The following is a 57,671-nucleotide window of genomic DNA, read 5'->3' as shown; positions in this document are numbered from 1 at the left end:
ACATTATCTCTATTTTATATTTTCTATAGTGAAACTTCAATCCATGATAATTATTTCTGCAGATTATTTAAACGAGAAGCTATGTAGCAGACAGCTTTTACGTGGTTTACGGAATACTGTAATCTGTCTGGTTATCTCTCGTTATATGTACAAAATATGTAGATAATAGAAGAAGCAGGATTTCTCCTGCTTCTTAAAAATTATCGACGTAAACCTAGTCGTTTAATTAATTCACGGTAACGTGTAACATCTTTGTTACGTAGGTAGTTAAGTAGATTACGACGTTTACCAACCATTTTTAATAATCCACGACGGGAATGGTGATCTTTTTTGTGAACACGTAAATGTTCGTTTAGAGCATTGATTTCTTCTGTAAGTACAGCGATTTGTACCTCAGGAGATCCCGTATCAGTTTCGTGAACTTTGTACTCGTTGATAAGTTCATTTTTACGTTCTTGTGTAATAGCCATGTTCGTACACCTCCTAAAAATATATCTATAGCCCCAATCCCCTAGCAAACGTCGGAGTTACGATTTGCCAAGCGACGGTTTTACGTTTACAAGCATAACGCTTTTTCCGTGAAATTGCAAGTAAATAGTTAAGATTTACCGGAGAAAAAAGCACGAATGTTCTTCTCATCCAAAGCCATTTGGTCAATTAAGGATTGTGCCGATGCAAATTTCTCCTCTTCTCGGATATATTTATGCCATTCTACAATTAATTCTTCCCCATATAAGTCATTATTATAATCAAATAAATTAACTTCTACAGATAAATCCGTTCTCTCTGCTGTAAAAGTTGGATTCGTTCCAATATTGGCCATCCCCTCGTATACTTCATTCTTATACAAGGCTTTTACAGCATAAACTCCTGGTTTAGGAATAATTGCAATTGGATTCACTTTAATGTTAGCTGTAGGGTATCCAAGCTCTCTTCCTCTCTGATCACCTTTAATCACAATTCCATCAATCCTAAAAGGTCGACCAAGCAGGACATTTGCTTCGTCAACAAATCCGGTATTTAAAAGATTTCTGATTCTTGTTGAGCTTACCTTTTCCTGACCATACATTACTTTTGGAATGGTAGAGTGTGTAAATTCTCTCCTTGTGTATTCCTCTATGTTTGTCATATTGCCATTACCTTTATAACCAAAGGTGTAATCGAAACCTGCTATAAGGTGCTTAATGTTTAATCCAATAATAAAGTGATCAATAAACTCCTGTGGGGAAAGCTGAGATAATTCTTGGTTGAAAGTAATAATATAGAGCCTGTCCACTCCTAATTTTTGCAAGATTTCCTGTTTTTCTTTCATAGGAGTAATATATTTTACACTTGGATGATCCTTACGCAGTACAACAGATGGATGCGGATGAAAGGATATCACCGCACTTTCCACGTCTCTTGTTTTTGCTTCTTGAATTGCAGCATTAATTACTTGTTGATGCCCAATATGTATACCATCAAAAAAGCCAATTGCTGCCACTGTTTTTGGAATGTCCTCCAGATTTAAGGAATGAGGGTATGTTAACTCAAACGTCCTCATAATCAGTCACCTGCTCTTTCTCTCACTCACTAAAAACACGGATAGGTTTTATTTGTTCTTCGTCTTCAGGGTGGATTTGATAGATTGCTATTACTCGTTGTTGTTCATCTATGATAACAAATGGATCATTAGACATGATTTCCTGTGGTCTTGTCAGTTTCTGTCCGTTTAATACTCTTCTCTTTATCATGTTGTCAACTTGCCAGAACCCCAAATGATCTAACCCTTTTATCATAGGAGACAACAATTCTTCCTGCTTATTTTTCTCTACTGCATCTTCTATCATATCAAATGTTATCGCATTTTTCTCTGTAAATGAACCAGTTTCCGTTCTAACCAAATGTGACATGTGTGCAGGATACCCTAGTTTCTTTCCTATATCTACACAAAGGGTTCTAATATAAGTTCCTTTTGAACAAATCACTCGAAACCGAAATGACGTATTCACCTTTGATAATCGCTCTATTTCATAAACAACAATTTCCCGAACAGGTCGTTCCACTTTTTTATTCTCTCTTGCATACTCGTATAATTTCTTACCGTTAACCTTAACCGCTGAATACATAGGAGGAATTTGCTTGGTAGTACCTAAAAATGATTGTAATACATCATCAACCTCTTCCTCTGTGGGGATACGGTCTATTTTCATTTCCTCTATCACTTCACCGGTGGCATCCTCTGTATCTGTGGATAACCCTAATTGAACCGTTGCAATATAGGTTTTTCTAGTGTCTGTTAAAAAGGGGACAATCTTGGTTGCTTGACCAATACAAATAGGCAGCATTCCTTCCACTTCTGGATCAAGTGTCCCAGTGTGACCGACCTTCTTTGTTTTATACCATTTTCGAATCTTCATCACACAATCATGAGATGTATAACCTTTTGGCTTCCATAATGGCAGAATACCATTCAATATTAATCACTCCTATGTAAAGCATGGAAAAATCTGACTCGTTCTTAAGAAGAGAGAGTCAGATTTTTTTTGATTATTTATTTAAGTCACGTATTAAAGATTCAATACGATTACCGTACGCAAAAGCCTCATCAAATTCAAACGTAAGTTCAGGTGTTTTTCTTAATCGAATTCGCTTGCCTATCTCAGAACGAATAAACCCTTTCGCTTTCGCTAAGCCTAATAAAGTATCCTGTTTCTGCTTCTCATCACCTAAAACAGAAATATATACTTTTGCTTGTTGCAGATCACCTGTAACATCAACATCTGTAACCGTAACGAAACCTACTCTTGGGTCTTTAATTTTCCGTGTGAGAATTTCACCCAATTCTTTTTTCATTTGCTCAGCTACACGATTTGCACGTAATTCAGCCATGTTTTCACCTCGTTTAGATACCTTCAGAAATTAAGCTTGTTCATCTGCGCTCGACTTCTGTAATGGTACGCTCAAGCTCAGGGAATGTATCAATAACACGCAAAACCTCTTGCATAACTTGCTCTGCATGAGAATAACTTGTTGAAACGGTCGCAATTCCAAACTTGGTTCGCTGCCAAACGTCATGATGGTCAAGCTCAGTAATTGCGATATTGAAATCATTCTTAAGCTTTGCCATTACCCGCTTGATTATAGAACGCTTCTGCTTAAGTGAACTGCCTTCGTACATGATACATTCTACCTCAGCATAAACAATCATTTACGTTCTATTTCCTCCATTACAAATGCCTCGATGACATCTCCAACCTTAATATCATTAAAGTTACTTATTGTTATTCCACATTCGTAATTTTGTGCCACTTCTTTTACATCGTCTTTAAAACGTTTTAAGGTATCAATTTCACCTTCATAAAGGACCACACCATCACGAATCAGTCTCACACCAGCATCACGTGTAAGTTTACCATCTGTTACATAGCTTCCTGCAATGGTACCAACTTTAGAAACCTTGAATGTTTCACGTACTTCTGCTTGCCCGATAACTTTCTCTTCAAATTCTGGATCAAGCATGCCTTTCATCGCAGATTCAATCTCTTCAATTGCACTATAGATGACGCGATGTAAACGAATGTCTACTTTTTCACGTTCTGCTGCATTCTTAGCGTTAGCATCTGGACGTACATTAAACCCAATAATAATAGCGTTAGAAGCAGATGCTAATATAATGTCAGATTCTGTAATTGCACCAGCGCCAGAGTGAATGATATTAATTTTAACACCTTCAACATCAATTTTTTGAAGAGAAGATGCTAAAGCTTCTGTAGATCCTTGAACATCAGCTTTAATAATAATATTCAATTCTTTCATTTCCCCTTGTTTGATTTGTTCAAACAAATCATCAAGGCTTACCTTAACATGCTCTGTACGATTTTCTGCAATGGCTTTTTGTTGACGAGCTTCACCCACCTGACGAGCTTTCTTTTCGTCTTTGAATACTAAGAATTGATCACCAGCCTGAGGGACATCATGCAAACCTGTAATCTCTACAGGAGTAGAAGGACCAGCTTCCGTAACGCGCTCGCCGATATCATTAATCATCGCACGCACACGTCCAAAAGTACTTCCTACAACAATGGAATCTCCAACACGAAGGGTCCCATTCTGTACAAGTAAGGTAGCAACACTACCCTTTCCTTTATCTAATTGTGCTTCGATAACAGAACCGAATGCATTGGCATTTGGATTTGCTTTTAGTTCTTCCACTTCAGCTACTAGAAGTATCATTTCTAGTAAATCATCAATTCCCTCATTTTTAAGAGCGGATAGGTTAACAAAAATAGTACTTCCACCCCAGTCTTCTGGAATGAGCTCATGTTCTGTTAATTCCTGCATAACACGATCAGGATTTGCAGTTTCCTTGTCCACCTTATTTACTGCAACGATAATTGGAACTTCAGCAGCTTTTGCATGATTAATAGCTTCAACTGTTTGTGGCATAACACCATCATCAGCAGCTACCACAAGAATCGCAATATCCGTAACTTGTGCACCTCGAGAACGCATGCTTGTAAACGCCGCGTGACCAGGAGTATCTAAGAACGTTATTTTCTTGTCTTCTACTTCTACTTGATATGCCCCGATATGCTGTGTAATTCCCCCAGCTTCTGCTGCAGTAACTTTTGTATGACGGATAGAGTCAAGCAAAGTAGTTTTACCATGGTCAACGTGACCCATAATAGTAACAACGGCAGGTCTTTCAATGAGACTTCCTTCATCATCTTCAATAACGTATTTATCTAAATCTGTATCCTCTAGTATGATTTCTTTTTCTACTTCTACATCATATTCACTGCAAATTAATTCGACTGCATCATCATCCAAATCCTGATTTTTTGTAGCCATTACACCAAGAAACATTAATTTCTTGATAAGTTCTGCCGGCTCTTTATTCAGTTTTTCTGCAAGGCCGCTTACAGTTAATGTGTCGCTATAAGTAATTTTTTTAGGGGTTTCTTTTACAACAGGCTTTTGCTGTACTTGAGAATCCCTTCCTTTTTTAGGCCCTTTATTTTTCTTATTCTTATTATTACTCTGATGATGATTTGTTTTTTGTTGGTTTTGTGGTTTACCAGGTTTCTTCTTCACTGGAGCTTTCGAAGAATTGTTTGGTTTTGCACCATTCGAATTCTCTTTCTCTGCCGCTTGCTTTGGTTTAAATTTTTCATCCAATTTTTGTACTGTATCAGCAGAAATAGTAGACATATGGTTGGATACTTCTACATTTACTTTTTTTAAATAGTCTATAACATCTTTACTGGTTGTATTATTTTCTTTTGCATATTCATATACACGCATTTTACTCATACGTTCACCCCCGAAATTAATTAACCGATTAACGACATAATTTTCTTTGCAAATCCACGATCGAGTATTGCTACTGCCACCCTTTGTGACTTTCCTAATGCATTTGCTAATGTTTCCCGGTCATCTACAATTAGGTAAGGCACTTTATAATATTTGCATTTGTCTGTCAATCGCTTCATGGTCTGTGGACCTGTGTCACTCGCTATAAGTACTAGCTTTGCTTGTTGCCTTTGAATATCTTTAAGTATGGTTTCTTCCCCAAGCGAACACTTTCTAGCACGGTATGCCAAACCTATCATATTCAAATAGTTTTTATTCATGTTTATTAGACCTTACCAATTCTTTTAGTTCTTCATATATAGAAGCATCCACTTCAGCATTTAAATGTCTATTTAATTCATTTGACTTCTCAGCCTGTTCAATAACATCTAAGCTTCTGGAAAGATAAGCACCTCGTCCGTTTTTCTTGCCGGTTTCGTCAACGAAGACTTCTCCCTCTTTATTACGAACGATCCGAATCAACTCTTTTTTTGGCTTCATTTCATTTGTAATAATGCATTTTCGTTCTGGCGTTTTTCTTTTCTTCACCTTTATCGTTCCTCCTTATTCAAACAAGTCTTCACTTTCGTCAGAATAAGTTTCCTCTGTTTCTCCTAATAAGCCTTCTTCTTTTGCATCAGATTCACTCTTAATGTCTATCTTCCACCCTGTTAGCTTAGCAGCAAGTCGAGCATTTTGACCACGTTTTCCAATAGCAAGGGACAGTTGATAATCAGGAACAATAACTGTGGTTGCTTTATCTTCTTCATTCACTAGCACTTCTGTAACCTTAGAAGGACTAAGTGCATTCGAAACATAAACCTTAGGATCCTCAGACCATTCCACGATATCAATCTTTTCCCCTTTTAATTCATTGACAATCGCTTGTACTCGCTGACCTTTTTGACCAACACATGAACCAACTGCATCAACCTCTGGATCTTGTGCATGTACGGAGATTTTAGAACGATCTCCAGCTTCTCTAGCAACAGACTTAATTTCGACAGTTCCATCGTAAATTTCTGGAACTTCCATTTCGAATAGGCGTTTTAATAAACCTGGATGTGAGCGCGAAATAAAAATTTGTGGTCCTTTACTAGTATTTTCTACTTTTGTTACATACACTTTAATTCGATCGTGAATCAAATATTCTTCTGTTGGCATTTGTTCAGATTCAGCCAGCTTTGCTTCTATTTTACCTAAATTAACATACACAAAGCGGGAATCCTTTCGTTGAATAATACCTGTCATGACATCATCTTCACGGTCAATATATTCAGAGAAGATTACTCCACGTTCCGCTTCTCTCACACGCTGTGTTACGACTTGCTTAGCTGCTTGAGCCGCAATTCTTCCAAAATCCTTTGGTGTGACTTCAACTTCAATAATATCATCCACCTCGTGGTTCGGATCAGAAAGTCTAGCTTCTTCGAGAGAAACTTCTTGTTGTGAATCTTCCACTTCTTCTACTACTGTCTTTCTAGAATAAACACTCATCTTTCCAGTTACTTCATTCAGTTCCACCCTTACATTGGATGCGGATTTGAAATTCTTCTTGTATGCTGATATCAGAGCAGCTTCCAGAGCTTCAAGTAATACTTCTTTTTCAATTCCTTTTTCTTTCGATAAAAACTCAATTGCTTCGAACAATTGACTGCTCAATTTCCTTCTCCCCCTTTAAAAAACTACAGCAAGCCTAGCTTTTGCTATTTTATCAAATGGTATTTCAACCGTTTTCTTACGAGTTTTCACTTTATATTCCAATGTCACGATATCATTACTGAAGTCTTTCATGATGCCTTCATATTCCTTCTCATTGTCAATTGGCTCATATAATTTGATATATACATTTTGAGTTACATTCTTTTCAAAATCTGCTTTTGTCTTTAACGGTCTTTCGACACCTGGTGATGATACCTCAAGAAAATATGGATCCTTAATAGGGTCTTTCTCATCTAGTTTTTCACTCAGCTGCTCGGAAACTTCTCCACACTCTGCTATATCTATTCCACCTGGTTTATCAATATAGACACGCAGAAAATAGTTTTTCCCTTCTTTAACATATTCTATATCTACTAGTTCTAATTGCTTTTTCTCTAGAATAGGCAGAACTAATTCCTCCGTTGTTTTGGTAACTTGAGAACTCACATAAATCCTCCTTTTTCGTTTCAAACTTGTTGTTAGAATTTGTCTATTACTTATTATGAACCAAGGTATGAAAACTATCTATTCAATATAAAACCCCTGCCGAAAGTCGTGGCAAGGGAGAAGTTTAACAAGAAGAATAGAAGTTATGAAGAAAGAGTGGGCTGTTCACCCACTCTCCTGAACTGACGTATCAATACTTACCATAAAAAGAATATCATAAATAGCAAAAGGATGCAAGAATTACCATAATAAACCGTGAAATGTCTTATAACTGCATTTAATACGAATTATAGATAGTCTTTTATTGCTTGTTGTAAAGTAGCTTTGGATTTTGCCTTTTTACTAAAGGACATATCCAATTTAGCAATACTACTAACCACCTCTGGTCGTAAACCTGTAATAATTGGGTCGCAGCCCAAAATTTTAATACCTTCAAACAACTTCATAAATTTTTGAATGACGTTGTAATCCATTTCAGCGATTCCTGATAAGTCTAAAATAATGGTTTGGATACTATGATCTCTAATGGTTTGCAGTACCTTCTCCTCCATAATCATTGCACGATATTCATCGATTGTTCCAATTAAAGGAATAACACTAACGGAAGAGGAAACAGGAATAACTGGTACAGATAAATGTTCAACTAACTTCCTCTGAGATTCAATTAAGTCATCTTTATAATGGGAGTAGCTTAGAAAGAATCCCTTAAAGAACACGTCCAATAGACGATTAATTTGTTTACCCATCTTGTAGAACCATTCCGTGTCCTTCTCAGAATTCAGCTGTCTATATTTATTTAAAAAGTCCCACAGTGTCATTCGAATTGCCTGAATCCATTCTATCTTAAATGATAGAGTTAAATTGTTCTTAGCCCATGCGATGCCTTCTTTTTTTCCAAACTCGATTAATTCCTTTTCATTGCCATTGACAACATATAGAACAACATTATGAGCATTTGCAATTAAATTAATATTTCCTATTAGTTTAATTTCTTCAATTTTATCTTTGACGTTTACTGCTTCTTCTAATAATCTTTCCTCAAATAATTCCTTATTATCTAAATGAAATTGATTAAGTCCTTCATCTTTAAAAAATACATATTCCATGCCAACACACCCTTATTAGTTAAAAAGTAGATGAAATATAAACAATTTACTATTATTTAATATACACCTTAAAAGATTCATAAGAAAGTAATTGTAACTGGGATCTCTGCTTTCGTTGATTTAAAAAGTTTGAACAAGAAGTAGTTATGCCTGTATAAAGATACCCAAGAAATGTTCTTTTCAAACTACTAAAGATTTTTATGGTTTAGATAATAACAAATTAGAATAGTGACAATTGATTTTTCTCGGCCATGCCTTCCAAGCAACCCATATTATCTAGATACTCAAGGACTGTTTTACTAATTTTACTGCGTTCACGCAAGTCCTCTTTGGAAAGGAATTCCCCTTCCTCTCTAGCTTTTACTATATTGATTGCAGCATTTGTTCCTAATCCGTCAATTGCATTAAATGGTGGTATTAAGCTGTCACCATCAACCAAAAATTCAGCAGCGCTTGACTTATAAAGATCTACTTTTTTAAACGCAAATCCTCTTTCACACATTTCAAGTGCTACTTCTAATACCGTCATCAGGTTTTTCTCTTTTGGTGAGGCATCATTTCCCTTGACGCTGATTTCTTGAATTCTTTTGCGGATAGCATCAGAGCCTTTGTGCATTGTTTCCAAATCGAAATCATCTGCACGAACTGTAAAATATGCTGCGTAAAATAGAATGGGATGATGTACTTTGAAATAAGCGATACGTATGGCCATCAATACATAGGCAGCAGCATGTGCTTTCGGGAACATGTATTTAATCTTTTTACATGAATCAATATACCAATCAGGTACACCATTCTTTTTCATTTCTACTATCCACTCATCCTGTAGACCCTTACCTTTACGAACAAACTCCATGATTTTAAATGCTAGGGATGGTTCTAAGCCTTTATGCATTAGATATACCATAATATCATCCCTACATCCGATTACGTCAGCCAATTCACAAATCCCATCATTAATTAAATCCTGTGCATTCCCAAGCCAAACATCTGTACCGTGGGAAAGACCAGAAATGATTAGCAGTTCCGAGAAGGTAGATGGCTTGGTATCTTCTAGCATTTGTCTAACAAATCTCGTACCGAATTCCGGAACGCCTAATGTGCCAGTTTTACAGTTTATTTGCTCTGGTGTTACTCCAAGTGACTCTGTACCGGAAAAGATTTTCATTACCTCTGGATCATCTGTTGGGATATCTTTTGGTTCAATTCCGCTTAAGTCCTGTAACATACGAATCACAGTTGGATCATCGTGTCCAAGTATATCTAACTTTAGTAAGTTATCATGGATGGAATGGAAATCAAAGTGGGTTGTTTTCCATTCACTATTACGATCATCTGCTGGATACTGTATTGGTGTAAAATCATAAATTTCCATGTCAGACGGAACAACAATTATACCACCAGGATGCTGACCTGTTGTGCGTTTCACACCCGTACATCCTTTTACAAGCCGATCTACTTCTGCATTCTTATATACGATATTATTATCAGACGCAAATCCTTTCACATACCCATAAGCAGTTTTTTCAGCAACCGTACCTATCGTTCCAGCACGGTATACGTAATCTTCACCAAACAGTTCTTTCGTATAATTATGTGCTCGAGGCTGATAAGCACCAGAGAAGTTCAAATCAATATCAGGGACTTTATCACCTTTGAAACCAAGGAACGTTTCGAACGGTATATCTTGTCCGTCTTTATCAAGGGAGGTTCCACATTTTGGACATTCTTTATCCGGAAGGTCAAAACCACTTCCCACAGAACCATCCGTGATAAATTCGTTATAATGACAACCACTGCATACATAATGCGGCGGCAATGGGTTAACTTCTGTAATTTCTGTCATCGTTGCAACTAAAGAAGATCCAACTGAACCACGAGACCCTACTAAGTAACCGTCAACTAGGGATTTCTTTACTAGCTTCTGGGAAATTAGATAAATAACAGCAAATCCATTTCCGATAATACTATCCAATTCTTTTTCTAAACGATCTACCACTATTTTAGGAACAGGTTCACCATAAATACTTTTCGCCCGATTATAGGATAAATCACGAATTTCTTGCTCTGCCCCCTCAATATTAGGCGTATACAAATCGTGCTTCACTGGTGAAATCTCTTCCATCTCATCAGCTAGAGCATTAGTGTTTGTTACCACAATTTCGTGTGCCTTTTCTTCTCCAAGGAAGCGGAAAGCTTCCATCATTTCCTCTGTAGTTCGAAATGGAGTATCAGGAAGTGTTTGACGATTTAATGGGTTCCCAGCTTGAGATTTAATTAAAATTTGGCGATATATTTTATCTCGTTCTTCCAAATAATGAACGTTTCCAGTTGCAACAACTCGTTTTTCTAAACGTTCTCCTAAAGCTACTAATTTGGATATGATATCCAAGACCTGCGCCTCGTTCTGTACAAGTTCCTTTTCAAGGAGATGTACATAATTGGCAGGTGGTTGTACCTCAATATAATCATAGAATTGAGCCACTTGTTCCGCCTCTTCAGCAGACTTCTGCATCATCGTTTCAAATACTTCTCCTTTATCACAGGCAGTACCAATTAATAAACCAGATCGATGTTTTTGAAGTACAGAACGCGGGATACGTGGGACTCGGTAAAAGTAATCGATGTGTGCATAAGAAACAAGCTTGTACAGGTTCTTTAAGCCTTCATCATTTTTCGCGATGATAGTACAATGATAAGGTCTTGATCTCTGATAAGCATTTCCTTCACCCATATGATTATTAAGATCCTTATGATTTTCTATCCCTTGATTTAACAAACGCTGAACTAGTTTCCACAATAGATATCCTGTTGCTTCCGCATCATATATTGCACGGTGATGCTGGGTTAGTTCAATATCCAATTTCTTACATAGGGTGTTTAAGCGGTGGTTTTTCAACTCAGGAAATAGAAATCGTGCAAGTTCAAGTGTATCAATGACCGGATTATTTGCTTTTTCATATCCAATTCGCTTCAATCCCTGGTTAAGAAACCCCATGTCAAAGCTGGCATTGTGGGCAACAAGAATACTATCACCCATCCACTTATGGAAATCTTTCAAAACTTCTTCGACTTCAGGAGCATCCTTAACCATCTCATCCGTGATTCCTGTAAGTTCTATTGTTGTATCTGATAATGGATGATGAGGGTTAGCAAATCTCTCGAATCGATCAACTATTTCCCCTTTTTCAATTCTCACTGCAGCAAGCTCGATAATGGTATCATAAACAGCAGACAGCCCTGTAGTTTCCACGTCAAATACGACATAAGAGGAAGTTTCTAATAAGAGGTCTGCTTCATTATAGGCAATTGGTACTCCATCATCGACTAAATTTGCTTCCACACCATAGATTACTTTTATACCATTCTTCTTCCCTGCTGCGTATGCGTCTGGAAAACCTTGAACACCGGCATGATCAGTGATTGCAATTGCCTTATGACCCCATTTGGCTGCTTGACTGATCAATGCAGATGGAGAGACAACCGCATCGATTTGACTCATCGTAGTATGGGCATGCAGCTCTACTCTTTTCTCCTCTTTATGGCCCTTATCCTCGCGTGATGCTACTTTAATTTCAGTAATATCATTAGCCATCATTGCTAATTCATTAGTATACATATCAGTCTGGATACTTCCCCTTGCTTTAATCCACGTTCCTTCTTTCAGAGATTTGAACTTTTCTGCGTCCTCATCTCCTCTTGAGAACATCTTAATCTGCAAGGAATCAGAGTAATCCGTTGCTTTTAAAATAAGTAAGCTTCTGCCAGAACGCAATTCTCTTATCTCTACAGAAAAGACATATCCTTGAACCGTAACCTTACGTTCCTCTTCTAGAATTTGCTCCATAGGCATAGGTTCATCTTGAATTTTGTAACCAATCATAAATGGTTTATTATCATCCTGCTTTGATTTATCTTGATCACGCTTTTCTTTTTCCTGGACGGTTTTCAATACCATAGAGTAGTCTTCTTGTGCTTTTCTCTCTCTGAACTTTTGTATATCTTCTAAATTTGTTTTTACTTCTATTTCTAAATGATACGATAAAGCACCAATTTTTCCGCAATATTGCTTAAATTCTTCTTCTAACCTTTTTTTTAAAGCATTTGCTTCCGCACCATTTCTAGCAGTTAACATAATCTTATTATTTTCCACTTGAGGGACTTGATTGCGTACCAAATCCTTGTATGCAGGTGAAAGATTGGTTATAGATCCAATAAAGTTTTGCCAATAACCTACTATAGTCTCTGGGTCACAATCTTTATTAGCAGTTTCTATGGAAAGCTCAATCGCTGCAATTTGATGAAAAGCTTCTTTTAGTTTAGTGTAAAAGATTTGATAAACATCTGGTGGAATAATATTTATGTTATGGATATAGAAATGCCATGTTTTCGTATGCTTATAAACTTCTAGTTTCTCTATATAACTTTCTTGAAAATGCTTATTTACTATTTCTTCAGGCATGTGTATTTGCTTTAGTAATAAATGCATTTTCTCCTTTTTTGAAATGTCCATCATATTCTCCCCTTACAATTAGATTGCAAGTTCTAAAGTAATCGTTGACTTATTTTGTTTTTCTGTTAACTTGATCTATTTTATAAAAAGTTGATAGAAACTGCTGATTAACTAATTTTAAAATAGTTTATTGTGTAGCCTAGCCCGGAAAACACTCTGGAAACATGTACTGGTGATTTCCGCTGCAGGCAGTACGCTTTCCGCGGGCAACGTCTCAGCCTCCTCGGAAGAAGACCACTTCCTGCGGGGTCTTCGCTTGTTGCTTTTCCCGCAGGAGTCGACTACCTTCCGCTGCAATCACTTCATATTTTGAGTTGTGTTTTCTTTATAGCACCAGACTAGCGGAGGAAATACACGGAGACTCCTACGGGAGGACAGGCCTAGGTGAGACCCCGCAGAGACGACAGTCTCGAGGAGGCTCAGCAGCCGCCCGTGGAAAGCGTAGTGTATTTCCGGAGCGGTTCCATGCACTATTTAAAATTAAATAAACTCACAGTCTACCTAAATTAAAATATAAAACATTAAGGTGATGTCTATCCTTCACTAGTCATTCTATCATAACCTTATCCATATTAGTGTTACTAAAAGTAATTATCCATAATTATACAGAACCCTTGTCATCGATATTAGACAAGGGTTCTGCTTTTAATTCTATAGGAAAAGTCTTTGTATATCATTCCATGTAACAACTAACATTAGCAGCATTAAGAAAGCAAATCCTACAAAGTGAAAGATTCCTTCTTTTTCCGGTGGAATAGGTTTTCCTCTTAACTTTTCTATTCCAACAAACAATAATCTGCCCCCATCTAGAGCTGGCAGTGGAACAAGGTTTACAATTCCTAGATTTACACTCAACATAGCAGTCCACATAATTAGACTCATAAATCCTGTTTGAACTACTTGATCTGTTGCATCATAAATTCCTACAGGTCCTGACAGCACATCAATTGGAATTTGACCTGTGATTAACATCAATAGGTTGGTTATAACTAATTTAGTTATCTCATATGTTTGTTGGAAGCCATATTGAAGTGTACCAAGGATTGATTTTTCATAAGCTGCGTAGACTCCGATTTTACCAATTGAGATCGGTTCACCCTTTTGGTCTACTGCCTCTACTTCCTCTGGAATTACCGTAACTGATTCTTCTTGACCGTCCCTTAATATAGTCATGTTTAATTCTTCACCAGGATTTTGCTGAACGATACTCGTAAACTCTTGCCAAGTTGAAATAGAGTTTCCTTCTATTTCTATCACTTCATCGTTTGCCATTAGGCCCGCTTCTTCGGCTGCAGTATCAGGTAGAATCTCCCCCATTTTCGCCTCTTCAGCAGGAACACCTTGAACAAGTCCTAGAATAATAAAGAGAACAATAGCAAGGATAAAATTCATTAACGGTCCTGCAAACAGCTGCATTGCTCGCTGTCCAGCCGTTTTTGATGCAAACTGACGGTCATATGGTGCAATTTGTGTTTCCTTCTCATCCATTACAAAGAATGCTTTACGATCAACTTCAAAGCGAAGCTTAGTTTCATCGTCATCCAACTCATATCCCTCAATAAAAAGCTGGTGGTCCAAATCCACCTGCTCTACCTCAATTACTCTAGCCTCGGGATATTTGGATTTATTATTAACAATGATTTTATCGACTTTTCCTTCCCTGTTGAAGGTTAAGGCTATATGATGTCCGGGCTTAATTTCAATAATCTCTGGATCCTCACCGGCTACTCGCACATATCCACCAGCTGGTATTAATCGAATCGTATACAATGTCTCATTTCTTGTAAACGACAGAACTTTAGGCCCGAATCCAATGGCAAATTCTCGTACAAGCATGCCTGCGCGTTTCGCGAAAATCATATGACCCCACTCATGTACAAACACGAGCAAGCCAAACATAAAAATAAAGGCTAATACAGTCGTCAAATAAAGCACCATCCTTTTTCTAGGTATAGGGAAAAACTTTATCACTGGTTAACTGGCTATAAGCCCCCTACTTCAAGAATTCCAGGAAACACAGGAATTATAAGCTGGGGAAGACAGCAAGTCAACAATCAGGGTTGTTTTAATGAATTGCGGTTATCCCAAATAGTGGCAGATCAGGAGACCATACTTTCTGAAGTTTCATTGCTTTATTGTCCTAATTATTATTTATGCCTTTTCATTTAATCTTATTATAGAAAGTTGTCCGTTCTCCATTAACTTAAACAAAGAATTGAATGATGTGTAACAATGGCAGTACAAATAACAGACTGTCAAAACGGTCTAAAATCCCGCCATGGCCAGGTAAAATTTTACCAGAATCCTTCACACCGTAGTTCCGCTTTAGAGCAGATTCGACTAAGTCACCAACCTGTCCAAATATGGAGGCTAAAATAGTTACTAAGATTACAATAATTAGACTATGCGGAAAAGGATTTATCGCATGAAAGACAACAGCAACAACACAAGCAAGGAAGATACCACCAAGAGCTCCTTCTATTGTTTTGTTTGGACTAATAGTTGGCCAAAGTTTACGTTTTCCAAACAAACGTCCAAAAATATAAGCTCCTGTATCAGTAGACCAAATAACAAGAAAGGCAAAGAAAATGTTGGACAATCCTTCCGTACCATTTCTTACTTCAATTAAATAATAGAAACCGAGTCCTAAGTAGAATGTAGCAAGAAGAATAAATCCTGCATGGTCGAAGGTAAATTTATTTTTCACCAATACAGTATATGCCAGAATAATTAACACCACAAAGGTAATCCATTCAAATTTATCTAAATTTAAGAGAGATGGCCAGGTGCTTTGGTATAAAATTAACCAAAGTAAGAAAACAGCAATAACAGAGGGAACTAGATAATCTCCAATTTTACGCATTTTAATTAATTCCAATAAGCCCACTGTTGCTAGTATATAAACCAGAACAGTAAATGGCAATCCACCAATGATGACAAATGGCAGAAAGACGGCTAGGGCTAGTAGTGCAGTGATTGTACGTTGTTTCATATATTAACTTTCACCTCTTATAACCCTCCAAATCGTCTTTTTCGTAATTGATACTCCTCTATTGCCTGATAAAAAAACGCTTCATCAACGTCAGGCCAAAGCGTATCGGTAAACCAGAATTCAGTGTAGGCAGATTGCCACAATAGAAAATTACTCAAACGTTGTTCCCCACTGGTTCGAATTAATAAATCTGGATCTCGTAATCCATTCGTATATAAATAGTTAGAGAATAGATTTTCGTCCAATGAATCGAGAGTAACTTTTGAACTGTCAATATCATTCATTAATCGTTTAACGGCATGCATAATTTCATTCCTGCTGCCATAATTTATAGCAAAGTTTAATAATAAACCATTGTTATTTGCTGTTTTATCTATAGCATTTTGAACTGCATTTTTCGTATGGTCTGGTAAAGCATCAAATTCACCAATGGTTTCTATTCTTACATTGTTTTCCATAATTTCTGGTAAATAAATATGTAAAAATTGTTTTGGCAGCTTCATTAAATAATCTATTTCTGATTTTGGCCTTTTCCAATTCTCTGTTGAGAATGCATATAATGTTAGTATATCAATATTAGCTCTAGCAGCGGCTCTAACTACTCGGTTTACCGCATGTACTCCTTCTTTATGTCCGGCTACACGAGGCAAACCTTTATTCTGCGCCCATCGGCCATTTCCATCCATTATAATGGCAACATGACTTGGTACAGCCTCATACTCAAGATCGGGCACTTCTTCTTTTTTCCTTTTGAAAAAGGGAAATTTCTTAGACATTGCTGCGTCCTCCGAATATTGTTGATTACAAACTATTTCTCTCTGTCAGTTTATGAAAGAAAAATAGGAATCATGTATGTAAGTACAAATTTCATAATCAAACAATTCTTTTTTATTATAGCGAAATTCAACTCTGAATACAAAAGCCCCCTTAAAGGCAAGAGGGCTTCGTACTTATTTTACACCTAAATGTACAAACTTAAAAGATTTAATCACTTTTATACTTTAGATTAAACTTCCATAATTTCGTTTTCTTTATCTTTTGCAAGCTGATCAATCTTAGCAATATAGTTATTGGTTTCCTTTTGAACTTGATCTTGAAGGTTTCTTAACTCATCCTCTGTAATATCACCGTTCTTTTCATCTTTCTTCAATTGATCATTTGCATCACGACGAACATTACGGATTTGTATACGGTAGTCTTCTGCATATTTCCCAACTACTTTTACTAAATCTCTTCTTCTTTCTTCCGTCAGTGGTGGAATGCTAATACGGATGATATTACCATCATTAGATGGGGATAAGCCTAAATCAGCTTTTTGAATGGCTTTTTCAATATCTCCAAGTGCAGTTTTATCATAAGGAGTTACAACTAGCTGTCTTGCCTCAGGAGCAGATACATTTGCTAATTGATTCAGTGGAGTGGATGCACCATAATAATCTACATGCACACTATCCAAAAGGTTTGGATTAGCTCTACCTGCTCTTACTGTTGCAAGGCTTTTAGTAAATGCCTGTACAGCTTGTTCCATTTTTTGTTCCATTGATTTCATAATTGCATCTGACATCTTTTATTTCCCCCTTATTGTTGTTCCAATCGTCTCACCTTGAACGACTTTTTTAATATTACCTTCTTCTGTTATAGAAAATACAATCAACGGAATATCATTGTCCATACATAGTGAAGATGCAGTTGCATCCATTACACCCAGTCCTTCACTAATCATATCCATGTAAGAAAGTGAATCGTATTTGGTCGCATCCTTATCTAATTTCGGATCTGCTGTATAAACACCGTCTACATTGTTTTTAGCCATAAGGATTACTTCTGCTTCTATTTCAGCTGCACGTAATGCTGCTGTAGTATCTGTTGAGAAATAAGGATTACCAGTACCAGCCGCAAAGATAACAACACGCTTTTTCTCCAAGTGACGTATTGCTCTTCTTCTTATGTATGGTTCAGCGACCTGACGCATTTCAATCGAAGTCTGCACTCTTGTTTCAATTCCAATTGTTTCTAAGCCATCTTGTAAGGCCAGTGAATTCATAACCGTAGCAAGCATTCCCATATAATCTGCAGTTGCTCGGTCCATTCCCATTTCACTACCAACTTTGCCTCGCCAGATGTTTCCACCACCAACAACAACGGCAACTTCCACACCAAGTTCCACTACTTCTTTAATTTGGTCAGCAATGGATTGGATAATCTTCGGAGAGATTCCATACCCTTCATTTCCGCTTAATGCCTCACCACTTAATTTTAACACAATTCTATTGTATCGTGCTGTAGTCATAAACACCCTCCAAAAAAGTTAATCTCACTTGTTGTACATGGTGAAATAGGGAACAAGCAATGTCCCCTATTTCGTTTAAGTGCTGCACGGATGAAAAGAAAAACATCTCACCTTTTTTCGCGCAATACCTGCTACTTATTTTTTAATTTGGCTCATTACTTCTTCTGCAAAGTTTTCTTCACGTTTTTCAATACCTTCGCCCACTTCATAGCGAACAAATGATTTTACAGTAGCGCCTTTACCTGCAACGTACTTTTTGACTTTTTGATCTGGATCTTTTATGAAATCTTGTTCTAACAAGCAGATATCCTGGAAGAACTTGTTTAGGCGTCCTTCTACCATTTTTTCAACAATGCTCTCTGGTTTACCTTCGTTTAATGCTTGTTGTTTTAACACTTCACGCTCATGGTTAATTTCTTCTTCGCTCACCGCATCGCGTCCAACATATTTAGGGTTTGCAGCAGCAATATGCATTGCAATATCTTTACCTAATTGCTCATCAGTAGTTCCTTCAAGAACAGAAAGTACACCAATACGTCCACCCATATGAAGATAAGCGCCAAATGTATCATTGTCCGTTTTTGCAAAGATAGCAAAACGTCTTAAAGAAATTTTTTCACCGATTTTAGAGATAGCAGAATTGATGTATGTTTCAACTGTTTCGCCTTCTCCATTTAGTTTCTGTGTAAGTGCTTCTTCAACAGTTGCTGGTTTTTGACTAAGAAGATGCTTCGCTAAATCTGATAATAATGTTTTGAACTGATCGTTTTTTGTTACGAAGTCTGTTTCACAGTTTACTTCTAAAAGCACTGCATGGTTGTTGTCCACTTCGATATATGTAGATCCCTCTGCTGCAATACGATCTGCTTTTTTCGCAGCTTTTGCTATCCCTTTTTCACGAAGGTAATCAATCGCTTTATCGATATCACCATCTGTTTCCGTTAATGCTTTTTTACAATCCATCATTCCAGCACCAGTTTTTTCACGTAATTCTTTAACCATTTTTGCAGTTACTGCCATGTTTATTCCTCCTTAAATATATGTGAATTTGTCTTAAAAAAAGGTGATAAAAGGCTCTTATCCTCTTATCACCCTCACCTTTTTTAAAATTACTCTCCAGTTGAAACAGTTTCTTCTTCGTTAGAAGCTTCTTCTGCTTGAACCTCTTCTGTTACTTCACCTTGTTTCACTTCTAAAATAGCATCTGCCATTTTGGAAGTCAAAAGTTTTACAGCACGGATTGCATCATCGTTAGCTGGAATAACATAATCGATTTCATCTGGATCACAGTTTGTATCAACGATTCCAACAATAGGAATGTTCAACTTGTGAGCTTCAGCGATGGCAATTCGTTCTTTACGTGGATCGATAACAAACAATGCATCTGGAAGTCTGTCCATCTCTTTAATTCCACCTAAGAATTTAACAAGACGATCTTTTTCTTTCAATAAGTTTACAACTTCTTTTTTAGGAAGTACTTCAAATGTACCATCCTCTTCCATACGCTCGATATCTTTCAAACGATTAATACGTTTACGGATAGTTGAGAAGTTAGTAAGTGTACCACCTAACCAACGTTGGTTAACATAGTACATTCCAGAGCGGATCGCTTCTTCGCGAACTGACTCTTGAGCTTGTTTTTTCGTACCTACGAAAAGAACAGTACCGCCATTAGCAGCTAAATCTCTCACGAAATTATAAGCTTCATCAACCTTTTTAACTGTCTTTTGAAGGTCGATAATATAAATTCCATTACGCTCTGTGAAGATGTATTTTTTCATCTTCGGATTCCAGCGGCGAGTCTGATGTCCAAAATGTACACCAGCTTCTAAAAGTTGCTTCATAGAAATTGCTGACATAAATATTTCCTCCTAAATGGTTTTTTCCTCCGTTTAGATCCTTTTTATATAGAGACCATCTTTAGTAAGACAGCACCTTCTATACAAATTACTAAACGTGTGTATTTGTTACTATTTATTTGTTAAGAAATAAAAGTATTTACACCAGAAGTTAATATATCACATTGATAACACGGAATCAAGTTCATTCCATTATTTTTTATGTAATTTTATAATTAACGCTGCTTCCGTCTCTCCACAATGGAGTCTTTTTGCTATATCTGTAATAGACAAGCCCTGTTGATGGAGTTGTAATACTTTCGCCTCCAATGATGCTTCCAGCGAATCGGAGTTTTCCTTATTTTCAATTGGAGGTGGTTCTGGTATGGGAGAATTGATTCGTTTTTCTCCCATTTTTTCCTTTTTTTGGGTTGATGTATTAATATGATTTACCTGATGGCTTTCAAGCAATTCATGTAATCTATCGTTCTCTTCCTTTATTTCCTGTAGATAAGTTTCAAAAAGCTCTGTAACTTCTGCAGTGTTCGGCTGATTTAAAGCTTTTACCTTCCAATACAGCTGTACAATAGCATATAAAGCAATAATATGTAAAAGAAAGCTTATAATTAGTAAAAATGAAGTCATAATAAGTGTCCCTTCCACAAAAGGTTGATCAAAAAACAGATAAAATGGCATTTCAGAAGCTCAAATCTCAAAATCACTGTCCTGTTATCCTCCATTAACTATAATAATCTGTTAGATTACCAAGACAGTTGCTGCAACTCAAATAAACTTCACATAATTAATCGGGATCTGTAACTATAACAAACAAAGCTTATGAAAGGTATTGCAGCTTACTCAATACATTTTTTAATTTAAAGACAGCTTTTTTGTGTATTTGAGAAATGCGTGAAGTAGTAAGATCAAGCACTTGTCCTATTTCGGTTAAAGTTAATTCATCAAAGTAAAATAAACTTATGACCAACTGTTCTCTTTCATTCAAATTCTTTATTGCCTCTATCAGTTCATTTTTAACTTCTTCTTGAATGATCTGATTTTCAGGAATCATGCTTAAATCTTCTGGTATAGAGTAACCAATACCTTCCTTTAGATTACCTGAATGATTGCTTTTTGGCTTTTCTTCTATCGATAACACATTAGCAAATAAAGAATCCTTCACTACGGTCTCTACTTCTTGCACAGATATTCCTATTTCATCAGCAATCTCGCTTGATGTTGGAGCTCGGTGATGTTTTTGTTCCAATTGCTGTTGGGCTTGTTCCACTTTTTTGACTTTATCCCTAAGTGATCTCGGCAGCCAATCTTCTTTTCGCAGCCCATCGATAATAGCACCACGAATACGAATGGAAGCATATGTATCAAATTTCAGATCCCTATTTGGCTCAAATTTTTTCAGAGCGTCATATAAACCAATTAGACCTAAACTTTTTATATCATCTTTACTTACTGTTTTAGGGAGATGACTACATATACGTTCAACATGAAACAGAACTAGATAAATATAATGGTTTACTAATTCATTTGCTGCTTCACTGCTTCGGTTTCTTATCCATTTATTCCACAGCTCTTGTTCAAGAGGAGTATTCGTATTCACCATATTAAATTTCCTCCTCCTTCACTTTCCCTTTTATCATAGATAAAATTCTTCTTTGTTCACTTTTTTAATTTTTAATCTACTTGTCTCTGGATCAAATTCGATGGTTCTTCCGACATTTCCACCTACATCCGAAGCCACAATAGGAATCTGATAATGCTCCAACATTTCTTTCACTGCCAATATGTTTCTTGAACCAATACGCATCATATCATTACTGGAAGTAAACATCTGCGCGCCCCCGGCCATTTTAGCTCTCAATGCGAATTTTCTTGCACCTTGGTCCAGCAGTTTTGTCACCAAGATTGGGATCGCTGTATCCGCAAATTTGTATAAATTAAATTCTTTTTGCCTTGCTAAAGAAGAATCCGGCAGAAGCACATGTGAAAGACCTGCTACTTCTTTTCTGTCATCGTAGACAACTACGCCAACACAGGAACCTAATCCTGAAGTTCGAATTACATTTGGTGCTTTTACGAAGTTTAAATCAGCAATGCCAACTTTTACAACTGTTTTCTGTTCATTCATCCGCAATACCTAGTCCCTGAAATATCGTTGATAAAGAAGATGGATCAGGCAGTAAAAAGAAATGCCCCTGAATTCCACTGTCTGACTCACTTCTAATAGTTGTGTCGATAATCATCGCATAGTCCGAAGTTTGAGAAATCTCAAGTAATCCAACGGTTAATAAGGCACCTGCCATATCTATACTTAGGAAAGGTATAGATGGCTGCATATTAAGCTTCGTAAAATCAGATAATGCTGATAAGTAAGCACCCGTTACAATGTTACCAGTCTCTTGCAAGGCAGAAAGAGCCCATTCATTATGATGTAAATCCTCTAATAAGAAATTAGATTGATTCGTTACCTTCCGAATTAATTCCTCTGCTTCTTTAGTAGATAAGATAAAATAAACGTTTCCAGAGATTTCCCCCTTTATTTGGAAGAATAATGCTACAATAAGCTCTTCTGGTCCACCTATTAAATCCATCATTTCATCATAAGTTACAATATTTACAGAAGGGACCTGCATATCCACTTTTTTATTAATTAATTTTGACATGGAAGTTGCAGCATTACCGGCACCAATGTTCCCTATTTCTCGTAGTACATCCTTTTCTATAGATGTTAATTTACTGTATACCATATTCTAGCCTTCAACTAACTCTTCTACTTTTTCATGCTTTAGTATTTTTTCTATATCAAGCAAAATGAGTAACCGCTGTTCTAAATGTGCCACACCTTCAATGTAATCTTCATTTACCGCATTAATCACTTCTTGTACTGGTTCTATTTTTCCCTCTGGAATGTCAATGACATCATTCGCAGCATCTACAATAAAGCCTACCTCTATTTCGTTCAAATACACAATTATAATACGTGATTCCTCATCCATCACTTTTTCTTCTATTCCAAAGCGCGAACGCAAGTCAATTACAGGAGTTACGACACCTCGAAGATTAATAACGCCTTTTACATAGTTTGGCACTTTTGGCACTCTTGTAATTGTCATACTTTTCTCGATGGATCCAACCTGTTTAACTGGTATAGCGTATTCTTCATTTTCTATTTGAAAAACAATTACTTTTCTCTCTGCTGATTGTTGAGTTTCCATTGTTATCTCCTCTTTTCAAATACTACATTCTTTTTTCATACTGCCTCACCAAATAATCAATGCGATCACTTATAAGATAGAGTGGTTCAATATAATCTACACAACGTGTATTAATGGCCGCCTTAGGCATTCCATAAACGATGCAAGTTTCTTCCGATTCAACAATAACCGATGCTCGGTTATCTTTGTTTTTCAATTCTTTTATACCTTGAGAGCCATCATTTCCCATTCCAGTTAGCACAACAGCTATTTTGTTCATTTTGTTTATTTCTGCGATTGATTCAAACAATACATCCACACTTGGTCGATGATTATTACGAGGCTCTTTGTCAGTTAGATGGATTTTTAGTTCTGTACCAATTTTCTCTATATTCATATGATAATTACCTGGGGCAATATAGACAGTTTTGGATCTGATAATTTCTCCGTCTTCAGCCTCTTTTACATGGAGATGACATAAACCGTTCAACCTGTCTGCCAATGATTTTGTAAAACCGGCAGGCATATGCTGGACAACTAATATTGGGGAATGGAACGTTTTTGGTATATCAGAAAGAACTTTTTGCAATGCTCTTGGTCCCCCTGTTGAAGAACCAATTCCAATTATAGTATGGTCATACGCTTTATATGTTTTTGGATTCTCGTTAGAAAATTTCTCAATTGCACTTATCTCTATACTAGATGCTGTTACTACCTTTGAAATAATCTCTTCGCGTATTGTGTCAATATTTAAAGAAATGGGGCCTGATGGTTTATAGATGAAATCCACTGCGCCTTTTGATATTGCTTCAATGGTTTCCGTTGCTTCTTCTTCGGAACTGGTCAGCATAATGACAGGTAATGGTGCCGTACTCATGATTTTTTCTAATGCAGTAACACCATCCATAATAGGCATATGTACATCCATAGTTACAACGTCAGGGTTGAACATTTGGATTTTTTTTAATCCATCCTCCCCGTTTCTTGCAGTTGCAACTACTTCAATTCGAATGTCACTTTCTAATATATCTGAAATTACTTTTCGCATGAATGCAGAATCATCTATGACAATTACACGAATTGGCTGCATATTTATTACCTCTCTATTATAATATGAATATTATACCAGTCGGCATTCCTGGTTCTTCCCGACTGAATTTTAATCTATAGATCTTACTAGTTATAATTCTACGGCACATGTATATGGCGCTGGACACATCGGTAAAACAGGGCATGCTGCGAAGTCTGCCAATTGTTACTTAGAAATAAAGTGTTTTAATTTACTTAAAAATGTTGCTGGTTGGATGCTATTTAAGCTTTCCATTTGGTTAAGGTAATAGGATGTTAATTGTCGCAGGGCTTTGGATACGCTAGCTCTTTCATTATATAGAAGATATGGAGTTTGCTTTATAACAGACTGACTGACAACCTTATCTTCAGGAAGGATACCAAGCTTCTTTATTTCAATCTCAAGAAAACGATAGATGACTTGTTTAAAACGCTCCAAAGCCTGTTCTCCGCTTTTTTTTGAATGAGAGCGATTCATGATGACATGAATCGGCATTTTCCCTCCATTTACAATTACATGCTTAATCATACTATATGCATCTGTAATAGAAGTCGGCTCTGGTGTAGTCACAACGATGCATTCATCTGCAGCCAGAATAAAGAACATGCTATCATTTTGGACACCCGCTCCCATATCAAAAATAATAAAGTCATATTGATTCACTAACTTAGTATACTGTTCAATAAAGAAGTTTTTATTTTCTTCATCCATTGAGAAAAATCCTTGTAAACCTGAGCCGCCTGCTATATATGCAAAGTTTTTTGGCCCTACTTCTATAATATCGTGAATGGGAAGTTTTTCTTGAAACATATCGTAAATTGTCTTTTTTGCATGGACACCTAATAATATATCGATATTACCCATTCCTACATCTAAATCAAATAGCAGCACCTTTTTTCCGTTATTAATCAATTCTAAGGAAAAATTAATAGCAAAATTTGACTTTCCAACTCCACCCTTACCACTTATTACACAAAGTGTTTTTGCCTCATTAGAAGATGTGTTTCCATTCATTGCTCTTCTTAAACTAGCTGCTTGGTCATTTAACATAGGAATCACCAACAATAGAATCTGCAATTGCCTGTGGGCTAATGTTCAAAATATCGTTTGGCACATCCTGACCATTTGTCACAAAAGCAATGCCGATTTGCTTTTTCAGAACAATACTTAGCATACTGCCAAACTGGGTTGTTTCGTCCATTTTGGTGAAAATCACCTCTGATAATGGAATCTGATGAAATTGATTAAAGATATCATCTAGATCTTTCGGTTTAGAAGTAAGTGAAAGTACTAAATAGGTTGCAATATCTTGACGAATATCAATATATGATTTTAACTCTTGGATATACTTAGATTCACGGAAATTTCTCCCCGCAGTATCTACTAAAATGACATCATAGTCCTGCAGTTTATTTACGGCTTCTTTGAAATCCTCAACAGTGTATGCCACTTCTAGAGGCACATTTAAGATCCGAGCATAGGTTTTTAATTGTTCTATTGCTGCGATTCGATATGTATCAGAGGTTATAAATGCAATCTTCTTATGTTCCTTTAGCATTAAATTCGATGCCACTTTAGCAATCGTAGTAGTCTTCCCAACTCCAGTAGGACCAACAAATTGAATAATCTTGGCAGTGGAATTCAATGAACCAAAAGGTATATCCTCTAGCAATTCTATAATTACTTCTTTTGTGTCGGTCACTATTTTATCTTTCGAATTAGGAGTTGTATGCTGTGATTCCTTTTCAATAACTTTATCAACGATCTCTTTTGCTAAAGAAGGTTCCACCTCCTGTTCAATAAGATGTGAATAAATCAATTGGTAATCCACAGGATAATCTACGCTGCCTTGCCCTACTTGCATATCTAGTATTTTCTTCACATTTTTTAGTTCTTGTAAAACCTCATGGCTCATATCTGAACTTTTATCGTTACTAATCTTCATTTCAGGTCGCTCTAACTCAACTTGCCTTTCCTTTTTGGCAGGTAATGGATTAGGATCAAGCGCAGCAATAACTTCAATTTTCTTCTTTTTAAAAAAGCCCAGGATTCCGCCTTTCCAGATCTCTTTCGAATTTAAGATAACAGCATTTGGCCCTAGATCCTTTCGAATATCGTTCATTGCTTCAGGCATTGTCTCTGCAATATACTTTTTTATCTTCACGCTACATTCACCACCCCAACGCTCTTCACTTGTACATTTGGCTCCAGTTCATTATAGGATAATACCACAACCTGTGGTAAAAAACGGTCCAGCAGCTGTTTTAGATACATACGAATTGCCGGTGAGCAAAGAAGGATAGGAGTCTCTTCCTGAATAGCCAAGCGCTCTACCTCTTCGTTTATAGAAGAAATAATGTTTTGCTGAGATTCAGGGTTTAAGGATAGATAATTACCATGCTCGGTCTGCTTAATATTCTCTGCAATGACCTTTTCAACTTTTCCAGAGACTGTAATTACGCGCAATGACATATCTTCATCTGCAAATTGTTTCGTAATTTGTGCAGACAAAGCTTGTCTGGCGTATTCTCCTAATAGTTCCGTATCTGTTGTTAGTTTCGAAAAGTCTGCCAACGTCTCAAAAATCACAGGTAGGTTTCTGATTGAAATATTTTCCCTAAGAAGTTTAGATAGAACTTTTTGAATATCTCCAACGGCTAACGGCTCTGGAGTTACTTCCTCGACCAAAATCGGATAATTTTCTTTTAAATGATCGATCAGCTGCTTGGTTTCTTGTCTGCCCAATAATGTATGAGCAAACTTTTTAATCACTTCCGTAATATGCGTGGAAACGACGGAAGGAGGATCCACTACTGTATATCCGGAAAGCTCTGCTTCATCCTTCAGTTCTTCACTAATCCATTTTGCTGGTAACCCAAACGCTGGCTCTCTTGTTTCTATTCCATCTAATTCTTCATCATCTATCCCAGGTGCCATTGCTAAATAATGATCAAGCAGCAATTCACCAGTTGCAACTGGATTTCCTTTTATTTTTAATCGATATTCATTAGGCCCTAACTGAATGTTGTCGCGAATACGAACTACTGGTATGACAATACCAAGTTCTAATGCTAGCTGTCTGCGTATCATAACAATTCGGTCTAGCAGATCGCCACCTTGATTCGCATCTGCTATTGGTATCAAGGCATAGCCAAATTCAAATTCAATAGGATCCATATTTAAGAGATTGATGACATTTTCTGAAGATTTCATTTGCGAGCTATCAGTTTTAACCTCTTCTTCTATATCTGGTAATTCAGGTACTTTGGATTGTCTTTCCAGTAAATATCCACTTAATGCTAAGAATCCAGCAATCACGGTTGTTAGAAGAAAATTAATAGGTGTTAACCCTAGGAAGAAAATAGTGCCTGCTGCAATATATAATAATTTTGGATATCGTAAAAGCTGTTCTGACACTTCTGTTCCAAGGTTGTTTTTACTGCTTGATCTAGTCACAACAATACCAGTAGCAGTAGAAACCAATAAGGCTGGAATTTGACTGACAAGTCCATCCCCTACTGTCAATCTAGTAAAGGTGTTAACTGCTTCCATCAAAGGCATTCCCATTTGAACCATACCAATAATAATTCCAAATAAAATATTAATTAGTACAATAATAATACCGGCAATGGCATCCCCTTTTACAAATTTACTCGCACCATCCATGGCACCATGAAAATCTGCTTCTTGCTCTACTTTTTCACGTCTCGCCTTTGCTTCTTTTTCCGAAATCAGACCTGCATTTAAATCTGCATCAATACTCATTTGCTTACCGGGCATGGCATCCAAGGAAAAACGAGCAGCCACTTCAGAAACACGCTCTGAACCTTTGGTTATAACAATAAAATTTATAATCACCAAAATAATAAATACTACAAAACCAACAAGTGGATTATCTCCAATAACAAACGATCCAAAAGTTTCTACAACGCCCCCTGCTGACCCTTCTGATAAAATGGATCTTGTAGTGGAAACATTGAGCGCTAATCGAAATAATGTCAGGAGTAGTAAAAGCGTTGGAAACACCGCGAACTCTAGTGTATCCTTTGTATTCATCGCAACTAGAATGACAATGAGTGAAAGCGTCATGTTAATCAAGAGCAGTACACTTAAAATGGGGCCTGGTAACGGTACAACTAACATGACAATGATTAATATAACTCCAATTAGAACTGATAAATCTCGTGCTTTCATCAACGTCTCTCCTTAATGCTCTTAACTTTTCGTTTTCTTTTCTATTTGGTAAACATAAGCAAGAATTTCTGCCACAGCCTGATAAAATTCTTCAGGGATGACATCTCCTATTTCTATTGCCTGATATAAGGATCGAGCTAATGGCCGATTCTCCACCATAGCTATATCATTTGTCCTGGCAATCTCTTTTATCTTCATTGCTGTCTGATCTACACCTTTTGCTAGCACATATGGTGCACTTGCTTTGTTTTCATCATATTTTATGGCAATAGCGTAGTGTGTAGGGTTGGTAATAACAACATCTGCTTTCGGCACTTCGCTCATCATTCTTCGTGTTGCCATCTGTCTTTGTCTTTCTTTGATTTTAGACTTTATTAACGGGTCGCCTTCCATGTTCTTATATTCTTCTTTAATATCCTGTTTGGACATTCGCATGTTCTTTTCAAAATCAAACCGTTGATAAGCATAGTCAAGAATAGCCAGAAATAATAATGCAATTGCAGCTGCAATTCCCATCGTCATGGTTACTTTTGAAAAAAAGTCAAGCGCATTCTCTGCAGAATAAAAGGCAGTCATCAACATTTGATCTTTGTATAGCCAAATGATGAAAAAGGTAATCGCTCCTATAATCGTGATTTTCAACATCGATTTTAATAATTCAACTACTGCACGCATGGAAAATATCCGCTTTGCACCTTGAATTGGGTCAATTTTTTTTAAATCCGGTTTTAATGGTTCAGTCGTAAATAAAAACCCAACCTGCATGAGATTCGCTGCTAAACCCGCGAAAATGGCAGCAACTAATATCGGTGCCAGCATAATCGCTACCTCTAGCGAAACACCTGTAAAGACCTGCTCAACCGAAACAGGTGTTACCTCCCAATGAATTAATTCATTAAAAGAGAAGGTGAACATAGTCATCAATTTATCTAAAATATTGCCACCAAATATAATTAACACAATAAAACATAGGAGAAGAAGAAACGCAGAAATAACATCCTGGCTTTTTGCAACTCTTCCCTTTCTCCGTTCATCTCTTCGTTTTTTCGGAGTGGCTTTTTCTGTTTTCTCACCCGCAAAGAACTGTAAATCTAGTTTTAATTGCAAATTATCCACCTCCGAATAATTGCATGAGACCTTGCATTACTTCAAACATTGCATCAAATAACCTACGAGCAAGGTGAATGTATAAGCCCAGGAAAACAATTATTGCCAGAAAGCTAATTAATATCTTTAAAGGAAGACCTACAACAAAAACATTTAGCTGAGGAACAGTTCTCGCAATAATTCCTAAGGCAATATCCACTAAGAATAGGCAGCCAACAATCGGAATAGATATTTGAAAAGCGATTAGAAACATCATATTAAAGCTATAAATGACAAAATCAGCAATAGATTTATCCCCAAACGGTATGAAGCTTTCCAACGGGATAAATTGATAGCTATTAAAGATTCCATCAATGATTAAATGATGACCGTCTACTGATAAAAGAAATAGTAAAGACACAATATATAAAAATTGACCAGTGATTGGACTTTGTGCACCGGTTTGGGGGTCCATAACGTTCGCAATAGCAAATCCCATCTGAAAATCTATAAAACCACCAGCAACCTGAATAGCAGAAACGATTATAAATGCAATCAATCCAATTAATAAGCCGACTAATATTTCCTTTACCAGTAGAAATATGTACAATCCGTCAAATGCAATTGTAGAAGTATCTACTGTATAAATCATAATGAATGCCAAAAAAAAGCTTATTCCAATTTTAAAAGGCAGAGGAATTGTCCGATAAGAAAATAAAGGCATAATAACAAAAAAAGCGAGTACACGAACAAGAATAAGTAAAAAAACTGGAAAACTATTTATATTAATAAGTTCTAGCATTGCTTACCCTACAAACTGATTCAGATTCTGGAAGATATTAGCTGTAAATTCTACCATGGTAGATAACATCCACGGGCCGAAAAAAATTAATCCTACTAATACAGCTATAATTTTGGGCACAAAGGCTAACGTCTGTTCTTGAATTTGCGTTGTTGCCTGGAAAATACTTACTAATAATCCAACAGCGACCGCTAAAATCAATAAAGGACCTGTTGTAAGCAATAGGGTATAAATTGCATCCTGAGCGAATGCTAAAACATTTTCACTGCTCATTTATTAAAGCCTCTCTTCCATTAATCAAAATCCTTGTAATAATGAACTCGTAACTAGATACCAACCGTCAACTAATACAAACAGCAGAATCTTAAATGGTAAGGAAATCATGACTGGAGGAAGCATCATCATCCCCATCGACATTAGAATACTAGCAACTGCCATATCAATTACTAGAAACGGAATAAAGATCATAAATCCCATTTGAAATGCCGTCTTCAGTTCACTTATTGCAAATGCTGGTACTAATGCTGTTAGCGGAACATCTTCAATAGATTCTGGTTTTTCTACTTGTGCATATTCGAGAAACAATGCTAAATCTTTCTGTCTTGTATGCTTTGCCATAAATTCCTTCATCGGTTCACTTGCATGATCATAGGCCTCATCGAGTGTAATCTCCTCAGCAAATAATGGCTCTAAGGCTTCGTCATACACTTCATTAAAGGTTGGTGCCATAATAAAGAATGTTAAAAATAGGGCCAGCCCTATTAAAACCTGGTTTGGGGGCATTTGCTGTGTTGCTAGTGAAGTACGAACAAAAGACAAGACTATAATAATTCTAGTAAAACTAGTCATGAGAATTAAGATTCCTGGAGCTAATGAGAATACGGTTAATAATAGAATTAACTTTACAGAAGTAGCAACATTAGAAGGATCTGAACCAGAAAAAACATCTATAAATTCATTCATCGTTCATCTTCCTCTTTCTCTGGCTGCCATTTCTGTCTTGTTTGTTTTAACTTGTCCAGCTCGCTTGCAAACAATTGCTTAAAATCCCCGTGATTCTTTCCTGCTGATTTCCGATCAATCATCGATAATACAGATTCCTGTAATGTGCCATTTGAATTCTCTTTACTTAACAGTTCATCTATTACTTCACCTTCAGTAACTTCTTGAAGTAACTGAACATTTTCCCCAACGCCTACTAAATATAGCTTCGTTCCAATTCGTACAATTTGAATGGACTTATTCGCTCCAAGTGAAATGCCGCCCATGTTTTCTAATACTTTCGATTGATTTCCTAGTCGATTTCTCTTGCCTAGCAATTTAATTAATATATAAATCAAGGCAAGTACTAATAATAAGGCAAAAAACATCTTTACGAGACTGAAAGCAAGGGAGCCAGAACCCGCATCAGATTTTGATACTGATGCGTCTTGCTCCATATCTTCATTAGGTTTTTCCGTTTCTGCTTGTTCGTTATTATTTACATCCGGATTTGTATCCTCTTCAATCCAATCGATTACATTCCCTTGTGCTGCGATAGCTACTGCAGGATTAGACCATACAATAGCTATTAAACAAATCAATATCCATAAATATCTATGCAATTTACTCACTCGTTCCTTAATTTAACGCCTTTTGAATCGCCTCAATAACACGATCTGCTTGGAAAGGTTTTACAATAAAGTCTTTCGCACCTGCTTGAATTGCATCAATAACCATTGCTTGTTGACCCATTGCAGAACACATGATAATTTTTGCATCTGGATTAACTTGTCTTATTTGTTTTAACGCTGTAATTCCATCCATCTCTGGCATGGTAATATCCATTGTTACAAGATCAGGTTTTAAATCATTATACTTGTCAACAGCCTCTTGGCCGTCCTGCGCTTCGCCAACAACTTCATATCCATTCTTTGTTAAAATATCCTTAATCATCATTCGCATAAATGCTGCATCGTCAACAATTAAAATTCTTTTTCCCATTATTAGTCCTCCTAAAAATACTATTATTTAAGTTTCATAATCCTATCCGTTTTGCTGATAATATCAGTTACACGGACACCAAAGTTTTCTTCAATAACGACCACTTCACCCTCAGCGATTAACTTATTATTCACGAGAATGTCCACAGGTTCACCAGCTAATTTATCTAATTCGATAATAGAGCCTGAAGTGAAATCTAAAATATCTCTAATTGGCTTTTTCGTACGCCCAAGCTCCACCGTAATATTTAGTGGAATATCCAACAACATATCTAAATTACGTTTTTCCTGGCTATTTAATTCCACCTTCTCAAAATTAGAGAAAGATGCTTCTTGCACTTGTGCCTGTCCATTTACATTGTTACCAATATATTGCGGATGTGGCTGTTTAGTTTCTTGATGGTTAACCTCAATTGATTGGTTTTTTATGCTAAGTGGTTGTTCCTCTTCTTTTTCTATTTCGCCAAAAGTAACCATAGGAGCAATTTCCTCCTCCACTCTATCCGCTTCACTCGATCCGTTTAATAGCTGCCCAACTAACTGCTTGGCAAACGTAATCGGCATTAGTTGCATCATATTTGAATCAATAAGGTCACCGACTGTTAATTTGAAAAAGATTTTTACATAAAAATCATCTTCAAAGATGGATTCAATATCAGAATCCTCTTCAATGATAGAAGGCGGAGAGATATCTACCTTTTTTTGGAAAATCGTAGACATACTTGTTGCAGCAGTACCCATCATTTGATTCATCGCTTCTTGTACTGCACTTAAATGGAGGTCATTTAACTCTTCATCTGGAGTAGAGCCATCCCCACCTAACATAATGTCTGCAATAATTGCAGCATCGTTTGCTTTTATGACGAAAACATTTTGGCCTATAAAACCATCAATATAATCCACTTGTACACTTACTGGCTGAAAATTTAATGCATCCTTTAGATCCTTCTTTTCAATCACCGTTACAACAGGTGTAGTTATTTCCACCTTATTGTTTAACAAAGTAGAGAGTGTAGTGGCAGAACTACCAAAGGATATATTGCCTACTTCGCCTAAAGTATCAATTTCAATGCTGGATAATTGAGCTAAATTGGACGTGATCTCGCTTTCTTCGTGTTTTACATCGGTAGAATGGTCATCATCATCTTCACCTGAGCCTATATCCAATAATGCATCAATCTCTGCTTGAGATAGCATTCCATCTTCATTCGTCATTGTCTGTCACCCCTTTTATACCTTCGAGAATTTGTGCAGATATTTTATTTTTATATGTACCAGGTTGAACATGGAATTTGGGTATATCATTAATCAACATGGTTAGTGGTTCATCAATCGATTGATTGAGCCCAATTACGTCCCCATTGTTTAGATCTAAGAACTCCTGTATCGAAATAGAAGACTCGCCTAAAATTGCCTTTATATCTACTTCAGCCCTTGTAAGATGATTTGATAATTTATCGTATGATTCCGGATTTCGTTCCTTTTCCGATGTCTGCATCCAGTAATGTGCAGACAACTTCGTAATAATAGGCTCTAATATAACGTGAGGGATACAAATATTCATCACACCACTTGCCTCCCCTATAGCCGTAGTAAGAGAGACAACAACCACGGTTTCGTTAGGAGAAACCATTTGTATAAATTGCGGGTTTTCCTCAAACTCCTCAAGAATTGGGTCAATGTCCGTTACTGTAGACCAGGCTTCCTTCAAACAGTAAATACCCTTCTCAAAAATCTGCGTTAAAAGTAACTTCTCTATTTCCGTTAAATTATCTGTCTTGTTAATGGTATTTCCTTTTCCACCTAAAATTCGGTCAAGTAATGCATAGGCAATATTGGGATTTACTTCTATAATCATCCTTCCATCCAATGGAGGTACACTATATATATTTAAAACGGTAATTTTCGGTACGGAACGGATAAACTCCTCATAAGGAACTTGGTCTACCGAAGTAACCGAGATATTCACATAAGTACGAAGCTGTGTTGAGAAAAAAGTTGTTAAGAGCCGAGCATAGTTTTCATGGATTCTTGAAATACTTCTAATTTGATCTTTTGAGAAACGTAATGCACGTTTAAAATCATATACTCTTACCTTTTTCTCTTTCTCTTCATTTTTAAGTTCTTCAGCATCCATCTCACCTGATGTAATAGCTGATAAAAGGGCATCTATCTCATTTTGGGATAGTACTTCCTCCATAAAGCCTCACCTCCATCATGGAGTAATTATCGTTATTGAAGTATTTTATTTATTGTATAAACGTCTGTCACAGTTCCTTCTGCCATCAACTCATTCAAGCTGATTTTTACTTTTTCTTCCAAATCACCTAATCCAGATTTGAAATTCTCTTCTTCCATTGTCGCCAATTCCTTAATTAAAATATTTTTTAATTGGAAGTCTCTTTTTGATATCTCTTCTTTCGCTTCCTTGCTGTCCGTTACAATTTGAAACTGAATTCGAACAAAACTACCATCTTTTAAATCAGTTGTTATCTCAGGAGATTCATAGGAATATTCGATGATTTCATCTATTGTCGGCTCTGCATCTGCTTGAAGATTATCTTTATTAATATTAATTAAAACTACAATAGCTGCAATTGCAATAATTAATAATACCGCTAATGAGGTCAACATTGTCTTCACTAATCTACTCAAAATCTAATCACCCATTTCCCTGTGTATACTTTGTAATCCTATCTGCCGGTAATAATTAGTGGTCAACTGGATTACTTCTTTCTCTGGATTCTTTACAACTAATTTCTTTCCGTTGATTAATGTAATAGTAGTATCTGGTAATGATTCTACCTGCTGTATTAAAACGGCATTTAATGTGAAATTCAAACCGTTTAAACGTTTTAATTCAATCATAATTATTGGTGGGAGTACCTGGTTTTGGTACTCCCTACCTCCTTATTATCGTTTTAAGTTTACAAGTTCCTGTAAGATTTCATCAGAAGTAGTAATAATTCTTGTATTCGCCTGAAAACCACGTTGTGCTGTGATCATTTCAGTAAATTCTTCTGCAAGGTCAACGTTGGACATTTCCAATGAGCCGCTAATGATAGACGCTGCTCCTTCTTGTTCTGGAACAACTAAACCAGTAAAACCAGCATTTTCACTATCAAGGTATAAATTCCCACCATCTTTTAACAATCCAGCTGGATTAGAAAAGTTTGCTAATGCTACCTGCCCTGCTATTCTGTTGTTTCCATTTTCATCAATATAATTAACTGTACCGTTCGTTTGTACACTAAAGCTTTGAGCAGTATCAGGTATATTAATAGGAGTTACTAGGCCATAGTCCACTGTATCCACGGGTGGAGTCCCTGTACCTTCATTTACTGCATAACCTATTAGATATAGACCTTGAGGGTTAACAACATTTCCATCTTCATCTAAATAAAAATTCCCCGCTCGAGAATAAGAAATATTCATATCCTCAAAATCTACAACAGTCTGTACTAAATCTCTAGCTAAGACAAACATACCATCTCCTTCAATTGCGAAGTCCAAAGGATTATTAGTTGTTTGTCGAAAACCTTGTGTTTGTATGTTATCAATAGTACCTAACTGTGAACCTAGTCCAACTTGTGATGCGTTAATACCGCCTAGTACTTGTGTATTATTATTTACAACCGGACCTTGAGCGCCTGTCATTGTTTGGCTCATCATCTCTTGAAAAGTAACACGACCTTTTTTAAACCCGGTTGTATTCACATTGGCAATATTATTTCCAATCACATCTAGCTTTGTCTGGAAGTTCTTCATTCCTGATATTCCTGCATACATTGAACGTAACATTTTAAAATTTCTCCCCTCTAAAGTTAAATTGCTGTATCAATCAGTCAACAGCTTGTAATGGCCTCCCTAAGGGTCCAGCCTATTCACTAATTAAAATGGTTCCATTAATATTTGTGAAAATTCTACTTGTTGCTTCCTCTTTATTCATTGCTGTTACAACCGTATTATTCTTTGTGCTAACGACTAATGCTGCATTATTTGTAAGTACTAAGGAGTCGGTTACCCCTTTTCTCTTTGCTTCTTGCATTTTTTCATTAATTAATTTCCACTGCTTATCATTAATCTCGATACTTCTTTCATTTAATCGTTCGCTGGCATGCTTACTAATTTTTAAGGATACTTGTTCATTTAAAATATCTTTAAAGCTACTACTGCTCTTCTCCATCTGCGTTTTCGTATTTAAAGATGGGATATGTAAAGCATGCTGGGACGAAATTTGATGAATCCGATGATCCATATTCTTCACTCCCTTTTTAAGCCCTTAAGCTTTTTCTGGAACACTAACCTTTGTAACAGCATCCGCATATACGGTTTCACCATTCTCTAATTCAAGGATGGCCCATCCTTCTCGTTGGCTCACAGAAAGTACTTTACTAGACTTCTCTCCAGTGTCAGCTTCTGTGCTTTCATAAGTTACTTCTTTCCCGATCATGTGACTGTACTCAATAACTGGAGAAATAAGCTGACTTTCCACCAAAGTATCGATTGAGTTTGACATATTCATAATTTGCTCCACCATTGTAAACGATGTGAGCTGTTCTACCATCGCATTTGTATCCATAGGTTGTGATGGGTCTTGATTTTGTAACTGTGTCATTAAGATTTGTAAAAAACCATCCTTTCCTAAAGTAGGACTAGGGTCTCTTGTCGTTTTCTGATTCGCTAGAAATAATGAAGAATCGATCGTATTCATCGCTTTTCACCTACACTTTCACATTCATTAATAATTCATGAAAGGTGGAATCCTCAGGATTATCCTTCCTATGTTCCTGGTCACTTGACCCATCAGGGTGCTGTTCATGACTCTCTTCATGTTGCTGGTTTTGTCCTCTTTCAGAACTTGCTGCGTGCTGCACATTCCATTCTTGTTTTTCAATTACAACCTGATGTGGAGAAAACATATTCTTTAATTGCTTTATATTTGTCTCAAGCAGTTCTTTAGCAGTCTGAGTTGCAACTAATATTTTAACAGTCATTTCTCCATTGACTTGTGTTAGACGAACCATCATATCCCCTAAATGATTAGGTTGCAAACGAATGGATAATTGATTTGATCCATTTGGTAAAGTTAGAAATTTGCTTTTCTTCATTACTTGCTGAAATTGATCTAACAATTGCTGGCTTGCTGGCTGATTAAGATTTGACTGATTCGTGTAAATAACATATTGCTCAACTCGGGACAAAGGGGTTGAAGTATGTAAATTGGAATGAGCAACATTCACCTTATCAACAAGAAATGAGTCACCTAACGCCTTGTCCAACCACTTCGAAATATCCGTTACCGTTACCTTGGCCTCTGTACTATAAGCTAGTTTTGATGCTACTTTTTCTCTCTTCTCAAAAGATTTTACGAGTCCTTCCCAGACTTTTGATTCTTTTATATTTATAGAATTCATTAATTCTGTAGAAATTCCTGTTCCTGAGTTAGTCTTTAATTGAGACCAAAGCTCTAGTAATTCTAATAATTTTGGTGCAGCTTTATTCATTTCTGCTTTTGATGTGATACCAGATAGTAATTCTTCCATCTTTCTAAAGACCTCAGAAAAATATTTTTCATATTCATTAGTGGTATTAAAAGTTTCTTTATATTTCTGAAGTTCTACTAATGGCTGATACGTCAATACATTATTAGATTTGCTAGAATCCCTTTTAACCAGTTCACTTTGTAACAATTGTTCTTCTGTTGGAGAGGATTCTCTTTCAAAGTTATTTGGTCTATTAACTGTCACTAGATATTTCTGAAACTCCTCTAGTGGCTTCAGCATAAAGACGTCATTAAAATAAAAGTCTAATTTTTTTGCTGAATTCCAATCCTCTTTTATTACTTTTTTTATTTCATCTAGCAAATTCTGCAATTGGAGAGTTTCCTCATTAATAGATGAAACCAATTGAATGTAGTTTTGAAACTCTTCCAAAAGGGTAAACAAGTCACTAACTTCCTGTGCATTTTTTATATCAACTTGTTGATTATTGAGGCTATCTAAAATGTCCTTTAACGCTATTTCTATTCCTTCCAGAGTAAGCTCATCCAAATTCTCTAATAGGCTACCTATCTCATTTAAAATTTCTTCACCATTGATTAGCTCGCTGATTTGTTCTTTTGTTTCTTCTACCAGCGGAGTAATTGCTTGTTTTTTCGTGTCTAATAAGTTCTGAAACGAGTTATCTTGAGCTTCTAGCGGCTTCATTTTTCCTTTTATCACGCCGACTTTCTGTTCGAGTGGCATTATCATTCCAGCAGGTTTCACTTCTGTCACCTCCTTTCAAATAAGGGGGGTTATTCTTTTCCATTTTCCATTAATAACTGTGTAAGTTCGGCAGCAGTCTCTGGATTCATTGCTTCTAAAATAGCTCCACGAACCTCTTCATTTACTGATTGTAGGATCGCTACTGTAGAATCAGCTTCTAAACTTTCAAGAATAAGTGCTGCTTGTTCACTATCCATTTCTTCATATGATTTTGCAACCATACTGATTGCTTGATCGGTACTCTCATTTTCCATTTCTATCTCTTCTTGTTCTAACGCTTCATCGCTTGCATTAGCTTCTAATCTGGTAATCTCTTGCTCTAAATCATTTACTGTTGCTTCTAAATCACTAATCGTCTGATTTAATTGCTCTATTTCTTCTTCTTTTGATTCCATGTTTTGTACATAGTTACTTTTCTCATTTTCCTTGGCTTCCTCTTCTTCTGTCGTAATGACATTAGACAATACTGGAACATTATTACCTTTCTCTTTCGCCCAATTTACTACATCAATACCTGCAATATTCAAAATGGTAATAACCAAAACAAGTACAATAATAATTGGGATGACAATAGCAAAGAGAAACCAAAGTATTGGATTCATTTTCTTCTTTTTATTGTAGTTTTCTTCTACCATGCCCTCACCCGTTTTTATGGCTTAAAAATTGATTAATGGAAAGCTCGTCCATGAATGCTTTCTCTTTTCTCACTTGCTCTTCTATTTCTTCCTTTTTACGTATTTCAATTACCTTTTCATATTTCTTTACTTCTACATGTGCTTCTGTCAATCTGGACTGTTTTTGTTCCATATCCTCTCTTGCTAATTGCACTTGAAACTGTACTAACAAAATTTGCTCCGTTAATTTCTCCTGGTAATCGATAAGCTGTCTCATCTTTTCAATCGGCGTTGTCGATTGGATGTAGTTTTCATATAGGGTTTCAGCCTCTTCTTTTTTCTTTAACAAGTTATACAGCTCTGTTGCCAATGTTTCGAACTTCTCCATAGATAAAGCATAATCTTTCTGTGCAACTTTTTTCTCATTTTCCCTGACATGTAAAACCTTCGTTAACGTCATAGTCCCTGCCATTACTGGATGCCTCCATAAATCATTGTTTTCATCATCTCAACAGACTCATCTAATGTCCTATACTCCAATACATCCTGTTTTAAAAAGGCTTGGATTTTCGGATAAAACGAAATTGCTCGGTCAATTTCCTGATTAGTCCCTCGTTTGTAAGCACCTATGTTAATTAATTCACGATTATCCTCGTAAACGGCCATTAAAGATCGAATCTGCGCTGAAAGTTCCTGGTGTTCCTTACTTATAACTTGATTCATAACCCTACTAACCGATTTAAGCACATTAATAGCTGGATAATGCCCACGTTCTGCAATATTACGATCCATTACAAAATGGCCATCTAATATTCCTCGAACGGCATCTGCAATCGGCTCATTCATGTCATCTCCATCCACTAATACAGTATAAAAAGCAGTAATGGTCCCGGAGTTATTCGTTCCAGTGCGTTCTAAAAGCTTCGGCAAAATGGAGAAGACAGAAGGTGTGTAACCTTTTGTTGTTGGTGGTTCACCAATAGCGAGACCAATTTCGCGTTGTGCCATAGCAACTCGGGTCACGGAATCCATCATAAGATTTACGTTATACCCTAAATCCCGAAAGTATTCTGCAATTGCCGTTGCTGTGTATGCACCTTTTATACGCATTAAGGCAGGTTGATCTGAAGTTGCGACAACGACAACCGATTTCTTCAACCCTTCTTCACCAAGATCCTTCTCTATAAATTCTCTTACCTCGCGTCCTCTTTCTCCAATCAGAGCAATCACATTGATGTCTGCATCACTATTTCTCGCAATCATTCCCAGTAGCGTACTTTTTCCAACACCACTACCAGCAAATAGTCCAACACGCTGTCCCTTCCCTACTGTAAGCATGGAATCTATTGCTTTAACCCCTACTTGAATTGCTTCTGATATAGGAGGGCGTAACATAGGGTTAGGTGGAGCTTGTTCAGTTACATAGTTTGTTAAACCTTTAGGAAGAGCAGACTGATCTAATGGGATGCCAAGTGGATCTACTACATTTCCAATTAAGCCTCTGCCTGTTTTAATGGTTAGAGGCTTACCTGTTGATTCTACAAGACAGCCTGGACCAATTTCATTCACTTCTGCATAAGGCATAAGAATAATCTTTTCATTATTAAACCCTACTACTTCAGATAAAATAGGTGCTTTTTCTTTATTGGCAGAGTGAATGAAACATACTTCGCCAATATTTGCTTGAGGGCCCTTTGATTCGATCATCAGCCCTACAACTCGAAGCACTTTCCCATAATATTTATATGTATCAGCTTGTTGAATTGCGGTGTAATAATGCTGTAAATTCATCATCATTTCTCCTGTTGAAACTCTAATAGAATAGAACGAATCTGATTTAGTTGTGTATCAACACTTGCATCGATTTGTCCAAATGGATGAGCAATGATACATTTATTTTCTGTAAGGTCCTCTTTTAAATAGATGGAAAGCTTTGTATCATTTTCTAAAATAGATTGCAATTCCTCTTTATAATCCATAACTAATTGAAAATTATCAGGACTTAAATAAATAGTAACTTCTGCCTGTTCTTTAATTTCCTTAATTGCAGCTTTCACGATTGGTAAAAACGCTTCAGGCTTCTCCGTAATATGTGACTTAAGAATCTTCTCAGCTGTAACCACAGCTAGTTCAGCAATGGTTTCTTCACTTTTTTCCAGCATCGCATGATAATCTTCTTTAACTGCTGTGACAATATCATTCGCTTGAGTGATTAATGCTTGGTATTGCTGCAAACCATCTTCTTCACCTACTGAGAAACCCGCAGTGTACCCCTCGTTTTGAGCTTGTTCTATCCATTTATCCCGTTCTTTATCCCAGTTATCTCGTGCTGTTTGAATATCAAGAAGTATCGATTCTTTTTGTCTTTCTTGATCCTTAATCAAAGAATCTAATTCTTTCTTTGCTAAAGAGATTTTTCTTTGAATGGAATCATATTCATTCTCTAAGTCTGGCGTTAATTGTTTCTCTTCCTGTTTAAAGAACTCTACTGGCTTTATTTTAATGACTCTTTTATCTTGAATAGGTATATTCTCCATATTAGACAATGATATCGTCTCCTCCGCCACGAGCAATTACGATTTCTCCAATGTCCTCTAATCTTCGAATAATAGAAACGATTCGAGTCTGTGCTTCTTCCACATCTACAAGTCGTACCGGACCCATATATTCCATTTCTTCTCTAAAGGTCTCAGCCATACGCTGAGACATATTTGAAAAGATAACTTCTTTTACTTCATCACTTGCAACTTTTAATGCTAAACGTAAATCATCATTTTCCACTTCACGAATAACACGTTGGATTGCTCGATTGTCAAGTATAACAATATCTTCAAATACAAACATACGTTTTTTGATCTCATCTGCCAGTTCTGGATCTTGTATCTCAAGTTCATCTAAGATGGTTCGTTCTGTACTTCTATCTACACCATTTAGCACCTCTACAACTGCTTGTATTCCACCAGTTTGTGTGTAATCTTCTGTGATTGATGTAGAGAGATTTCTTTCTAATATTTGCTCTACTTGACTAATAATCTCTGGTGAAGTTGAATCCATAGTCGCGATCCGTTTTGCTACATCTGCTTGCATTTCCTGTGGAAGCGCAGATAGTATTTGTCCAGCTTGCTCTGGATCAAGATATGACAAGACAAGTGCAATGGTTTGTGGATGCTCATTTTGAATAAAGTTCAATAGCTGTTGTGGTTCTGCTTTTCTAGCAAAGTCAAAAGGTCTGACTTGCAAGGATGATGTTAAACGATTAATTATATTAGATGCCTCTTGTTTACCAAATGCTTTTTCCAAAACTGTCTTTGCATATCCTATTCCACCTTGGGATATATAGTCTTGAGCTATTAATATATTGTGAAACTGTTCTACCACATCTTCTTTTAAATTAGAATCTACTTTCTTTACAGATGAAATTTCAAGACTTAGCTTTTCAATTTCCTCCTCTGTTAGGTGCTTATACACTTGAGCAGAAACATCTGGACCAAGAGAGATTAAAAGGATCGCAGCCTTTTGTTTACCTGTCAATGCACCCTTTTGCCTAGCCATCATTCATTCCTCCTAATCTTCCCCTATCCAGCTTCTTAATAGTTTGGCAAATTCTTCTGGTTTTTCTTTTGCCATCTTTTCTAATTGTTTCCTTCGTATAACACTATCGGAATCTTGCTCTTTGGGAATATCTGGTACTTCTTCTATCATTTCTGTCACCGAAGATTGTTCGATTTCTTCATCCTTCTGTTTTCTATTTCGAACGAGTAAGATGATTAACACGATAATAATGACTAGTAAAATACCAGCCACCACATACATCCATAAAGGAATTATCGGTTCCCTCTCTTCGGCAGTCATAGATTGTCCATTAAATTCTTGGAATACGATAGAGACCTTATCTTCTGGAATAACCTCACCATATGTATCGTCAATAGATGTATCAATAATAGAGCTAAGAATAGAAGAAATACCATCTTCCACGTCACCCTGTTCTTGCTGGGATAAATACTGAACTTCGCCATCGTTTGATTGTTTAGCATTATCGACTACTACCTGTATTCCTAGATCACGAATTTTATAAGGACTTTCACTTATTTCTCTTCGAATTCGATTAAATTCATAGTTAATTGTCTCATTGTCTAACTCATACTCACCATTTGCACCGTTTTCTGCAGCAGGAAAGTTTGCGACATCTTCTTCTCCTGCTCCCGGAACTCCTGCAGTAGCATTATCACCTGCATAAGACTCCTGAATGGATTGAATGCTTACTGGAAGTCCTTCCATATTTTCTATATCCACAGGTTCCACTAATTCTTCTGTCCTGTTTTCTTGAGTGAAATCTATATCAGCTGTTACAGATACGATTGCATTTCCTGTACCCAACATCGTTCCGAGCATCTGCTGTAGTCTTCTCTGAATATCTTTCTCAACATCCTGCTTTACTGTTTGTTGATAGGAATGCATATCTTGAGAAGCATACTCAGTACCAGTACTTTGATCAAAGTATTCAAAGTTTTGATTCATGATTACAATGTTCTCTTCTGGCAGATTAGGTACTGCTTTGGAAACTAAGTGATAAAGTGAATTAATTTGATTGGGCTGGAATTGGTACCCCGGCTGTGTGTTTAAAACAATTGAAGCAGTAGCTTCCTGCGCTGATTCGCTTGCAAACACTGGCTCCTCTGGCATATTAATCATTACTTGAGCATCATTAATACCTTCAATTCCTTTCATTAATGTTGCTAACTCTGTTTGCATGGCATCCAGCTTCATAATATCGAATTCATTATCCGTAATGCCCCATGAAGAGTTCTCGCTAAAGAATGAATAATCAATATTGCCGCTATCTGGGATACCTAATCCTGCTAAATCAACTAGCAAGGAATCCACTTGTTCTTCTGGAACCGAAATTGTCGTTCCACCATTTTGAAGCTCATAAGGGACCCCTCTGGAATCTAACTCTGTTTTTATTTGATTAACTTCTTGAAGAGAAAGATTACTGTATAATGTGACAAAGTTAGATTTGGTTGTTAGCAAAATTGTTATTACGATTATTAGTAAGACTAGTAGAATGGATCCAATAAAGATTCCTTTTTGATTTTTTGATCGATTCGTCCAAAAAGAAACTGCTTTATCCTTCCATTTTGATAAATTCTCGTTCATAAAGTCCCCCACCATAGTGCATCAAGTAATTACATGCAATAATATATTTTATAATTGAAACAGAAAATTACACCTGCATTCGCATTATTTCGTTATATGCATCAATTACTTTCTTCTGTATTTGCACAGTTGTCTCTAAAGCAATACTGGCTTTTTGTGCAGTAATCATAACATCATGTAAATCATCTATTTCACCAGCTGCTAGTTTTTTCGTTTTATCGTCTGATTCCATTTGAATATGATTTAAATCATCGAGGGCACCTTTTAAAACATTTGCAAAGTTAGCGTGCGCTTTCCCCGGAGTTAGTTGATTATCGACTCTTGTTATGCCAGTTTCGGCTATTTGTGAAAGATTATTAATCGTAATCATACTGTGAACCTCCTAACCAGTTATTTTCCAATTTCAAGTGCCTTCATTAACATACTTTTCGATGCATTTAATGTTGTAATATTCGCTTCATATGATCTGGTCGCACTCATCAAGTCAACCATCTCCTGAAGTGGATCTACATTAGGCATTTCTACATAACCTTCCTCATTGGCATCCGGATGGTTTGGATTATAAACAATTTTAAAGGGCTCATCATCTTCTACTATTTGAGATACAGTAACACCGGTACTTTTTCCATTTCCTTGAGCCTGTTGTAAAAACGAATCGAACCGCCTTCCCTGTTCTTCTAATACAACCATTTTTCTGCGATATGGTTCAAATTCGCCATTTTCATTTACTGTTGCTCTAGTGGTCTGCGCGTTGGCTATATTAGATGAAACGACATCCATCCTAAGTCGTTGTGTGGTTAGCGCACTTGCACTCGTGTTGATTGCATTAAAAATGGACAATCTTAGTTCCCTCCTCTTATTACCTTCTGAAGACTGCCGAATTTACCATTTATTCTATCTATTAAACTGTTATAATAAATTTGGTTCTTAGCTAATTCCGTCATTTCTTTATCAATTTCCACATTGTTACCATTGTGGTTATATGTAGTGTTATTTTTCGTAATTGTTTGGAATGAGGAATCATTATGTGCATACGAAAGGTGTTTATCATGAGTTCTTTTCATTTCCAAGTTCTCCATTGAGTGTTGTAGAACGTCCTTAAACACAACCTCTTTGGCTTTATAATTTGGAGTGTCTGCATTCGAAATATTATTCGCTATTGCCCGATTCTTTGCAGATGCGTAGTCAAGTGATTTTTCTAATGTTCCAATTGTATTACCAAATAAATCCAATTTATGACCTCCTGTTTATTGCTGACAGATTACATTATTTCAACGCTGTTACATCCATAGCTAATTGTAAAAGAATATATTTCCAAAGTCTATCTTAATTCGACATTTTACCATCTTTTACTACAAAAATAGATATTTTATTCTAGGTATTTAGACCTGCATTGTAACATTAGCGTAATGTAAAATCTACCAATTACTATCATACCATCTTTTTTATGACAAAATGTGTCAAATTATCGTAAATTTTAATACGATAGAAATAATACTATTTTCCTAAAAAGAAGTTGGAAAAAACTTACAACTGGAAGAAAAATTTGTATAGGCAAGAAAACTTACTTACTTCCACTTCATAATGGCTAAAAGTTAAATGCTGCATAGTGGTTACTTTTTGAGCCTTTACAATTGATGTAAACTACGCAGTAACCTAATTCAGAATTGTGGGAAATACCGCTACGGAAATACACTACGCTTTCCGCTGGCGCTGCTGAGCCTCCTCGTGCTAACGCACTGCGGGGTCTCACCTGGGCTTTTCATTCCGCAGGAGTCTCCGTGTATTTCCTCCGCTAAGTTGTGCTATATTAATCTTTAAACAATGTATAGACGAAACACTACCTTACTAAAGATGATGTGATTGTAGCGGAGGGCAGTTGACTCCTGCGGGAAAAGCAACAGCCAAAGACCTTCAGGAAGTGTAGAAGGTTCAAAGACTAAGGTCGCCCCATCTCGGGGCAACGCCTTTGTGACCAACGTCCTGTTGGCCCAAGGCTGAGACGTTGCCCGCGTAAAGCGTACTGCCCAAAGCGGAAATCACCCGCGCATATTTAAATTGTGTTTCCGGGGTTATGCACTATTATAATAAATTCTATAGGTTCGGACTTTATCTAAAATAAGACATAAAAAAAGGTGTCCCCAAAAGTAATACTTTTGAGACACCTTTATGACTAACTGTAACTTCTTCTTATCTAGAACGAAGCTTTTCAAGTTCGACTAAGAACTTATCATTCAGTACTTTAATATACGTACCCTTCATACCGAGTGAGCGGGATTCAATAACACCAGCACTTTCCAGCTTTCTAAGTGCATTAACAATAACTGAACGAGTGATACCTACGCGATCTGCAATTTTACTTGCAACTAGCAGTCCTTCATTACCATTTAATTCTTCAAAAATATGATCAATCGCCTCTAACTCACTGTAAGAAAGTGAACTGATAGCCATTTGCACAACAGCTTTACTTCTTGCTTCCATTTCAATTTCTTCTGTTTTCTCATGCAGAATTTCCATACCTACTACAGTTGCACCGTATTCTGCTAGCAATAAATCATCATCATTGAAGCTCTCATCAACTCTACCAATGATTAAAGTTCCTAATCTATCTCCGCCACCAATAATTGGGACAATTGTAGTCAATCCATTCTTAAATAAATCTTTGTTCTCGACGGGGAATACAGAATAAGGGCTATCTATATCTAAGTTAGCAGTGGTTTCATGAATGCTGAATAATCCCTCTGTGTATTCCTGAGGAAATTGTCTTTCTTCTAGCATTTTCTTCATTCTTTCATTTTGAATTTCTTGATTAACCGCAAATCCTAGTAATTTACCTCTTCTGCTTAGAATGTATACATTCCCAGTAATTACGTCTCTTAGGGAAGCAGACATATCGTTGAAATTCACCGATTTCCCTGTAGCTTTTTGTAGCATTGCATTAATTTTTCTTGCTCTGTCTAATAGTTCCATTATAATCCTCCATTCAATCCTTTAAAATTATAGTATAAATTGACTTAAATCTCTATTTTGAGCAATAGATTTCAATTTTTCGTCAACATAACCCGGAGTTATTTTTATCTCTTCCATCGTTATGTCTGGCGCTTCGAATGATAGATCTTCCAACAGTTTTTCTAAGATAGTATGAAGCCTGCGTGCTCCTATGTTGTCTGTTTCCTGATTAACTTGATATGCTATCTCTGCCAGTCTAACTATAGCTTCGTCAGTAAATACAACATTTATACCTTCTGTTTCCAATAAAGCTTGGTATTGTTTAATTAATGCATTAGAAGGCTCCGTTAATATTTGTTTAAAATCTTCTACCGATAGCTTTTCTAGTTCTACTCGTATCGGAAATCTTCCTTGCAGTTCAGGTATTAAATCAGAGGGTTTCGCCATATGAAATGCTCCTGCTGCTATGAATAGCATATGATCCGTTTTTACAGACCCATATTTAGTTACTACAGTCGATCCCTCTACAATCGGAAGAATATCTCGCTGCACACCTTCTCTTGATACATTTGCTGCGTTATTATCTTTCCCAGCAACTTTATCAATTTCATCTATAAAGAGGATACCGGATTGTTCAGCTAGCTGGATAGCTTCCTGACCAACTTCTTCCATATCCACTAGTTTTTGTGCTTCTTGTTGAGTCAGCACCTTCCTTGCCTCTGCAACAGGAAGTTTACGCTTTTTCTTCTTTGTAGGCATAAATTGACCAAATACGTCCTGCATATTCATCCCCATATGTTCCATACCCGAACCTTGCAGCATATCAAACATGGAAGGCGGTACCTCTTCAATCTCCACCGATACCATATGGTCCTCTAATTCGCCCAAAGCCAATTTCTGCTCTACTTGTTGACGTTTACTCCTTAACTCTTCATCTTTATCATCAAAGGTTTCTGCTTCAGATGATTGATTCGAGAATAATAACTCTAACGGATTTTTCATGTTTGTTTGCTTTTTGGTCTGAGGGATTAGTAGTTTAACAAGTTGTTTATTTGCTTCCACTTCTGCTTGTTCTTTTACTTCATTTGTTTTCTCTTCCTTAACCATTCGTACTGCCATCTCTACTAAATCACGAACCATGGATTCCACATCACGGCCAACATAGCCTACTTCGGTAAATTTAGTTGCTTCTACTTTAATAAATGGAGCGCCTGCAAGCTTTGCTAACCTTCTAGCAATTTCAGTCTTCCCTACCCCTGTTGGACCAATCATTAAAATATTTTTAGGGATAATTTCATCTTTAATGGAACCAGTTAACTGCATTCTTCTATATCGGTTTCTTAAAGCAACTGCTACCGATTTCTTAGCATTTCTCTGCCCTATTATATATTTATCCAATTGGTCAACAATTTGTCTTGGCGAATAATTAAATGCCATGCTTTTGTTAGACCTCCTTTTTATTCTAAAACTTCAAGCGTAATCTGATCGTTTGTGTACACGCAAATCTCACCAGCAATTTCTAATGCTGCTTGAGCAATTTCCTTTGCAGATAAATCGCTAGAATGTCTAACTAAAGCTCTTCCTGCACTAAGTGCATAATTCCCGCCAGAACCAATTGCTAAAATGCCATCATCAGGTTCTATTACTTCACCAGTACCCGACACAAGATACATTTGCTCTTTATTCATAACGATTAGCATTGCTTCTAATTTACGCAGCACTTTATCACTGCGCCATTCCATCGCTAGTTCGACAGCAGCCCGGGTTAAATTTCCGTTAAATGATTGTAATTTGCCTTCGAATTTCTCAAACAAGGTAAAAGCATCTGCAACGGAGCCTGCAAAGCCAGCAAGGACCTGACCATTGAATAATCGTCTAACCTTTTTGGCTTTGTGCTTCATTACTACAGCATTCCCTAATGTAACCTGGCCATCTCCACTCATAGCGCATGCGCCCTTATGTTGAATGGCGAATATAGTTGTTGCATGCATCTCCATCGTCAACGTATTCACCCCTACTCTCTAAATACTTTTTTCACTTTGCCCTTGGGTGACTATTCATGTAGACTTTACGCATGTAGTCCTTTGTTACATGTGTATAAATCTGTGTGGAAGAAAGATTCTCGTGACCCAATAGCTCCTGTACTGTTCGTAAATCAGCACCCTCATTTAACATATGGGTGGCAAAGGTATGTCTTAATTTATGCGGATGTACATGTACAGTAACAGCAGCCTTTTCTACCATTTTTTCCAATACTACTCTTATTCCTCGTGTGGTCAGCGGTTTCCCTCTAGCATTTAAGAATACATGATCTGTGTTGCTTTTTGCCTTCTCTAATAGTTCTATTCTACCTTCATTTATGTAGGTTTCTAATGCGATCTCTGCAAATCTGCCAAATGGAACATATCGCTCTTTCTTTCCTTTACCACGGATAAACATCGTGCCAATTGTAAAGTCGATATCGCTTAATCGCAGACCTTGGCACTCACTTACCCGGATCCCAGTTCCATAAAGGGTCTCAATTAGCGCTTGATTCCTTTGACCTAAGGGGTCTGTCATATCATTTACTTCAAATAATTTCTCCAATTCTTCCATATATAGAAAGGTGGGAATTGGCTTATCGGTTTTAGGAATAGACACATGAGATATTGGGTTGCTCTGTACGATTGCTTCTCGTTCTAAGAATTTATAAAAACTGCGAATCGAGGAAATTTTCCTTGATACGGTCCTTCTGCTAAGCTGTTTGTCATAGAGCTCTGTTAAGAATACCCTAATCATTTTTGGGTCTAATTGATTCAAATCAGAAACCCCTTCTCTACTTAAAAAGGCAAAAAAAATATCGAGATCTTCTTGGTAATACTTAATCGTGTAAGGGGAAGCATTTTTCTCTATCTGTAAGTATTCTACAAATTCTCTGCATAACTTATTAAAGTCCAATATTATTCCCCCAATAAAGTATGCCTTCAGATAACAGCAGGTATATTATTTTGTCAGTGTATTTACATGGATAACCAAATTTGTTACTGTTTATACCTACAGAATATGTCAACAAGGCAGTCTTATAGAAGTACATTTTTTCCTCATCTTATTTAGGTTAAGATTCATATTTGATTAGCCAGATAAAATAGTAACCGGATTAATTAAGTGAAATTTAATAAAATTCTGAATCATGCCCACTCTTATGAGTATACCACAATAATTTGATTTGTCATGCTATTTGATAATTTAACAGGTAAACAAATAACATCTCAACAATCCGATATTATAGACGTAATAAAATCAGAAGTCAATTAATGTTGTTCAGCAATTCTATAAAGAGCGGATTACGGGAAAATTATGTAAATACATACATTCTATTGTTTCCCTTATTTGTGGTTAATAATCCCCTTTTTCAGTTTTCTTTCGTTAAGAAACTGCTTATCTAATGATAAGCAGTTAACTTTGAATCTCTTCTTGATACTCACAATTTGTGCACTGTACTTGCGAACCCTTTTTACTCTTTTTCTCTACAAGCAGAGATTCGCATTTAGGGCAAGGTCTTGCGATTGGTTTATCCCAAGAAACAAAATCACATTCTGGAAATTGGTCGCAACCATAGAAAACTCTTCTTTTCTTGGATTTCCGTTCGACCACGTTTCCCTCTTTACATTTAGGGCATTTAACACCAATTTCTTTAAGTATTGGTTTCGTATTTCTACATTCAGGGAAGTTCGAACAAGCTAGAAACTTACCATATCTCCCCATCTTATAAACCATCTCATGACCACAATTCTCACAATCAATTCCCGCTGGTTCGTCTTTAATTTCAATTTTTTCCATCTCTTGTTCTGCCTTTTCCAGCCGCTTATGGAAATCCTTATAAAATCCATCTATAACAGATACCCAGTTGTTTTTCCCCTCTTCTATTGAATCCAGATCATCCTCCATCTTAACTGTGAAATCTACATCGATGATTTCAGGGAAGAACTCCTCTAACAAGTCATTTACGATGGTACCTAGCTCTGTAGGGATAAAACGCTTATTATCTAATGTTACATATCCACGACGTTGTATTGTATCTAGTGTTGGTGCATATGTGGATGGTCTTCCAATCCCCATTTCCTCCATTGATCTTACTAATCTTGCTTCCGTAAATCGTGGAGGTGGCTGCGTAAAGTGCTGATTTGGTGTTATTTCTTTGGATGTAACCTTCATTCCTTCGGTTAATTCTGGAAGAAGCTTATCCTCCACTGTCTTATTGTCATCATTTCCTTCAATATATACCTTCATAAAACCTTTAAACTTAATTTTTGAACCGGTTGCACGAAATTCAATGTCATTACTTAATAAGTGTACAGTCATTGTATCCATTACAGCAGGAGCCATTTGACTCGATAAGAAGCGTTCCCAGATTAATTTATATAGTCTTAACTGGTCCCTTGATAAAATATCTTTTAATGACTTGGGATCTCTGAGTACTGAAGTAGGACGTATTGCCTCATGCGCATCTTGTACTCCTTCTTTCTTCTTTTTACTCTCTGTATTACCTAGATATTCCTGTCCATAATTCTTAACAATATATTCTGCAGCTTCATTCTTTGCAGTATCTGAAATCCGAGTGGAGTCTGTACGCATGTAAGTAATGAGACCTGTAATTCCTCCAGCACTTCTTCCCAAATCTATTCCCTCGTATAGCTGCTGTGCTACCATCATTGTTTTTCTAGCTCTGAAGTTAAGCTTACGAGCTGCTTCTTGTTGAAGGGATGACGTAATAAAAGGTTGAGCAGGATTTCTTTTTCTTTCTCTTTTATTTACTTTATCGATAGTAAATGTATTGTCCAGTTTACTAATAATCTTATTTACATCAGACTCTGACTTTAATTCTTCCTTTTTCCCATTTATTCCATAAAAGGCGCCCTCAAACAGGGTATCCTCTTTTAAGAATTGAGCATCAATCGACCAATACTCTTCAGGTTTAAAGTTTTTAATCTCTTTTTCCCGATCAATAATTAATTTCATTGCGACAGATTGAACACGGCCAGCACTTAACCCTTTTTTCACTTTCTTCCATAATAAAGGACTTATATTGTAACCAACTAGTCTATCCAAAATTCTGCGAGCTTGTTGTGCATCAACGAGATCAAGATCAATCGGCCGGGGATGTTTAAACGATTCTTTTATTGCATCTTTTGTAATTTCATTAAATACCACACGGCATTCTGAGTTTTCATCCACATTCAGAATGTGTGCTAAATGCCAAGCAATTGCCTCTCCTTCGCGGTCCGGGTCGGCTGCTAGATATATTTTTTTTGCTTTTTTGGCAGACTTCCTAAGTTCTTTTAACACATCACCTTTTCCTCTAATAGTGATATATTTTGGATTATAATTATTTTCTGTGTCTACTCCCATTTGACTTTTAGGTAAATCTCTAATATGCCCCATCGAAGCTTTTACTTCATATTTTTTTCCTAAATAACGTTCTATCGTTTTCGCTTTTGCGGGCGATTCTACGATTACTAGATAATCCTTCATGTTACTCCTCCTAGAATGAGGTTGACAATTTTAATTTTAGAAATCTTCACTAATACTAAATAGATTGCCTCCATTTGTCAATCATTCGATATATATAAGTCACTAATTTAACTTGTTACTACTATTAAATGCTTCAAAGTTCTTACCAATTAATTCCCAGTCATCAAGAATATCCGTTGCATCTGTTACTAACTTTGCTCCATCCTGTATCATTCGATGACAACCCTTTGTTTGATCCATAAATGGAGAGCCTGGTACTGCATATACCTCTCTCCCCTGGTCCAAAGCTTGGTCAACAGTTATCAACGTACCACTTCTCTCCTTTGCTTCAATGACCAATGTTCCGAAACTAAGTCCACTAATAATACGATTTCTCTCAGGAAAGTGATACTTCTGAGGAGGAGTGTTTGGGGGATATTCCGAAAGAATTAAACCTTCCTTTGCTATCTTGCGGAATAATGCTTTGTTTTGCACTGGATAAATCCGTAAAAATCCGCTACCTAGAACAGCTATAGTTTTTCCCTTCTTCTCCAGTGCAAGAGTGTGGGCATAACTATCAATTCCTAAAGCCATTCCACTTACTATTAACCAATCCTTTTCTAACAATGGTTCGACAAGGTGTGAAATTTTCATCCATGCTTCTATCGATGGATTTCTAGTTCCTATAACACTTAATGCGGGTGAATGTTCAAGTAACGAGACATCACCAATTGCATAAAGTACGAGCGGAGCATCTTTAATTGTATTTAACACAGCAGGATAGTCTTCGTCAACTAAAGTGATGATTTTGCATCTTTCTAAGTCAGCTTTAAACTCTTTCCGTACATCTACATTATGAAGCTCGGAATAAAATAATGATGCCTTATTAGGGGATATAGAAAATGTCTTTGATAATTCTCCGGGAGACATAGCATAAATATTTAATAAAGTAGAATCATACTTGAGGAAATTTCGGAGTGTACTTCTAGATATTCCGCGACATCTACTTAAATGAGCTAAACGAATGCTAGTTGGTTTCAGGTTATCCACATCCTATTTAAGGGAACCTAAAACTGTGTTCTTCAAGATGATAACTTTTTAGGTTCCCTTCTTTATAATGTTATAACTGCATTAATGCGTTTTACACTTTTCCGCCAATCCTGTATCTTGCAGTACTTTAATCATAGTTTCACCTATAACAGCAGGTGTATCTGCAACAGCAATTCCACATTCCTTCATCACTCGAATTTTCTCATCTGCGGTTCCTTTACCACCAGAAATAATGGCACCAGCGTGTCCCATACGTTTTCCTGGAGGAGCTGTTGCACCACCGATAAATCCAACAACAGGTTTCTTCATATTTGCTTTTACCCATTGGGCAGCTTCCTCTTCTGCCGTTCCACCAATTTCACCAATCATGATAACTGCTTCTGTTTCTGGATCTTCATTAAACGCAGATAATACATCGATAAAGTTTGTACCATTAACCGGATCTCCACCAATACCTACAGCGGATGTTTGCCCGTAACCTGCTTGTGTTAATTGATGTACCGCTTCATAAGTTAATGTTCCTGAACGGGACACAACACCAATATGACCTTTTTTGTGAATATAGCCAGGCATAATTCCTACTTTACACTCATCAGCAGTAATAACACCAGGACAGTTCGGTCCAATCAGTCTTGTCTTCTTCCCTTCCATATAACGTTTCACCTTAACCATATCCAAAACAGGAATATGTTCTGTAATACAAATCGCTAAATCTAATTCTGCATCCACTGCCTCAATAATCGCATCAGCTGCAAACGGCGCAGGGACATAAATAACAGAAACGGTAGCACCAGTTGCATCTACAGCTTCCTGTAGCGTATTAAATACCGGAACTCCTTCTACTTCTGTACCACCTTTTTTCGGAGTAACCCCGCCTACAATCTTCGTGCCATATTCCAGCATTTGCTTTGTATGAAATCTAGCGGTACCACCAGTAATACCTTGAACTATCACTTTTGTGTCTTTATTTACATAAACACCCATAATCGTCCGTCCTCTCTGTGATTATTTCACCATAGAAACAATTTTTTGTGCACCATCCGCCATAGAGTCAGCAGAAGTGATATTTAGACCTGATTCGTTTAATATTTCCTTACCTAAATCCACATTAGTTCCTTCTAATCTTACAACTAGGGGAATCTCTAATCCTACTTGCTTAGTAGCTTCTACTACACCTTGTGCAATTACATCACACTTCATAATTCCTCCGAAAATATTAACGAATATGCCCTTTACATTTGGATCGGACAAGATGATTTTAAATGCTTCCGTAACTTTCTCCGCTGTAGCACCGCCCCCAACATCTAAGAAGTTTGCAGGCTCTCCGCCAAAATATTTAATAATATCCATTGTAGACATTGCTAGTCCAGCACCATTAACCATACATCCGATATTTCCATCGAGAGCAACATAACTTAAATCATACTTAGAAGCTTCAATTTCCTTTTCATCTTCTTCATCTAAATCACGTAACTCGGTTATTGCCTTTTGACGATATAAAGCGTTATCATCAAAGTTTAATTTAGCATCTAACGCTAGTACTTCTCCATCACCAGTTGTTACAAGTGGATTGATTTCTGCAATGGAACAGTCCTTTTCAACGAAGGCCTGGTATAAACCAGTCATGAACCCTACTGCCTTAGATATAAGTTCATTTGGAATATTAATGTTAAACGCAAGTCTTCGAGCCTGGTATGGAGCAAGTCCAACAACAGGGTCAATTACTTCCTTGAAAATTTTCTCGGGAGTCTTTTCAGCTACTTCTTCAATCTCGGTACCGCCTTCTTCAGAGGCCATCATTACTACACGTGATGTAGCTCGGTCGAGAACAACCCCCACATAATATTCCTTTTGAATATCGCATCCTTCTTCAATAAGAAGTCTTTTTACTTCTTTTCCTTCAGGACCTGTTTGATGGGTAACTAATGTTTTTCCTAGGATTTCTTCAGCATATGTACGCACTTCCTCTAGGCTTTTGGCAACTTTTACACCACCAGCTTTACCACGCCCGCCTGCATGAATCTGTGCTTTGACAACGGTTACAGCAGTCCCAAGCTTTTCAGCAGCCTGAACAGCTTCATCCACTGTGTATGCAACATGCCCATTTGGTACCTTTACACCAAATTCACGCAAGACTTCTTTACCTTGATATTCGTGAATATTCATTTAATATCCTCCAATCAAAATATACTGCACCTTCATTGTATTAGAAAAAATATCATTTAACAAGAATAAATGTACTAAATTATCTATATATTGTTTATTTATACAGATTAACGAGTAGTGTCTAACCTAGAAAGAATCATGAACCCACTTGTTGATCTGTGCGATAAATGAAAGCGAAAATCTCTGCAACAACTTCATATAGCTCTTCAGGGATAGCTTCGTTAATATTTAATTCTGCTAATAGTTCTACTAATGAGCTATCCTCAATGATTGGAATGTTATGTTGCTTTGCTACTTCCAAAATCTCCTCTGCTACTAATCCTTTGCCAGTTGCAGATACAATTGGAGCAGTTAGTTTCTTCTCATCATATTGAAGTGCTGCGGCTTTTTTACGAATATTACTCATATTAAATAATCCACTCCTTGGTATGAAGATGAAGAATAATGATTGATGATTTGCTTACTTATGTTTGGTTTGTCCTGTAATGGTTTAAATGAAATGCCAGACAGATGATAATTCATTCTCTCTAAGGATGTTTTTAACAGAGGCTGAAATGCCGCCACCTGTAGTTTCGCTTTTTCGTTATCATTGAAAACCGTAATGGAGACAGATCTTTGCTGAATATGGATATCCATAATGGTTTCATTCAAATTTTTCAATTCCAAATAAAATAGAATACGGCAATGGTCTGGGTCTATTTTTCCATCACTTGTTTTTTTACTCTCAAATTCAATTTTTAAATCTTTGTTTATACCTGGTTTATATGCTGGGATATGGATGGCTGTCTGGATAAAGTGTTCTGTTTCAAACACAGATTGCAGCTGCAGGCCATTTAAATGATTTAACGCTTTAGTGGCGAGTTCATGAACCGTCCCATCGCTTTGAGGAATCATTGAAATAAGTAATTCCTTTACCGTTTGAGGCTGATTTATCTTATTCAATAAGTCATTCTCATAAGTGATGCCACTAAGCGACAGATAATGCTTTACTTGATTTAAAAAGTGTTTTCCCGGGAGATTATGTGAGGAACCTATCTCCATATTTTTTATTATGTTTTCAATAAGTACATATGAAGATGGGTTACTTAGCGTTTCTAATCTCTGAAGAATATGTATATCCAAAGCATCAAATTGCTGATAATTTGCTCTTAAATCCACTCTGTTATGTAACAGTGCGGCAATTTTTATTAATTGCGCCTGAATTTCTCTTGTTTCTGAATTGGTAGCACTTGATTGGCTTCGTTTTTGCAGCTTTGCTAACAGTTCCAATGATAACTGCATCACTTCCTGTTTATTAGCTAGCAGATTTTTCAGGATGTTCATTATTTCCGGCGGAGTAACATTTAATGGCCAATCTTTACCCTTTTGAGAGCTTACTGAAGCATTTCCCCACATACTTTTCCAGGAAGATAA

The 57,671-nt window shown here is 36.7% G+C and carries 61 protein-coding genes (1 of these 61 only partly in view); all 61 read right to left on the bottom strand.

Annotation, left to right across the window (positions count from 1 at the left end; translation table 11 throughout):
- Positions 1–200: 200 nt before the first annotated feature.
- Entirely contained in the window at positions 201–470 is a 270-nt protein-coding gene (gene rpsO, locus D8M04_RS10915) for a 30S ribosomal protein S15 (protein WP_121522945.1), read from the bottom strand.
- A gap of 128 nt (positions 471–598) precedes the next feature.
- On the bottom strand, positions 599–1,543 hold the full coding sequence (locus D8M04_RS10910) for a bifunctional riboflavin kinase/FAD synthetase (RefSeq protein ID WP_121522944.1): 945 nt from the start codon (positions 1,541–1,543) through the stop codon (positions 599–601).
- Positions 1,544–1,565: 22 nt separating this feature from the next.
- Positions 1,566–2,456 (bottom strand): tRNA pseudouridine(55) synthase TruB, encoded by an 891-nt coding sequence (gene truB, locus D8M04_RS10905; RefSeq protein ID WP_121522943.1) that lies wholly within the window; start codon positions 2,454–2,456, stop codon positions 1,566–1,568.
- Positions 2,457–2,529: 73 nt separating this feature from the next.
- Positions 2,530–2,871 carry a 30S ribosome-binding factor RbfA gene (rbfA, locus tag D8M04_RS10900; protein WP_121522942.1) on the bottom strand — a complete coding sequence of 114 codons (342 nt, stop codon included), beginning with the start codon at positions 2,869–2,871 and terminating at the stop codon, positions 2,530–2,532.
- Between the two features lie 40 nt (positions 2,872–2,911).
- Positions 2,912–3,190: a DUF503 domain-containing protein gene (locus D8M04_RS10895; protein WP_121522941.1), complete on the bottom strand. Its 279-nt coding sequence runs from the start codon at positions 3,188–3,190 to the stop codon at positions 2,912–2,914.
- Positions 3,187–5,295: a translation initiation factor IF-2 gene (gene infB, locus D8M04_RS10890; RefSeq protein ID WP_121522940.1), complete on the bottom strand. Its 2,109-nt coding sequence runs from the start codon at positions 5,293–5,295 to the stop codon at positions 3,187–3,189. Before infB ends, D8M04_RS10895 begins: the two co-directional genes overlap by 4 nt.
- Before the next feature lie 20 nt (positions 5,296–5,315).
- Positions 5,316–5,615 (bottom strand): YlxQ family RNA-binding protein, encoded by a 300-nt coding sequence (locus D8M04_RS10885; RefSeq protein WP_121522939.1) that lies wholly within the window; start codon positions 5,613–5,615, stop codon positions 5,316–5,318.
- The gene (gene rnpM, locus D8M04_RS10880; protein WP_121522938.1) at positions 5,608–5,889 is read right to left on the bottom strand and encodes an RNase P modulator RnpM; all 282 of its coding nucleotides are present in this window, start codon (positions 5,887–5,889) and stop codon (positions 5,608–5,610) included. The genes D8M04_RS10885 and rnpM overlap by 8 nt, the downstream gene beginning before the upstream one ends.
- 9 nt (positions 5,890–5,898) lie before the next feature.
- A complete protein-coding gene (gene nusA / locus D8M04_RS10875) occupies positions 5,899–6,996 on the bottom strand; it encodes a transcription termination factor NusA (RefSeq protein ID WP_121522937.1) in 1,098 nt (365 codons plus the stop codon).
- 15 nt (positions 6,997–7,011) lie between these two features.
- A complete protein-coding gene (gene rimP, locus D8M04_RS10870) occupies positions 7,012–7,482 on the bottom strand; it encodes a ribosome maturation factor RimP (RefSeq protein WP_121522936.1) in 471 nt (156 codons plus the stop codon).
- Between the two features lie 287 nt (positions 7,483–7,769).
- Complete coding sequence (locus D8M04_RS10865; protein WP_121522935.1) at positions 7,770–8,588, bottom strand: STAS domain-containing protein; 819 nt, start codon at positions 8,586–8,588, stop codon at positions 7,770–7,772.
- A gap of 220 nt (positions 8,589–8,808) precedes the next feature.
- On the bottom strand, positions 8,809–13,101 hold the full coding sequence (locus D8M04_RS10860) for a PolC-type DNA polymerase III (protein WP_121522934.1): 4,293 nt from the start codon (positions 13,099–13,101) through the stop codon (positions 8,809–8,811).
- 651 nt (positions 13,102–13,752) lie between these two features.
- On the bottom strand, positions 13,753–15,027 hold the full coding sequence (gene rseP / locus D8M04_RS10855) for an RIP metalloprotease RseP (protein WP_121522933.1): 1,275 nt from the start codon (positions 15,025–15,027) through the stop codon (positions 13,753–13,755).
- Positions 15,028–15,304: 277 nt separating this feature from the next.
- The gene (locus D8M04_RS10850; protein ID WP_121522932.1) at positions 15,305–16,093 is read right to left on the bottom strand and encodes a phosphatidate cytidylyltransferase; all 789 of its coding nucleotides are present in this window, start codon (positions 16,091–16,093) and stop codon (positions 15,305–15,307) included.
- A gap of 17 nt (positions 16,094–16,110) precedes the next feature.
- Positions 16,111–16,869 (bottom strand): undecaprenyl pyrophosphate synthase, encoded by a 759-nt coding sequence (locus tag D8M04_RS10845; protein WP_121522931.1) that lies wholly within the window; start codon positions 16,867–16,869, stop codon positions 16,111–16,113.
- 230 nt (positions 16,870–17,099) lie between these two features.
- Positions 17,100–17,657: a ribosome recycling factor gene (gene frr / locus D8M04_RS10840; RefSeq protein WP_121522930.1), complete on the bottom strand. Its 558-nt coding sequence runs from the start codon at positions 17,655–17,657 to the stop codon at positions 17,100–17,102.
- 3 nt (positions 17,658–17,660) lie between these two features.
- Positions 17,661–18,383 carry a UMP kinase gene (pyrH, locus tag D8M04_RS10835; RefSeq protein WP_121522929.1) on the bottom strand — a complete coding sequence of 241 codons (723 nt, stop codon included), beginning with the start codon at positions 18,381–18,383 and terminating at the stop codon, positions 17,661–17,663.
- Between the two features lie 135 nt (positions 18,384–18,518).
- The gene (gene tsf / locus D8M04_RS10830) at positions 18,519–19,403 is read right to left on the bottom strand and encodes a translation elongation factor Ts (RefSeq protein WP_121522928.1); all 885 of its coding nucleotides are present in this window, start codon (positions 19,401–19,403) and stop codon (positions 18,519–18,521) included.
- Between the two features lie 89 nt (positions 19,404–19,492).
- The gene (gene rpsB, locus D8M04_RS10825; RefSeq protein WP_121522927.1) at positions 19,493–20,242 is read right to left on the bottom strand and encodes a 30S ribosomal protein S2; all 750 of its coding nucleotides are present in this window, start codon (positions 20,240–20,242) and stop codon (positions 19,493–19,495) included.
- 192 nt (positions 20,243–20,434) lie between these two features.
- On the bottom strand, positions 20,435–20,866 hold the full coding sequence (locus D8M04_RS10820) for a DUF6115 domain-containing protein (protein ID WP_121522926.1): 432 nt from the start codon (positions 20,864–20,866) through the stop codon (positions 20,435–20,437).
- 190 nt (positions 20,867–21,056) lie between these two features.
- Positions 21,057–21,839: a FliA/WhiG family RNA polymerase sigma factor gene (locus D8M04_RS10815; RefSeq protein WP_121522925.1), complete on the bottom strand. Its 783-nt coding sequence runs from the start codon at positions 21,837–21,839 to the stop codon at positions 21,057–21,059.
- Between the two features lie 33 nt (positions 21,840–21,872).
- Positions 21,873–22,364 (bottom strand): chemotaxis protein CheD, encoded by a 492-nt coding sequence (locus D8M04_RS10810; protein ID WP_121522924.1) that lies wholly within the window; start codon positions 22,362–22,364, stop codon positions 21,873–21,875.
- Positions 22,357–22,983: a chemotaxis protein CheC gene (locus D8M04_RS10805; protein WP_121522923.1), complete on the bottom strand. Its 627-nt coding sequence runs from the start codon at positions 22,981–22,983 to the stop codon at positions 22,357–22,359. The genes D8M04_RS10810 and D8M04_RS10805 overlap by 8 nt, the downstream gene beginning before the upstream one ends.
- Positions 22,984–22,986: 3 nt before the next feature.
- The gene (locus tag D8M04_RS10800; protein ID WP_121522922.1) at positions 22,987–23,451 is read right to left on the bottom strand and encodes a chemotaxis protein CheW; all 465 of its coding nucleotides are present in this window, start codon (positions 23,449–23,451) and stop codon (positions 22,987–22,989) included.
- A 22-nt stretch (positions 23,452–23,473) separates the two neighbouring features.
- A complete protein-coding gene (locus D8M04_RS10795; protein ID WP_121522921.1) occupies positions 23,474–24,520 on the bottom strand; it encodes a protein-glutamate methylesterase/protein-glutamine glutaminase in 1,047 nt (348 codons plus the stop codon).
- A 165-nt stretch (positions 24,521–24,685) separates the two neighbouring features.
- Positions 24,686–25,549, bottom strand: a complete 864-nt coding sequence (locus tag D8M04_RS10790) for a MinD/ParA family protein (RefSeq protein ID WP_121522920.1) — start codon at positions 25,547–25,549, stop codon at positions 24,686–24,688.
- Positions 25,539–26,663 (bottom strand): flagellar biosynthesis GTPase FlhF, encoded by a 1,125-nt coding sequence (flhF, locus tag D8M04_RS10785; protein ID WP_121522919.1) that lies wholly within the window; start codon positions 26,661–26,663, stop codon positions 25,539–25,541. The genes D8M04_RS10790 and flhF overlap by 11 nt, the downstream gene beginning before the upstream one ends.
- A complete protein-coding gene (gene flhA / locus D8M04_RS10780; RefSeq protein ID WP_121522918.1) occupies positions 26,660–28,693 on the bottom strand; it encodes a flagellar biosynthesis protein FlhA in 2,034 nt (677 codons plus the stop codon). The genes flhF and flhA overlap by 4 nt, the downstream gene beginning before the upstream one ends.
- A gap of 21 nt (positions 28,694–28,714) precedes the next feature.
- A complete protein-coding gene (flhB, locus tag D8M04_RS10775; protein WP_121522917.1) occupies positions 28,715–29,800 on the bottom strand; it encodes a flagellar biosynthesis protein FlhB in 1,086 nt (361 codons plus the stop codon).
- 1 nt (position 29,801) lies between these two features.
- Complete coding sequence (fliR, locus tag D8M04_RS10770) at positions 29,802–30,581, bottom strand: flagellar biosynthetic protein FliR (protein ID WP_121522916.1); 780 nt, start codon at positions 30,579–30,581, stop codon at positions 29,802–29,804.
- Between the two features lie 3 nt (positions 30,582–30,584).
- Entirely contained in the window at positions 30,585–30,854 is a 270-nt protein-coding gene (gene fliQ, locus D8M04_RS10765; RefSeq protein WP_121522915.1) for a flagellar biosynthesis protein FliQ, read from the bottom strand.
- 24 nt (positions 30,855–30,878) lie between these two features.
- Complete coding sequence (gene fliP / locus D8M04_RS10760) at positions 30,879–31,544, bottom strand: flagellar type III secretion system pore protein FliP (protein WP_121522914.1); 666 nt, start codon at positions 31,542–31,544, stop codon at positions 30,879–30,881.
- A complete protein-coding gene (locus D8M04_RS10755; protein WP_246001180.1) occupies positions 31,541–32,185 on the bottom strand; it encodes a flagellar biosynthetic protein FliO in 645 nt (214 codons plus the stop codon). Before D8M04_RS10755 ends, fliP begins: the two co-directional genes overlap by 4 nt.
- A gap of 16 nt (positions 32,186–32,201) precedes the next feature.
- On the bottom strand, positions 32,202–32,564 hold the full coding sequence (locus D8M04_RS10750) for a response regulator (RefSeq protein WP_121522913.1): 363 nt from the start codon (positions 32,562–32,564) through the stop codon (positions 32,202–32,204).
- Between the two features lie 23 nt (positions 32,565–32,587).
- The gene (fliY, locus tag D8M04_RS10745; RefSeq protein ID WP_121522912.1) at positions 32,588–33,778 is read right to left on the bottom strand and encodes a flagellar motor switch phosphatase FliY; all 1,191 of its coding nucleotides are present in this window, start codon (positions 33,776–33,778) and stop codon (positions 32,588–32,590) included.
- Positions 33,768–34,763, bottom strand: coding sequence for a flagellar motor switch protein FliM (gene fliM / locus D8M04_RS10740; protein ID WP_121522911.1), 996 nt, complete (start codon positions 34,761–34,763; stop codon positions 33,768–33,770). The genes fliY and fliM overlap by 11 nt, the downstream gene beginning before the upstream one ends.
- A gap of 32 nt (positions 34,764–34,795) precedes the next feature.
- Positions 34,796–35,218 carry a flagellar basal body-associated protein FliL gene (gene fliL, locus D8M04_RS10735; RefSeq protein ID WP_121522910.1) on the bottom strand — a complete coding sequence of 141 codons (423 nt, stop codon included), beginning with the start codon at positions 35,216–35,218 and terminating at the stop codon, positions 34,796–34,798.
- 3 nt (positions 35,219–35,221) lie between these two features.
- On the bottom strand, positions 35,222–35,431 hold the full coding sequence (locus D8M04_RS10730) for a flagellar FlbD family protein (RefSeq protein ID WP_121522909.1): 210 nt from the start codon (positions 35,429–35,431) through the stop codon (positions 35,222–35,224).
- A 45-nt stretch (positions 35,432–35,476) separates the two neighbouring features.
- Positions 35,477–36,364: a flagellar basal body rod protein FlgG gene (gene flgG / locus D8M04_RS10725; protein ID WP_121522908.1), complete on the bottom strand. Its 888-nt coding sequence runs from the start codon at positions 36,362–36,364 to the stop codon at positions 35,477–35,479.
- A 79-nt stretch (positions 36,365–36,443) separates the two neighbouring features.
- Positions 36,444–36,821, bottom strand: a complete 378-nt coding sequence (locus D8M04_RS10720) for a TIGR02530 family flagellar biosynthesis protein (RefSeq protein WP_121522907.1) — start codon at positions 36,819–36,821, stop codon at positions 36,444–36,446.
- Positions 36,822–36,845: 24 nt separating this feature from the next.
- Positions 36,846–37,277: a flagellar hook assembly protein FlgD gene (gene flgD, locus D8M04_RS10715; RefSeq protein ID WP_121522906.1), complete on the bottom strand. Its 432-nt coding sequence runs from the start codon at positions 37,275–37,277 to the stop codon at positions 36,846–36,848.
- 10 nt (positions 37,278–37,287) lie between these two features.
- Positions 37,288–38,832 carry a flagellar hook-length control protein FliK gene (locus D8M04_RS10710; protein WP_121522905.1) on the bottom strand — a complete coding sequence of 515 codons (1,545 nt, stop codon included), beginning with the start codon at positions 38,830–38,832 and terminating at the stop codon, positions 37,288–37,290.
- Between the two features lie 29 nt (positions 38,833–38,861).
- Positions 38,862–39,467: a MotE family protein gene (locus D8M04_RS10705; RefSeq protein ID WP_121522904.1), complete on the bottom strand. Its 606-nt coding sequence runs from the start codon at positions 39,465–39,467 to the stop codon at positions 38,862–38,864.
- Positions 39,468–39,471: 4 nt separating this feature from the next.
- Positions 39,472–39,918, bottom strand: coding sequence for a flagellar export protein FliJ (fliJ, locus tag D8M04_RS10700; RefSeq protein ID WP_121522903.1), 447 nt, complete (start codon positions 39,916–39,918; stop codon positions 39,472–39,474).
- Positions 39,918–41,237, bottom strand: a complete 1,320-nt coding sequence (gene fliI / locus D8M04_RS10695) for a flagellar protein export ATPase FliI (protein ID WP_121522902.1) — start codon at positions 41,235–41,237, stop codon at positions 39,918–39,920. The genes fliJ and fliI overlap by 1 nt, the downstream gene beginning before the upstream one ends.
- A gap of 2 nt (positions 41,238–41,239) precedes the next feature.
- A complete protein-coding gene (fliH, locus tag D8M04_RS10690; protein ID WP_246001208.1) occupies positions 41,240–41,983 on the bottom strand; it encodes a flagellar assembly protein FliH in 744 nt (247 codons plus the stop codon).
- A 1-nt stretch (position 41,984) separates the two neighbouring features.
- Positions 41,985–42,998 (bottom strand): flagellar motor switch protein FliG, encoded by a 1,014-nt coding sequence (gene fliG / locus D8M04_RS10685; protein WP_121522900.1) that lies wholly within the window; start codon positions 42,996–42,998, stop codon positions 41,985–41,987.
- A 12-nt stretch (positions 42,999–43,010) separates the two neighbouring features.
- On the bottom strand, positions 43,011–44,603 hold the full coding sequence (gene fliF, locus D8M04_RS10680) for a flagellar basal-body MS-ring/collar protein FliF (RefSeq protein ID WP_121522899.1): 1,593 nt from the start codon (positions 44,601–44,603) through the stop codon (positions 43,011–43,013).
- Between the two features lie 67 nt (positions 44,604–44,670).
- Positions 44,671–44,973, bottom strand: a complete 303-nt coding sequence (gene fliE, locus D8M04_RS10675) for a flagellar hook-basal body complex protein FliE (RefSeq protein ID WP_121522898.1) — start codon at positions 44,971–44,973, stop codon at positions 44,671–44,673.
- Positions 44,974–44,993: 20 nt separating this feature from the next.
- Positions 44,994–45,443, bottom strand: a complete 450-nt coding sequence (flgC, locus tag D8M04_RS10670; protein ID WP_121522897.1) for a flagellar basal body rod protein FlgC — start codon at positions 45,441–45,443, stop codon at positions 44,994–44,996.
- A 2-nt stretch (positions 45,444–45,445) separates the two neighbouring features.
- Positions 45,446–45,835, bottom strand: a complete 390-nt coding sequence (gene flgB, locus D8M04_RS10665; RefSeq protein WP_121522896.1) for a flagellar basal body rod protein FlgB — start codon at positions 45,833–45,835, stop codon at positions 45,446–45,448.
- A gap of 958 nt (positions 45,836–46,793) precedes the next feature.
- Complete coding sequence (codY, locus tag D8M04_RS10660) at positions 46,794–47,573, bottom strand: GTP-sensing pleiotropic transcriptional regulator CodY (RefSeq protein WP_121522895.1); 780 nt, start codon at positions 47,571–47,573, stop codon at positions 46,794–46,796.
- A 27-nt stretch (positions 47,574–47,600) separates the two neighbouring features.
- Entirely contained in the window at positions 47,601–48,989 is a 1,389-nt protein-coding gene (gene hslU / locus D8M04_RS10655; protein WP_121522894.1) for an ATP-dependent protease ATPase subunit HslU, read from the bottom strand.
- Positions 48,990–49,009: 20 nt separating this feature from the next.
- The gene (hslV, locus tag D8M04_RS10650) at positions 49,010–49,555 is read right to left on the bottom strand and encodes an ATP-dependent protease subunit HslV (RefSeq protein ID WP_121522893.1); all 546 of its coding nucleotides are present in this window, start codon (positions 49,553–49,555) and stop codon (positions 49,010–49,012) included.
- Positions 49,556–49,586: 31 nt separating this feature from the next.
- Positions 49,587–50,492, bottom strand: a complete 906-nt coding sequence (gene xerC / locus D8M04_RS10645; RefSeq protein ID WP_121522892.1) for a tyrosine recombinase XerC — start codon at positions 50,490–50,492, stop codon at positions 49,587–49,589.
- 495 nt (positions 50,493–50,987) lie between these two features.
- Positions 50,988–53,063, bottom strand: coding sequence for a type I DNA topoisomerase (topA, locus tag D8M04_RS10640; protein WP_121522891.1), 2,076 nt, complete (start codon positions 53,061–53,063; stop codon positions 50,988–50,990).
- Positions 53,064–53,165: 102 nt separating this feature from the next.
- A complete protein-coding gene (gene dprA, locus D8M04_RS10635; protein WP_246001179.1) occupies positions 53,166–53,972 on the bottom strand; it encodes a DNA-processing protein DprA in 807 nt (268 codons plus the stop codon).
- A gap of 201 nt (positions 53,973–54,173) precedes the next feature.
- Positions 54,174–55,076, bottom strand: coding sequence for a succinate--CoA ligase subunit alpha (gene sucD / locus D8M04_RS10630; protein ID WP_121522890.1), 903 nt, complete (start codon positions 55,074–55,076; stop codon positions 54,174–54,176).
- 21 nt (positions 55,077–55,097) lie between these two features.
- The gene (sucC, locus tag D8M04_RS10625) at positions 55,098–56,258 is read right to left on the bottom strand and encodes an ADP-forming succinate--CoA ligase subunit beta (protein WP_121522889.1); all 1,161 of its coding nucleotides are present in this window, start codon (positions 56,256–56,258) and stop codon (positions 55,098–55,100) included.
- Between the two features lie 136 nt (positions 56,259–56,394).
- The gene (locus D8M04_RS10620) at positions 56,395–56,664 is read right to left on the bottom strand and encodes an EscU/YscU/HrcU family type III secretion system export apparatus switch protein (RefSeq protein ID WP_121522888.1); all 270 of its coding nucleotides are present in this window, start codon (positions 56,662–56,664) and stop codon (positions 56,395–56,397) included.
- On the bottom strand, positions 56,661–57,671 hold the 3' portion of the coding sequence (locus D8M04_RS10615) for a hypothetical protein (protein ID WP_121522887.1). Its footprint extends 732 nt past the window's final position; 1,011 of the gene's 1,743 nt are visible here — the last part of the coding sequence; its start codon lies beyond the right edge, outside the window; it ends in the stop codon at positions 56,661–56,663. Before D8M04_RS10615 ends, D8M04_RS10620 begins: the two co-directional genes overlap by 4 nt.

Source organism: Oceanobacillus piezotolerans (genome assembly GCF_003665065.1).
Classification (GTDB): Bacteria; Bacillota; Bacilli; order Bacillales; family Amphibacillaceae; genus Oceanobacillus; species Oceanobacillus piezotolerans.
Note: the sequence above shows the minus strand (reverse complement) of the source record. Positions and strands in the feature narration are given on the sequence as shown.

Coding starts and splice junctions, on each gene's coding strand:
- D8M04_RS10820 (WP_121522926.1), bottom strand. CDS start 20,866: ATGACTTCATTTTTACTAATTATAAGCTTTCTTTTACATATTATTGCT.
- D8M04_RS10845 (WP_121522931.1), bottom strand. CDS start 16,869: ATGTCTAAGAAATTTCCCTTTTTCAAAAGGAAAAAAGAAGAAGTGCCC.
- D8M04_RS10860 (WP_121522934.1), bottom strand. CDS start 13,101: ATGGACATTTCAAAAAAGGAGAAAATGCATTTATTACTAAAGCAAATA.
- flhA (WP_121522918.1), bottom strand. CDS start 28,693: ATGAAAGCACGAGATTTATCAGTTCTAATTGGAGTTATATTAATCATT.
- D8M04_RS10720 (WP_121522907.1), bottom strand. CDS start 36,821: ATGGATCATCGGATTCATCAAATTTCGTCCCAGCATGCTTTACATATC.
- fliQ (WP_121522915.1), bottom strand. CDS start 30,854: ATGAGCAGTGAAAATGTTTTAGCATTCGCTCAGGATGCAATTTATACC.
- hslU (WP_121522894.1), bottom strand. CDS start 48,989: ATGGCATTTAATTATTCGCCAAGACAAATTGTTGACCAATTGGATAAA.
- sucD (WP_121522890.1), bottom strand. CDS start 55,076: ATGGGTGTTTATGTAAATAAAGACACAAAAGTGATAGTTCAAGGTATT.
- D8M04_RS10815 (WP_121522925.1), bottom strand. CDS start 21,839: ATGGTGAATACGAATACTCCTCTTGAACAAGAGCTGTGGAATAAATGG.
- infB (WP_121522940.1), bottom strand. CDS start 5,295: ATGAGTAAAATGCGTGTATATGAATATGCAAAAGAAAATAATACAACC.
- D8M04_RS10620 (WP_121522888.1), bottom strand. CDS start 56,664: ATGAGTAATATTCGTAAAAAAGCCGCAGCACTTCAATATGATGAGAAG.
- D8M04_RS10810 (WP_121522924.1), bottom strand. CDS start 22,364: ATGAATGAACAGAAAACAGTTGTAAAAGTTGGCATTGCTGATTTAAAC.
- D8M04_RS10885 (WP_121522939.1), bottom strand. CDS start 5,615: ATGAATAAAAACTATTTGAATATGATAGGTTTGGCATACCGTGCTAGA.
- D8M04_RS10895 (WP_121522941.1), bottom strand. CDS start 3,190: ATGATTGTTTATGCTGAGGTAGAATGTATCATGTACGAAGGCAGTTCA.
- fliM (WP_121522911.1), bottom strand. CDS start 34,763: ATGGAGGAAGTACTATCCCAAAATGAGATAGATGCCCTTTTATCAGCT.
- D8M04_RS10750 (WP_121522913.1), bottom strand. CDS start 32,564: ATGGGAAAAAGAATTTTAATTGTTGACGATGCAGCATTTATGCGAATG.
- D8M04_RS10705 (WP_121522904.1), bottom strand. CDS start 39,467: ATGGTAGAAGAAAACTACAATAAAAAGAAGAAAATGAATCCAATACTT.
- D8M04_RS10805 (WP_121522923.1), bottom strand. CDS start 22,983: ATGGTATACAGTAAATTAACATCTATAGAAAAGGATGTACTACGAGAA.
- fliE (WP_121522898.1), bottom strand. CDS start 44,973: ATGATTACGATTAATAATCTTTCACAAATAGCCGAAACTGGCATAACA.
- fliR (WP_121522916.1), bottom strand. CDS start 30,581: ATGCTAGAACTTATTAATATAAATAGTTTTCCAGTTTTTTTACTTATT.
- sucC (WP_121522889.1), bottom strand. CDS start 56,258: ATGAATATTCACGAATATCAAGGTAAAGAAGTCTTGCGTGAATTTGGT.
- flgD (WP_121522906.1), bottom strand. CDS start 37,277: ATGAATACGATCGATTCTTCATTATTTCTAGCGAATCAGAAAACGACA.
- D8M04_RS10800 (WP_121522922.1), bottom strand. CDS start 23,451: ATGGAAACTCAACAATCAGCAGAGAGAAAAGTAATTGTTTTTCAAATA.
- fliJ (WP_121522903.1), bottom strand. CDS start 39,918: ATGGCAGGGACTATGACGTTAACGAAGGTTTTACATGTCAGGGAAAAT.
- frr (WP_121522930.1), bottom strand. CDS start 17,657: ATGTCAGATGCAATTATGAAATCAATGGAACAAAAAATGGAACAAGCT.
- tsf (WP_121522928.1), bottom strand. CDS start 19,403: ATGGCAGTAACTGCAAAAATGGTTAAAGAATTACGTGAAAAAACTGGT.
- pyrH (WP_121522929.1), bottom strand. CDS start 18,383: ATGACTACAGCACGATACAATAGAATTGTGTTAAAATTAAGTGGTGAG.
- D8M04_RS10865 (WP_121522935.1), bottom strand. CDS start 8,588: ATGGAATATGTATTTTTTAAAGATGAAGGACTTAATCAATTTCATTTA.
- fliI (WP_121522902.1), bottom strand. CDS start 41,237: ATGAATTTACAGCATTATTACACCGCAATTCAACAAGCTGATACATAT.
- dprA (WP_246001179.1), bottom strand. CDS start 53,972: ATGTCTCCCGGAGAATTATCAAAGACATTTTCTATATCCCCTAATAAG.
- rpsO (WP_121522945.1), bottom strand. CDS start 470: ATGGCTATTACACAAGAACGTAAAAATGAACTTATCAACGAGTACAAA.
- D8M04_RS10730 (WP_121522909.1), bottom strand. CDS start 35,431: ATGATTGAATTAAAACGTTTAAACGGTTTGAATTTCACATTAAATGCC.
- D8M04_RS10795 (WP_121522921.1), bottom strand. CDS start 24,520: ATGCAGCCAATTCGTGTAATTGTCATAGATGATTCTGCATTCATGCGA.
- fliP (WP_121522914.1), bottom strand. CDS start 31,544: ATGAATGAATTTATAGATGTTTTTTCTGGTTCAGATCCTTCTAATGTT.
- topA (WP_121522891.1), bottom strand. CDS start 53,063: ATGAAGGATTATCTAGTAATCGTAGAATCGCCCGCAAAAGCGAAAACG.
- D8M04_RS10850 (WP_121522932.1), bottom strand. CDS start 16,093: ATGAAACAACGTACAATCACTGCACTACTAGCCCTAGCCGTCTTTCTG.
- codY (WP_121522895.1), bottom strand. CDS start 47,573: ATGGAACTATTAGACAGAGCAAGAAAAATTAATGCAATGCTACAAAAA.
- rbfA (WP_121522942.1), bottom strand. CDS start 2,871: ATGGCTGAATTACGTGCAAATCGTGTAGCTGAGCAAATGAAAAAAGAA.
- fliG (WP_121522900.1), bottom strand. CDS start 42,998: ATGGCTAGGCAAAAGGGTGCATTGACAGGTAAACAAAAGGCTGCGATC.
- fliH (WP_246001208.1), bottom strand. CDS start 41,983: ATGGAGAATATACCTATTCAAGATAAAAGAGTCATTAAAATAAAGCCA.
- rpsB (WP_121522927.1), bottom strand. CDS start 20,242: ATGTCAGCAATTTCTATGAAGCAACTTTTAGAAGCTGGTGTACATTTT.
- fliY (WP_121522912.1), bottom strand. CDS start 33,778: ATGACGAATGAAGATGGAATGCTATCTCAAGCAGAGATTGATGCATTA.
- D8M04_RS10910 (WP_121522944.1), bottom strand. CDS start 1,543: ATGAGGACGTTTGAGTTAACATACCCTCATTCCTTAAATCTGGAGGAC.
- flgG (WP_121522908.1), bottom strand. CDS start 36,364: ATGTTACGTTCAATGTATGCAGGAATATCAGGAATGAAGAACTTCCAG.
- D8M04_RS10790 (WP_121522920.1), bottom strand. CDS start 25,549: ATGTTAAATGACCAAGCAGCTAGTTTAAGAAGAGCAATGAATGGAAAC.
- fliF (WP_121522899.1), bottom strand. CDS start 44,603: ATGAACGAGAATTTATCAAAATGGAAGGATAAAGCAGTTTCTTTTTGG.